This window comes from Rathayibacter sp. AC451 (assembly GCF_979253095.1).
The window spans coordinates 2,896,739-2,951,271 of record NZ_CEEDBD010000001.1 but is presented as its reverse complement, the minus strand read 5'-3'; the positions used below and the strand labels follow the sequence as shown (position 1 = coordinate 2,951,271).

Genomic DNA, 54,533 nt, shown 5'->3' with positions numbered 1-54,533 from the left:
GCGACCGTCGGACGTCTCTGATCGGATGGAGGGGACCGCCACCTGGAAAGGACATCTGATCCATGACCGACGTCTCCTCCCAGCCGCCCGCCGAGGGCGATGACCGCAAGGTTCTGACCAACCGTCAGGGCCACCCCGTCTACGACAACCAGAACCAGCGCACCGTCGGGGCCCGCGGCCCCGCGACGCTCGAGAACTACCAGTTCCTCGAGAAGATCAGCCACTTCGACCGCGAGCGGATCCCCGAGCGGGTGGTGCACGCCCGCGGCGCCGTCGCCTTCGGCTACTTCGAGGCGACCGGCACCTGGGGCGACGAGCCGATCGCGCGGTACACCCGCGCGAAGCTGTTCCAGGAGGAGGGGAAGCGCACCGATGTCGCGATCCGCTTCTCGACCGTGATCGGCGGCCGCGACTCCTCGGAGGCCGCGCGCGACCCCCGCGGCTTCGCGGTGAAGTTCTACACCGAGGACGGCAACTGGGACCTCGTGGGCAACAACCTCGGCGTCTTCTTCATCCGCGACGCCATCAAGTTCCCCGACGTCATCCACTCGCTCAAGCCCGACCCCGTCACGTTCCGGCAGGAGCCCGCGCGCATCTTCGACTTCATGTCGCAGACGCCGGAGTCGATGCACATGCTGGTCAACCTGTTCAGCCCCCGCGGCATCCCGGCCGACTACCGCCACCAGCAGGGCTTCGGAGTGAACACCTACAAGTGGGTGAACGCCGCGGGCGACACGAAGCTGGTCAAGTACCACTGGATCCCCTCCGTGGGCGTCAGCAGCATGACCGAGGCCGACGCCGCGGTCGTGCAGGGCGGCGACCTCGGCCACGCGTCGAAGGACCTCTACGAGGCCATCGAGCGCGGCGAGCACCCGGAGTGGGAGCTGCGCGTGCAGCTGATGGACGACCACGACCACCCCGAGCTCGACTTCGATCCGCTCGACGACACCAAGGTGTGGCCCGAGAACGAGTTCCCGCCGAAGACGGTCGGGAGGATGGTGCTGAACCGCAACGTCACCAACCACTTCGCCGAGAACGAGCAGCTCTCGTTCGGCACCGGCGTCCTGGTCGACGGCCTCGACTTCTCGGACGACAAGATGCTGGTCGGGCGCACGTTCTCCTACTCCGATACCCAGCGCTACCGCGTGGGCCCGAACTACCTGCAGCTGCCGGTGAACGCGCCGAAGAACGTGCACGTCGCGACCAATCAGCGCGACGGGCAGATGGCGTTCCACCAGGACCACGGCGGCGAGAACCCGCACGTGAACTACGAGCCCTCGATCACCGGCGGGCTGCGCGAGGCGCAGTACCCGACCCACGACGACCAGGGCCCCGAGATCACCGGCCGCCTCACCCGCAAGCGGATCCCGCGCACGAACGACTACACCCAGGCCGGCCAGCGCTACCTGCTGATGGAGGAGTGGGAGCGCGACGACCTGGTGGCGAACTTCGTCGACCTGATCTCGCAGGCGGCCCGCCCCGTGCAGGAGCGGATGCTCTGGCACTTCTACCTCGTGGAGGACGACCTCGGCCGCCGCGTCGGCGAGGGCCTCGGCATCACGCTGGACGAGGTGAAGGACCTGCCTCCGCTGCAGTCGCAGACGCTGTCCGAGGACGAGCTCGCCCGCCTCGCGAACCTCGGTCACAACGGCCCGCGCGACGTCGAGGGCCTCGTCATGACCCACACCGTGCCGAATGCGCGCGCGAACAAGGTCGAGAAGCACGTGCAGGAGGAGACGGCGTAGCTCCTGCGGGCCGGAGGGGGCGATCCCTCCGGCCCGTCCGCGTCTCAGCGGAGCGGGAGGCCCGCGATCGCGCCGACGACGGCACGGAGGCCGCGCGACCCCTCCGGGAGGGGAGCGGCTGCGCGGCCTCCGTCGTCGCCCTAGCGGACCGTGCGGCTCACGGAGTTGTTCGCCGGCGTCGGATCGGCGGCGGAGGTCGACACCTTGGCGTCGATCGTCGTCGTCCTCGGGCGGGTGGCGAGCGTCACCGGGTAGCTGATGCTCTGCCCCACCCCGACACTGGGCGCGGTCCAGGTGAGCACGGTGGTGCCCTTGGCCTTGCCCGGAGTCCGCACCGCGCCGGGGGCATCGGCGACGGGAGCCGAGACCGTCACCCGGGTGGTGGTGGTCGCCGCGTCCCGGGTGCCGACGTTCGTGATCGTCACCGTGCCCGAGACCGGGGCGGTCGCGGGGCGACCCGGGGTGAGGGCCATGGCGATCTTCAGGTCGGCCCGGGTCGACGCGCTCACCTTCAGCGTCTGGGTCGCAGCAGGAGCCGCGAGCCAGACGGCGTCACCGGGCTGCACCGCCGTGACGGTGCAGGTCGCCGCTCCGGTGAGCTTGACCGCGGCGGTGCCGCTGCCGGTCGGCGCGATCGTGCAGCTCCCCTTCGCCGAGAACGTCACCGGGTTGCCGGACGTCGCGGTGGCCGCGACCGGGTAGGCGATCCCTCGCTCGGGTGCCTTCGGCATCGTCGTCGTGAACGCGATGGTCTGCGCCCTCCTGACGACCGGGGCGGCCGCCGTCACGGTGACGGACTGCGTCGCTCGCGGCGCCGCCTCGTGGGTCGCGTCCCCGGCCTGGTCGGCCGTGAGCTGGCAGGTGCCGGCGGCGGTGAAGGTCACCGAGCCGTTCGCCACCGAGCAGACCGCGGGGGTCGTCGTGCCCAGGACGACCGGAGCACTGGACGCGCCCGCGCGCACCGTCGGCGTGTACGCCGCGCCGCCCACGACCGCGGCGGGCGCCGCCGAGGTGAACGCGAGGGTCTGGCCGACCCGCGCGATCTCGAACGTGCGCACGGCCTGCGGAGCGGCTCCGTGACGGGCGTCGCCCGCCTGGTCGAGCGTCAGCGTGCAGGTGCCGGCCGAGTCGTACGACACGACTCCCGACGCCACCGAGCAGGCGCCCGAGGCCGTCAGCACCGGTTCCGCACTCGACGGGCCGCGGACGATCACCGGGGCGGAGGACTGGCCGACCGTCGCCCCCGAGGGGGCCTCGCCGCCGAAGGAGACGGTGCCCGCGGCGAGACCGACCGCGATCGACTGCGAGACCTGCGCAGCCGCCGCGTGGCGGTCGTCCCCCGCCTGGTCCGCGGTGATCGTGCAGGTGCCGCTCCCGGTGAAGGTCACGACTCCGTCCTCGATCGCGCACGACCCGCTCGCGCCCATCAGCACGGGCTTCCCCGACGCGCCGCCCGTGGCGGTCGGCGTGTATGTGCCGCCGGCCACCGCCGTCGCGGGAGCCGTCGAGGTGAAGCTCAGCGACTGGGCGAGGAGGCCGACCTCGAACGAGCGGACCGCACGGGGAGCCGCGCCGTACCGCGCGTCGCCCGCCTGGTCCAGCGTGAGCGCGCAGGTGCCCGCGGAGTCGTACGACACGACTCCGGAGGCGACCGAGCAGGCACCCGACGCGGTCAGCACCGGATCCGCGCTCGACGGACCGCGGACGATCACCGGGGTGGAGGAGCCGCCGACGCGGGCGTCCGCGGGAGCGTCGCCGCCGAAGGACACGGAGCCCTCGAGCAGCCCGACCGCCACGGTCTGCGAGACCTGAGCCGCCGCTTGGAAGCGGTCGTCCCCCGCCTGGTCCGCGGTGATCGTGCAGGTGCCGGTCCCGGTGAAGGTCACGACCGCATCGGCGATCGTGCAGGCACCGGTCGCGCCGATCAGCACGGGCTGCCCGGAGGCGCCGCCCGCCGCGGTCACGGCGTACGTGTCACCGGGCGCAGCCGTCGCGGGAGGGGCTCGAGGTGAAGGCGATCGTCTGACCCGGGAGCCCGACCTCGATGGTGTGCAGGGTCGTCGGCGCCGCGGCCCAGTAGAAGTCCCCGAGCTGGTAGGCGTAGAACGTGCAGGTGCCGACCGCGGTGAAGGTCACCACGTCGCGACCCTCGGAGTCGCGCTTCGTGGAGCACGCGTCGTAGGCGGCGACGTTCACGGGAAGGCCAGAGCCGGCCGTCGCCGTGACGACGAAGGACCCGCCGACCTCGCCCGTGGCCGGGGTGGTCGAGGTGAGCGTGATCGTCTGCGGTTCCTTGGCGACCGTGAACGTGACGGACATCTGCTGCGCCGGCTCGAATCCGGCGGTGCCCGGCTGATCGGCCGTGACCGTGCACACCTCGCCGACCTCGGTGAAGGTCACGACGCCCTCGGCGATCGTGCATCCTCCGGTCGCGCCGAAGACCACCGGCAGTCCGGACGACGCCGACGCCACGGGCGTGTAGGTGCCGCCTCGCGGGGACTGCTGTCCGTGCGGGTAGTCGAAGGTGATGCTCTGCTTCTCCCGGACGATCTCGAACGACCGAGTGAAGCGCTCGGCGGGGAGGTAGAGATCGGTGCCCGCCTGGTCGACGCTCACCGTGCAGGTGCCGACGGAGAGAGGCCGGACGAAGGCATCGGCGTCGATCGTGCAGACGGTGGGCGTCGAGGTCGTGACCGTCACCGGGAGCCCGTGGTTCGACCCCGCGTAGAGCAGGACGTCGTCATCGCCGGGCCGGACGCCCTCCGGAACCCGGAAGGACACCTCCTGCCCCAGCCTCACCAGCTCGAAGCTGGTCCGGATCTGCGCCGCCGGTTCGGCACCCGCGTCTCCGGCCTGGTCCGCCGCGACCGTGCACGTGCCCGCCTCGAGCGTGCGGGCGTTGCCGAACGACTGGGTGTTGTGCATGCCGCGGGTGGTGACCTCGCAGACTTCGGGAGTCAGCGACGAGAAGACCACCTGTCGGTTCAGGGACGACGAGGCCCCGATCTGAGCGTTGCCCGACGCGGCGTTGTCGCCCGTGTAGGGCTGGAAGGAGAGCGTCTGCGGAAGCCGGGCGATCGTGACGGACCGCTCGATCGACGGCGCCGGCAGGAACGACTGGTCGCCGCCCTGGACCGCGACGATCTCGCAGAGCCCTCCGGTCAGGGCACGGACGGCGTTCGCCTCCGTCACCGCGCAGACGTCCGGGGTGCTGCTGAGGTACTCGACGGGCAGAGCGGAGGACGCCGTCGCCCCCAGGGCGACGTCGGGACCGCCGAGGCGGAGGCCGGACGGCTCGGGGAAGGCGATCGTCTGAGCGACCGGGACGACGACCACCGGCGGGCGGACGATCTTCTGCGTGCGATCGGCCGACTGGCTGGGGAGGACCGTGTAGGTCCCGTCGCTCCGCTTCTGCGAGTAGCCGGAGTACGACGCCCAGAACACGGCGGGGTCGGTGTAGTCGTTCAGACCCTGCGAGTTCGACCTGTCCATCGTGATCGTCGCCGTCCCGCGACCGGGACTGCCGGGCTCGATGACCAGCGGAGCGCGGAGGAACAGGTAGCCGCCGTGCGTGCGGAAGTCGACCTTGTACTGGACCAGGACCTCGCCTCCTCCGAGCGGGATCCGGGACGGATCGGCCGTGGTGGTCGTGACGGAGAAGGTGATGTCGTCGCCGACGTTCGACGGGTTCGGCGACGAGGTCACCGTGGTGGTCGTGGTGAAGTCGTCGGGGATCGAGCGGATGACGACGTGGGCGTGCTCGAAGCTCGCCTCGCCGTAGACGACGTTCGAAGTTCCGGCGCCCGCATGTCCGCTGCCGCCGCCACCGGAGCCCGCGTAGTAGATGAGGAAGGCGAAGCCGTAGTAGCGGCCGCTGCCGCCGCCGCCGCCGTACCAGCCGCCGCCACCGCCGCCGCCGCCGATCGCCTGGGTGCCGATCGTGGGCTTGCCGTCGCCGCCGCCGCCGCCACCGCCGAATCCGCCGGCGCCCGCGTTGCCGCCGCCGTATCCGCCGTTCGTCTGGCTTCCACCGCCGCCCTTGCCCTCGTAGAGGCTGTTGGTCCCCTCCGACGAGCCGTCGGTGCCGTTCAGGCCTCCGCCGGTGCTGTAGGTGCCGCCGTCTCCGCCCGCACCGCCCGCGACGAGGACGCGATCGGCGAGGCCGAAGGAGCCGGTCCGCACGTCGGTCGCTCCGTTGCCGCCGTCGCCGCAGCGGTTGATGTAGCAGGTGAAGCCGTCGGTGCCGCCGGTGCCGCCGCCGTTCCATCCGCCCAGCGGGCGCCTCTTGAGGTGCACCAGCCCGCTGCCGCCGTCCTCGCCCCGGCCTCCGACGTTGACCTGGAGGACCTGCCCGGGCTGGACGGCGAGGGTCGCCGTCGTGAGCCCACCGTTGCGGCCTCCGTGCACCGTGACGTCCAGAGAGTGGGTGTTGGACGGGACCGTGAACGTGTCCGGGGCGCCGCCGATCCCGTCCGTGCTGCGGTTCGTGTAGCGGCACTCCACCTGGTCGGGAGCCGCTGCGACGTCGAAGTTCACCACTCCGGCCTCCCCGCAGGCGGCGGAGTCGGGAACGCCGGGGGGCGCGGCGGAGGCCGCCGTCGGCACGGCGACGAGACCGGCCGCGACCACCACCGCCGCGAGAGCGACGGCGATCCTGGAGCGGAAGGAGAAGCGGGCGAGTGGTGCGGATCCGGGCACGGAGGTCTCTCTGACGAGGCGCGGACCGAGCGCGGAGGCGCTGCGGATCCGCTGGGGAACGGGTAGCTCCTACTATCCGGCTGTTCGGGAGAGATTCTCAGCTGCTGGAACCCCCCGAGGAGGGCGTGAGATCTTCCGCACGTCCTTCTCGGTCCTCCCGGCGACGCGCTCGGCCGGGTCAGCGGAGCGGGAGGCCCGCGATCGCGCCGACGACGGTGACCGCCCCCAGCACGAGGAAGGCGGCCGCTCCCTGCGCGAGGGCGTGGGAGGACCGCCCGTCCCACCGCGGCCGTGCACCGAGGACGAGGGCGAGGAAGGAGCAAGCCGCTCCGGCTCCCACGAGCAGGAACCACCAGACGAGTGCGTACTCCGGGCGGGCGAGGCAGTCGAGGGGCGGGTCGTTCAGGGCGAGGAGGAAGCCGCGGTACGTCGCTGTGCAGGCCGCGAAGGCGAGCAGCGACAACAGGGCTCCTGCCGCCCCGAGGATCCCGCAGACGGCGGCGCCGACGACTCCGAGCACCGACAGCAGCGAGCCGGCGCGGTCGGCGCCGGTCGCGGTCGGCGGAGTGGTCATGTCGCGACCCTACGGCGGCTCCCCGGTGCTGCGCCTCCCCCGGCGGGCCGAGCGGCACCAGGATGGGACCGTGACGACTCCCCGCCGCCCCGATGCCACCGCGGTCGAGCTGATCGGCGGAGTCGAGCCGCTCGAGGTCCCTCTGCAGGAGTACGACGAGCGCTGGCCCGAGGTCTTCGAGGAGCACCGCCGGCGCATCCTCGACGTGCTGCCGGATGCGCGGGTCGAGCACATCGGATCGACGGCGGTCCCCGGGCTCGCGGCGAAGCCGATCATCGACCTCGTGCTGGTCGTCGACGACATCACCGCCGAGGAGGACCACCTCGACGCCCTCCTGGCCGCCGGCTACGAGCTGCGGGTGCGCGAGCCGGGTCACCGCCTCGTGCGGACCCCGGCCCGCGACGTGCACGTGCACGTGTACCAACGGGGCGCCGCGGCGGTCGACGCGTACCTCCTGCTGCGGGACCGCCTCCGCTCGGACCCTGTCGATCGGGCGCTCTACGAGGGCGTCAAGCGCGAGCTGATGCGGAGCCGCTGGGACGACATGAACGCGTACGCCGACGCGAAGACCGCGGTGATCCTCGCGATCCTGGGACGCGCGGGTTTCTGAACCGTCGCGCCCGGACGAAGCCCTGGACCACCGGCCCCGGCCGCTCCTAGTACGGGATCGGGGTCACGACCACGCAGGGCGTGAAGCCCGGAGCTGTCGCGGTGAGCACGGCCGTCGGGGCGGGTTCCACCCCGGGAGTCCAGTTGCTCGCGAGGAAGTAGAAGAGCTCCGTCTCCTGGTCGGGGGCGAGGCCGGCCGAGTAGCGGAAGGTGAAGGACGTCGACGTGAACCCTCCCGGCGCGTAGTCCCACGACGGTCCCCCGCCGAACCCCTGCCAGGTCCAGCCCTGACCGGCCGTCGGGATGAACAGGGTCAGGGTGTTCGGGTCGATCGCGGAGCCGCTCTCGTTCCGGAAGTAGACCTCCTGGAAGGTCCCGCCCGGCGGGTAGACGGACGGTGCGCCGGCCCTCGCGCTGAGCGTCGGCGTCTCGCCGCTGGCCGCCGCGAGCGGACTCCCGACGGCGGCGACGACGACGGGGGCCGACCAGGCGGCTGCGGTCACGGTGCGGCGGGAGACGGGGCGCGGTTCGGACATGCCGGAACGGTAGCTCCGGGACGGTGTCCGGCGGCGGACATGTCCGCTAGCGGGTGCGGCCTGCGGGAGGCGGCGCGGGCCGCCCTCCTCAGCGGGTCATCGGAGCCTCATCGGGCGCTCATAGCCGCGGCGGCCAGTGTCGGTCCTGCAGACGACGTCCGAGGAGGACCCCATGACCCGCATCCCCGAGCCCGACCTCACGCCCGACGGCCCCGCCTACCAGGGGCGGCGCCTCGACCGACCCGGCGAGGAGGTCGTCGATCAGGGGCTGCTCTTCGACGTCGGCACGCTCGTCGGCCGACGGAGGGTGCTGGCGCTGATCGGCGTCGGCGCGGCCACGATGGGGCTCGCGGCGTGCACCACGGGCGCGGGCAGCTCCGCGGCGGGCGGAAGCACCGGCACCTCCTCGGCCGCGACCGGAGGCGGCACCACGACGGCGACCGGCGAGATCCCCGACGAGACCGCGGGCCCGTACCCGGGCGACGGCTCGAACGGAGCCGATGTCCTCGAGAACGCCGGAGTCGTGCGCAGCGACATCCGCTCGAGCATCGACGGCGGAGCGACGGCCGCGGGCGTCCCGATGGCGCTGACCCTCACGATCCTCGACACGGCGAACGGCGACGTGCCGTTCGCGGGTGCGGCGGTCTACGTCTGGCACTGCGACGCCGACGGGAACTACTCGATGTACTCCTCCGGGGTCGAGGACGAGACGTACCTCCGCGGGGTGCAGGTCGCCGACGCGAGCGGCTCCGTCACGTTCACCTCGGTCGTCCCGGCCTGCTACTCCGGTCGCTGGCCCCACATCCACTTCGAGGTCTACCCCGACGTCGCCTCGATCACCGACTCGGCGAACGCGATCGCGACCTCGCAGGTCGCCCTCCCCGCGGACGCCTGCACCGCGGTCTACGCGCTCGACACGTACGCCGGATCGACGGCGAACCTCGCGCAGGTGTCCCTCGAGGACGACAACGTCTTCGGTGACGACGGAGGCGCGCTGCAGCTCGGCACGACGACCGGCGACGTCGACTCCGGCTACTCCGTGGCGCTGACCGCGCGGGTCGACACGACGACGACTCCGACCGCGGGGGCGGCGCCGGGTGGCGCGGGGGCCGGCGCTCCGCCGAGCCGCTGAGCGACGCGGCAGCGCTCCGGCATCCGACGGACGCCGCGACGGGTGTGCGCAACCGAGGGCGAGATGCGGTGAACCCGCGTTCCCGGCACTCGGCGGTGATCCCGACCTCGGTCGCGGACTGCGCGGGCCGCGCGGACGTCCGGGCCCCTGTCGGCGCGATCGGACGCGGCGTAGCCTGCCGCCATGACCCTGCGACTGCGTCAGATCGTGCTCGACACCGAGGATGCGCGAGGTCTCGCGGCGTTCTACGCCGACCTCCTCGGCGGCCGCTACCGGCCGGGCGACGAGCCGCCGGCCGACGGGTCCGACGACCGCGCGGAGTGGGTGGCGCTGCGCACGCCCGAGGGCGTGAGGATCGCGTTCCAGCGCGTCGACCGGTTGCCGCATGCCACCTGGCCGGAGGGCCCACGCCCTCAGCAGCTGCACTTCGACCTGATGGTCGCGGACGTCGCCGAGCTCGAGCGGCAGCGCGAGCGGGCCCTGGCGCTGGGCGCCGAGGTGATCGACGACCAGAGCGGCGATCCGGAGGAGGCGCTGTACGTCCTCGCGGACCCGGCGGGGCATCCGTTCTGCATCTTCGTCGCGGAGGACCTCGACGCGCTCGTGGACTGGTGACCACCGGCAGGACGAAGGCCGAGCGGAGTCGCGGATCTGCGTCGATCCCCGCCTCCCGGCCTCCGCTCTGCGGGCGCAGCGGAGCCGGAAGCGCCCTCACAGCCGAAATCCCTACGGAATCCTCACGGGTGATTTCCCGGAACGGTCCTGGCGGCCCCCTCGCGGGGCGTAGAAACGGGAGGTGACCTCCTCTCCGGCGCGCGCCGCCGCCACTCCCACTCCTCCTTTGCCCGTGAAGCGCCGCGCCCTCCGCGCCTGGATGCTCACCGGCCTGTCCGAGGACTCCGGAGCGCACCAGGGCCCGCACGCGACCACCGTCGAGAAGACGCACTCGTGGTGGCGGGTGATGTGCCTCACGGGCGTCGACTACTTCTCGACCCTCGGCTACCAGCCGGCGATCGCGGCCGTCGCCGCGGGGCTGCTCTCGCCGCTCGCCACGATCGTGCTCGTGCTGCTGACGCTGTTCGGCGCGCTGCCGGTCTACCGCCGCGTCGCGCGCGAGAGCTTCCGCGGCGAGGGCTCGATCGCGATGCTGGAGCGGCTGCTGCCCTGGTGGGGCGGCAAGCTCTTCGTGCTGGTGCTGCTCGGATTCGCGGCCACCGACTTCATGATCACGATCACACTCTCGGCGGCCGACGCCACAGCGCACGCGGTCGAGAACCCGTTCGCGCCCGCCTGGTTCGAGGGGGCCGAGGTGCCGCTGACCCTCGGACTCGTGGCGCTGCTCGGGCTCGTGTTCCTCAAGGGGTTCAAGGAGGCGATCGGCATCGCGGTCGTCCTCGTGGCCGTGTTCCTCCTCCTGAACCTGGTGGTGATCGCGGTGTCGTTCGGGCACGTGGCCGAGAACCCGGTGGTGATCACCGACTGGTGGAGCGCGCTGACGACGCAGCACGGGAATCCGCTGGTCATGGTGGGGATCGCGCTGATCGTGTTCCCGAAGCTCGCGCTCGGGCTCTCGGGCTTCGAGACCGGAGTCGCGGTGATGCCGCAGATCACGGGCGCGCCCGGCGACACCCCCGCGAATCCGGCCGGGCGGATCCGCGGAGCCAAGCGACTCCTGATGACCGCGGCGATCATCATGTCGAGCTTCCTGATCACGTCGAGCATCGTGACGACGCTGCTGATCCCGCAGGCGCAGTTCCAGCCCGGCGGCGAGGCGAGCGGACGCGCACTCGCCTACCTGGCGCACGAGTACCTCGGCGACGGCTTCGGCACGGTCTACGACGTCAGCACCATCTGCATCCTCTGGTTCGCGGGCGCCTCCGCGATGGCCGGGCTGCTGAACATCGTGCCGCGGTACCTGCCGCGCTACGGCATGGCTCCGCAGTGGGCCGCCGCCGTGCGGCCGCTGGTGCTCGTGTTCACCGCGATCGCGTTCCTCATCACGATCCTCTTCGAGGCCGACGTCAACGCGCAGGGCGGGGCCTACGCGACGGGCGTGCTCGTGCTGATCACCTCGGCGTCCGTCGCCGTGTTCCTCTCGGCCCGGCGCCAGCGGCAGCGCAAGCGCACCGTCGGCTTCGCGCTGATCGCGCTCGTCTTCGTCTACACGACGGTCGTCAACGTGATCGAGCGGCCCGATGGAGTGAGGATCGCGGCGGTCTTCATCGTCGGCATCGTCGTCGTCTCCTTGATCTCGCGGGTGCAGCGGTCGTTCCAGCTGCGCGCGACCTCCGTCGTGCTCGACGATCAGGCGCTGGCCTTCGTCCGCTCCGACGCCGACGACTACGGAGTGATCCGCATCGTCTCGCACGAACCCGACGAGGACTCGGAGCAGGAGTACCGCACGAAGCTCAGCGAGGAGCGGCGCGACAGCAACATCCCGGCCCGCTCGCCCGTGCTGTTCCTCGAGGTGCACCGCGCAGACTCGTCCAACTTCGAGGAGGACCTGGAGGTGCGCGGAGTCGTGCGGCACGGCTTCCGCGTGCTGCAGGTGAGCAGCGGCAACGTGCCGAACACGCTGGCCGCGGTGCTGCTCGAGATCCGCTCCGAGACGGGCGTGATCCCCGAGATCTACTTCGAGTGGACGGAGGGGAGCCCGCTGTCGAACATGTTCCGCTTCCTGATCACGGGGGCGGGCGAGGTGGCGCCGGTGACGCGCGAGGTGCTGCGGCGCGCCGAGCCGGACCCGGTGCGGCGGCCTGCGGTGCACGTGGGCTGAGGCGCGGGCGCGCGCCGCGCTCCTCCAGAAGTCGCGGGAAGCGCCAGCGGTCACCGCGACTCGCGAGGGAGCGCGAGGGCAGGCGGCCGCTCAGAGCGTCGTGGGGCGCGTCTCGGCGTCCAGCAGCCCGCGGAGGAACCGCGCGTCGGTGGAGTACTCCGCCGCCTCCTCGAGGAGGTGGGGCCTCCCGAGCTCCTCGGCCTTGCCGATCGAGAGCTCGGCCAGGTCGTGGAGGCGGATGATCGCGACGCGCAGGACGTCCGCCCACGTCGCGTCCGAGCCGTAGCGGAGCAGGAGGAGCTCGACGCGGCGCCGGGCGTCGTCCATCCCTGGCGCCCCCTCCGGAGCGACGGCCGTCAACGGCACGACACGGGTCGCGAAGTAGGCGATGTCCCAGAGCCGCGGACCCGGCGAGCACATGTCGAAGTCGATGGCGCCGACCAGGACACCGTCGCGGAAGGCGAGGTTGTGCGGCGCGAAGTCGTTGTGGCAGACCACCTCGGCCGGCACCTTGGCCGACGCCTGCCAGACGGTGCCGTCGAGGCCGAAGCCGATGCTCGCGTCGTGCAGCGCGCGCAGTCGCCGCGCCCCCTCCTCGAGGACGGAGTCGCTCCACACCCACGCCGGCAACGGGTAGAGCGGCACGTCCCCCTCGACGAACGAGAGCCGCTCCCGCCCGCCCTCGATCCCGAGGGGCTGCGGCGCCCAGTCGATCCCGGCGACGGCGAGGTAGCGGAGGTACCGGTGCACGGTCGGCGTCCACGGCCCCGCGTTCCGGAGGACGGTGTCGCCGCTGCGCTCGACGTCGTTCATGTTCCCGCCGGCGAGAGGTCCGTCCATCCGGCCAGCGTAGGCCGCAGGCGGCCGTCGTCGCGCCGCTCCCGAACCGCTCGTGGGCGGTTCGACGGGAGATGCGTCCCCGCGACTCGCCAGAAGTCGCGGGAGCGGGCGCGGTCACCGCGACTATTGAGGAAGCGCAGGAGGTACTGCAGCCGGGGCACCGGCGACGCTCAGCGCAGCCGCTCCAGCTCCCCGCGCAGCACCCCGACCGCCCACTCGCCCTCGCCCTCGCGCAGCAGTAGGTGCACCGCGAGCCCGTCGACCAGCGCGTGCAGGCGGCGGGCCGCGTCGAGCAGGTCGGCGTCGCGCGGGCGCCACGCGACCGATTCGCAGAGCAGCACGCACATCTCGGCGAGCTCGCGGTGGGCGCGATCGCGGATGCCGCGCAGCTCGGGCAGCGCCGGCGTCTCGGCGATCAGCGCGATGTTCACTTCGAGCTCCGCGCGGCTGTCCGGCTCGAGCGGCAGGAGGTGGCGCAGCAGGGCGACCGCGTCGGCGAGCGCGTCGCCCGTGCGGGGCGTGGCGAGGATCCGCTCGGTGGCGCGGCTCACCATCAGCTCGGCCGAGAACGCGACCAGCTCCGTGCGGGTCGGGAACACGTGCCGCAGCGAGCCGACGACCACGCCCGCCTCCTCCGCGACAGTGCGGACCGACACCGCGCCGATGCCGCGCTCGCGCACCACGCGCCAGACGGCCTCGGCCAGCCGAGCCTTCCGGGCGTCGCGATCGATGGCCATGACCCGAGATTAGCACGGGTGTGCTAGCTTCTCCGGAGTAGCACGCCTGTGCTATTCGAAGAGGGGGAATCATGGTCCTGGCCGTCGTCATCGCCTGCGAGATCGGCTTCTGGGTGGTCATCGCTCTCGGGCTCCTCGCGCGCTACGTCCTGCGGTGGCGCCGCACCGGCGCCGCGCTGCTCGCCCTGACACCGGTCGTCGACCTGGTGCTGCTGACCGCCACGGCGATCGACCTGCGGAGCGGAGCGACGGCCTCCTTCGCGCACTCGCTCGCGGCCCTCTACCTCGGCTTCTCGATCGCCTACGGCCACGCGCTCGTCCGCGCCGCCGACGTCCGCTTCGCCCATCGCTTCGCCGGAGGCCCCGCACCCCGGAAGCTCGTCGGCGCCGAGTACGCCGTGTCGTGCTGGAAGGACCTCCTCCGCACCACGCTCGCCGCCGCGATCGCCGCCGGCGCCGTGCTGCTCCTGCGCTGGATCGCGGACGACCCGGCTCGGACGGAGGCGCTCGACGGCGTGTTCCCGATCCTGCTGCTCGTGGTGGCGATCGAGCTGATCACGGCGGTCGGCTACACGGTCTGGCCGAGACGGGCGCCCAGCGGGACCCGTCCCGAGCGATCCGCGGCATGAACGCCGCCCGTACGGGCACCGCCCGAATGAGCACCGCCCGCACCGCCCCCGCCCGCCGTCCCGTGTGGCGGACGCGATCGCTCCTCCGGGCGCTCCTCGCCTGGCTGATCCTCGGAGCGGGACTCGGCGCCGCGATCGGCACCGCCACCGCGCTCGACCAGGCCCTCGGCCTCCCGCGCCTCGCCGTGGTGTCGATCCAGGCGGTGCTGACGTCGGCCCTCGTGGTGCCCGCGATCGTGCTGCTGCTGCGGCGCCGGAGCGGCCGTCGGAGCGACCGTCGGAGCCTCATGGGACTCGGGCTGTCCCGGCACGCGCTCCGCCCGCTCGCGCTCGGTGCCGCAGTGGGCGTCGCATCGGGTCTCGCGGTCTGGCTGCCCGCGGCAGTGGCCGGCTGGATCCGCGTCGAGGCCGTCGATCCGCTCGCCTTCGCCGGATTCCTGCTGCTGAACGGCCTGGTGATCACGCTGTACGAGGCCCTGCCCGAAGAGCTCGCGCTGCGCGGCTCGATGTGGACGGACCTCCGCGACGGGTGGGGGCTCGTCGTGGCGACCGCGGCCACGACCGCCCTCTTCCCGCTGCTCGTGCTCGTGATCGGCCCGGTGGAGTGGGCCGTGACGACACTGCTGGGAGGGACGGCCGCTGCGCCGTCACCGATCCCGTCGGGGAGCGATCCGATCGCCTACGTGCTGCAGCTGGTGCTGTTCGGGCTGGCGCTCGTCGCGGCCCGGCGGCTGCCGGTCGAGGGGCCGCTGCTCGTCGCGATCGCGTTCCACGCGACGCAGCTCACCGTCACGCGCACCCTGCTCGGCGGCATGCCGTGGGCGCCGTCGGGGTGGACGGTCGAGTTCGTCGAGCCCGACGCGATCGCCCTCGTGCTGGTCCACGTCGTGGTGGCGGGCGCGGCCTTCACCGGTCTGCGGTGGTCGCTCCAGCGGTGGCCTCAGTAGGCGGAGGGGTCCGAGGCCCCGGTTCCGAGCACCGCGGCGGCGCCCCGGGCGATGAGTGAGAGGTCCGTGGCGACCGCGACCCGGTCGAATCCGAGCGAGCGGAGCCGCTCCGCACGCACCGGATCCCCCGCGAACGCACCGGTGCTCCTCCCCGCGCGGCGGGCGGCGGCGACGATCGTCGGCAGCGGATCCCCGGGGGCGTCGGCGGCGAGGAGGCCGTCGAGCTCCACTCCGAGCCCGATCGCGAGGTCGAACGGCCCCACGAAGACGCCCGCGACCCCCGGCACCGCGAGGATCCGCTCGACCTCCCCCAGGCCCGCGCGGGTCTCGATCATGACCCACAGCTCCGCTCGCGCGTCGGCCGTCGAGGGGACCTCCCCGCCCCAGAGCTCGGCCATCGGCCCCCAGCTGCGGCGCCCGGCCGGCGGGTAGTGCGCGGCGGCGGCGGCCGCGCGGGCGTCGTCCGCCGTCTCGACCATCGGCACGATCACGACGTCGGCGCCGGAGTCGAGCGCCCGGCCGATCAGGGTGTCCGAGAGCCCCGCGACGCGGACGGCGACCGGCGGGCGGTCGGGAAGCGCGGCGAGCGCCTGCATCGTCGCGACGACGGCCGCGTCGTCGAACGCGCCGTGCTGCCCATCGAGGCAGAGCCAGTCGGCTCCAGCGAGCGCGATCCGCGCCGTCGTGCGCGGCTCCCCCAATCGGCACCACACTCCGTCGGCACGTCCGTCGGGGAGTCCTCGCTGCGCAACCATCCCCCGATCCTCGCGCACCGGGCCACGAGGGCCCTCACTCGCCGAAGCGCGTCTCCTTGTGCGGGGCCCCGGAGCGGTCGTACGTCGTCCAGACGCCGACCTGCCGGCCCCGGTCGAAGGCGCCGCTGCGCATCAGCGTGCCGTCGAGGCGGAACCACTCCCAGTGCCCGTGCAGCTCGTCGTCGAGCATCCAGCCGCGGCCCCGGATGCTGCCGTCCTTGTGCAGCGCCTCGTGCGGTACCGGCTCCGACATGGCGCACCCCTTCCTCGTGGCGTGCTCGATCCTCGTCCGACCCGCCCGGAGGGGCAAGACCCGGGCGCCCCGCCCTCCGGGAGATCGGACCCGGCGCTCACGCGCGCGGCAGCACCCCGACCAGGGAGGCGGTGAACGCCGTCTCGAGCGCGGTGCGCAGATCGAGGTGCAGCACGCCGAGCTCGGGCTCGTCGGCGTACGCCGCGACGAGAACGGCCGGAGGCGGGACGTAGGACGACACGGCGCCGGCCGTCACGAGGCTCATCAGGCAGAACGCTTCCGCGCCGTCGCCGAGCTCGGGCACGTGGCGGAGGACGAGCCCGGTCAGGGTCGCGAGCCTCTCCCGGGAGGAGCGCTTGTGCCGCTTCACCGCCTCGATCGACACGTTGTGCTCGAGCACACCGCCCTGCGCGCCGAAGAGGTCGCAGAGCACCACCCGGTCGGCGAGCGAGCCGCTGAGGATCGCGGCCAGGGCGCGAGCGCGGGACTCGGGTGCGTCGTCGGCGGCGATGCCCGTGGCCAGCTCCTGCTCGAGCGCGACGAGCCACTGCCCGAGGAAGCCGTCGAGCAGTTCGAGCAGCACGGCCTCGCGCGACTCGAAGTAGCGGAGCACGTTCGACTTCGCGAGGCCCACCCGGCGGCTGAGCTCGTTGAGGCTCACCGCGGCCACGGGCATCTCGTCGAGCATCGCGGCCGCGGTCTCGAGGATCGCCTCGCGGCGGATCCGCCGCTGCTCCTCGCTCCGCGCACGCTGGAAAGTCACCCCGCGAGTCTAATTGCAGACCACCGGTCCCTTGACAGCGGACCGGCGGTCTCTTACGGTCGGAAGAACAAGAGACCGGCAGTACTGGAGGAGCGACATGAGTCACGACTGGACCGAGCAGCAGATCCCCGACCAGAGCGGGCGGGTGGCGGTCGTCACCGGCGCCAACACCGGACTGGGCTTCGAGACCGCCCGGATGCTCGCCGAGCGCGGAGCGACGGTGGTCCTGGCCGTCCGCGACGTCGAGAAGGGCGCGGCGGCGGCCTCCCGCATCACCGGAGACGTGCGGGTGCAGGCGCTCGACCTGACGTCCCTCGCCTCGATCCGGGCGGCGGCGGACGACCTGCGCGCGGCTCACCCGCGCATCGACCTCCTCCTCAACAACGCCGGAGTCATGTACACGCCGAAGCGGACGACGAGCGACGGCTTCGAGCTGCAGTTCGGCACCAATCACCTCGGTCACTTCGCGCTCACCGGGCTCCTGCTCGAGAACCTGCTGCCCGTCCACGGCTCCCGCGTCGTCACCGTCAGCAGCGTGGGACACCGCATCCGCGCCGCGATCCGCTTCGACGACCTGCAGTGGGAGCGCTCGTACAGCGGCGTCGCCGCGTACGGCCAGGCCAAGCTCGCCAACCTGATGTTCACCTACGAGCTGCAGCGTCGGCTCGCCCCGCTCGGCGGCACGATCGCGGCGGCAGCGCACCCCGGAGTGTCGAACACCGAGCTCGCCCGGCACACGCCTGCCGCGCTGCGCCTCCCGATCAGCGCGCTCGCTCCGGTGCTCACCCAGCCCGCGGCGCGGGGCGCCCTGCCGACGCTGCGCGCCGCCACCGACCCGGGCGTCCTCGGCGGCCAGTACTTCGGACCGGGCGGCCGCGGCGAGGTCCGCGGCTTCCCCGTCCCCGTCTCCTCCAGCCCCGACTCCCACGACCTCGCTGTGCAGCAGCGCCTGTGGACGGTCTCGGAGGAGCTCACCGGCGTGACCTTCCCGGTGGCGGCGGCGACACGGAGGCTCGAGGCTGAGCGCGATCGGGAGCCGCTCGGTAGGCTCCCGATCAGAATCCGCCCCGACGAAGCAGGAGTCCCGTGAGCACCGGCCCCGGCCCCCTCGACCTCACCTTCACGGCCCCGATCGGAGTGACGGTGAAGGGCGACCTGTGGTCGTGCGTCGAGATCCCCGACTCGGTCGCCCTGCTCGGCACGGGCAAGGCCGTGCGCGTCGTGGCCACGGTCGACGCCCTGCCGCTCACCGCGGGACTGCTGCCCACCGGATCCGGGGGCCACATGCTGTCGATCAGCGCGGGCCTGCGGAAGAAGCTCGGCAAGGAGCTGGGCGACGAGGTGGTCGTCCACCTGTCGGAGCGGCTGAACTGAGCCCGAGCCGGCGGCGGGTCCGACCGGTGGTCGCGCGAGTGCGGCTCACCCCCCGCACGGGGTCTCGCAGGCAGGACCGGTCCGGCCTCGCGGCGCGCGTCCGTCGCCCTACGGTGGAGGAATGTCCCGCTCCCAGCGCCTCGGCGCGACCGTCGCCCTCGCCCTCCTCCTGACCGGCTGCACCTCGATGGGAGGGTCGGACTCCGGCTCCGACGTCGACGAGCTCGACGCCGCCCCGGCCGCCGGTGTCGAGATCGCGGGCGACGGCTACCTCTACTCGGTGCCCGAGGGCTGGGACGTGCCCGACACCGATCCGTCGACGATCGGCGCCGACACACTCGCCGCCGACCTCACCGACACCGACGGCTTCTCGGACAACGTCAACGTCGTCCTCAGCCCGGCCGGCGCCGTCACTCCGGAGCAGGTCGAGGGAGCCGGAGCCGACGAGCTCGAGGGCGCCGGAGCGACCGACGTCGAGGTCCGCGACCGCGTCCAGGTCGCCGGGGCGGAGTCTGCGCACCTCAGCGCCGCGCTGACCGCGCAGGGCGCGTCGTACAGCATCGAGCAGTACTACCTGACGCAGAACGAGCAGACCTACGTCGTGACCTTCTCCTTCAGCCCCACCGTCGAGGACGACGACCGCGAGGACCTCGCCGAGTCGGTGCTCGCCTCCTGGTCCTGGTCCTGATCCGCGGCTGATCGAGGCTGGTCGGGGGTCCGATCCCGAGGCGCGGTCCGGGGCCGGGTCGGCGGTCCGATCCGCGCTCGATCGGCACCCCTCCGCCGTTCGGCCGAGGACTCTGCGCGGGATCCGCCGCCCGACGGAGGTGCCGCCCCCGACCCCGGGCTACCGTCGGAGGATGAGCTCATCGACCGGGGAGAAGCAGACCTACCTCGGCGTCGCGGTCGCCTTCCTCGGACTCGCGGTCGCCCTCGGCATCACGCTGGACAACTGGCTGACCGCGCTGCCGTTCGCGGTCATCGCCCTCACGTTCGTCGCCCTGGGGACGGAGTGGTCGAAGGGCGCGGGGAGCACCGGGTCCCGATCCGACGACGACACGGACTGAGCCGCTCCGGCGTGCGTGGTCGCGCTCTCTCGCCGTGTTTCCGGCGCGCGTGCGGCGCAGGCCGTCGCGCCCCTAGGGTGTGCCGAGGCCGCCGCATCACGGCCGCACAGGAGAGATCATGGGCCACCTGCACTACGGCACCGAGTCGTTCACCCTCGAGGACCGCGCCCTCTTCCACCTGCAGGTCGTGATCGGCGTCAAGCTGCGGCGCAGCGAGGCGTTCTTCGTCTCGTGGCGGCCGGAGCTCGAGTCGATCGAGGGCCGGCACGCGCTGTGGATGGACAACGGCGTGCCGATCCACTTCGAGTACGCGAGCAGCCGCTCCCCGAGCATCAACCGGGACTGGATCGAGCACCTGGTCCTCGCGGCGAACAGCGCGGGCGGGCTGAACCTCGCCGACGAGCGCAACGCGGAGCCGATCGAGTCCTGATCCGCGCCGATCCGTGCCGATCCGCCACGAACGGCGGTGCGGCCGCGCCGATCCGTCACGAACCGTCGCGAGGCCGCGCCGATCGGTCACGAACGGTCGAGAGGCCGCGCTCATCCGTCGCGTATCGCGGTGCGACTCCGCTGCGGCAAGCCGTTCACGACGGATCGACGGGAGGAACAGGGGCACCCGGAAGCGCCGCGAGTCACGCCCGGTGGCGGAACCAGTCCAGGAGCAGCTGCGCGCGCGACGGCTCCTCCCACCGGGTGCGGCGCCGTAGCGGCGCCGCGAAGAAGTCGTCGTACCCGGGAGCGGCGCGCAGCTCGGCGTCCTCGGGCGTCGGGAAGCCCATCGACCACTGCGGGAACCGCCGGGCCTCGATCGTCTCGCTCAGCAGCCGCTGCACATCGGTGTGCCGCTCGTCGGCCTCGATGACCCGGTACCGCTCGCGCACCTGCTCCTCGTCGCCCTCGAGGACCTGCATGAAGCGGCCGGACTTGAAGAGGAGCATGCCGGTGAGCCCGCAGCGCTCGTTGTTCTCGCGGCTCTGCCGCAGCAGCGCGGCGAGGGCCGACTCGTCGAGCTCCGCGGTCGCGGTGCTCACGTAGGTGAGGGACAGCATCAGCGTCCTGCTCCGTTCTCCTGGTCGCGGCGGACGACCAGCACCGTGACGTCGTCGTCGGGGGAGATCTCGGCGATGAGGTCCGAGAGCTCGGTGAAGAGGGCGCCGTCGTCGGCGCAGCGGCGGACGAGGTCCGCCAGGTCGTCCAGCGCCGACAGCGTGCCGTCGTAGAGGTCGAGTGCCCCGTCGGAGCACGAGACGAGGACCTCGCCGGGCAGCAGCGTCGTCGTGCGGGCCTCCCAGCAGATGCCCTCGCCGATGCCGATCGGGAAGTCGGAGGAGGTCAGCCGCTCGACGGAGCCGTCGGCGCGAAGAACCGCGGTGAGGCCGTGGCCGGCGTCGGCGTATCGGATCTCGCCGGTCGCCGTGTCGACGCTCGCGTGGAACAGGGTCGCGAAGGTGCCTGTGGCCGAGAGATCGGCGAGCAGCTGCTCGTTGACCGCCGCCACGGCCGCCTCCGGCTCCCAGCCGGGTCGCGCCTGGAAGGCGGACCGGACGGCCGCTGCGACGAGAGCGGCGGAGTAGCCCTTGCCCATGACGTCCGCGAGGGTCGCGTCGACGCGCCCCTCGGTCGCCGAGACGGCGAAGTAGTCGCCGGCGACGTCGGAGTGCGGCCTCGTGAATCCGGAGAAGGAGAAGCCGCGGCCGTGCTCGAGCGGAGCGGGCAACATCTGCTGCTGCGTCCAGGCGGCGCGGTCGACGGCGCGGAAGTGGATCAGCTCGCGCTCGACCCACAGGCCGAGCTCGTCGAGCAGGTCCTGGTCCTCGACGCTGAGATCGCGCGGCTCCGTGTCGACGAGGCAGATGGTGCCCACGCGGGCGCCCTCGGCGACGCTCAACGGGCGGCCGGCGTAGAAGCGCACGTGCGGCGGGCCGGTGACCGACCCGCGGTGGGCGAAGACCGGGTCCTCGAGCGCGTCCTGGACCACGACGATGTCGGACTGCTGCACGACCACGTCGCAGAACGAGTCCGCCCGCGGAGTGAGGCGCGAGCCGCCCGGCCGCTGCGGCGACTTCGTGAACTGGTGGTCCTGGTCGATGAAGTTGATCTCGGCGATCGGCACTCCGAACAGCTCCTTCGCCATCCGCGTCACGCGATCGAACCGCTCCTCGGGCCCGGTGCCGACGATCCTGAGATCGTCGAGGGCCGCGAGCCGGATGCGCTCCCGCACCGCGGCTCGATCGATCGGGGCACTCTGCGTCACGTGTCGGCGCCTCTCCGCTGGGACCCCGGCCGCTGCCCGCCGGGGAATGCCCTCCGACTCTGGCAGACATCGTGTCCGCGCTTCGGCGGGAGGAGGCTCAGGCCCCCCTGACGGGGGCGCCGCACGCGCTGCAGCGCCCCCGTCAGGGAACCGCCCTAGAGCGGGCGGGGCCGGTGCCGCTCGATCAGCGTGTCGAACAGGATGTTCATCCGCTCGTCGACGACCCGGCGGGACGCGTCGGCGTCGTACCACTCGACGATCTCGCGGGCGCCGTCGCTGAAGCGGACGGAGGGCGAGTACGCGGGCACGAGAGCGCGGATCTTCGCGTTGTCGAAGACCATGGAGTGCGCCTTGTCGCCGATGATCCCGGCGCCGAGCTCGGGATCGGCCGCAGCGATCGCGTCGGACGGGACGTGCACGATCCGCGCCTCGGTCCCGGCCGCCGCCGCGAGGTCCCGGTGGATGCGGTCCCACGTGGGGGTCTCGTCGCCCGTGATGTGGAACGCCTCGCCGATCGCCGCCGTCGCGCCGAGCAGGCCGACGAGTCCGACCGCGACGTCGCGGCTGTGGGTCAGGGTCCAGAGCGAGGTGCCGTCGCCCGGGACGACCACCTCGAGGCCGCGACGCATCCGGTCGATCACGGTCCAGCCTCCGTCGACCGGCAGCGCCGTGCGGTCGTAGGTGTGCGAGGGGCGCACGATCGTCACCGGGAAGCCGGTGCGCCGGTACTCGGCGACGAGCAGGTCCTCGCAGGCGATCTTGTCCTGCGAGTACGACCAGTAGGGGTTCCGCAGCGGAGTCGACTCCGTCACCGGCAGCCGCGCCGGGGGCTTCTGATAGGCCGAGGCCGAGCTGATGAACACGTACTGGGCGGTGCGGCCGGTGAACAGGTCGATGTCCTGCTGCACGTGCTCGGGAGTGAAGGCCGCGAACTCGATCACGGCGTCGAAGTGCTCGTCGCCGAGCGCCTCGCGCACGCTGCCGGGATCGCGGATGTCGGCGGTGAGGGTGCGGACCCCCTCCGGGAGCGGACGGAGCGAGGTGCGCCCGCGGTTGAGCACGGTCACCTCGAGCCCTGTCTCGAGCGCGCGGCGCACGCCCTCCGAGCTGATGATGCCCGTTCCTCCGATGAACAGAACGCTGAGCGGCACGGCTGACCCGACCTTTCGTTGAGGGAGGTGCGCGATCCGGCCGCGGGAGGCGGGGGACGTCGACGTGCACCGGCGTCCATCCCCTCACATCGCGGGCGGCGGCGCCAGGGGGTTCCGGAGAGCGCTGTCACGGGACCCTTACCGGGGCCCGCCGCCCGAGCAGACCCCGGAACGCGTCCGCTCGCGGCAGGCCGCGACTCCGCCCGGGGACGATGGAGGGCGCGGAGCCCCCTGCCCCGCGCCCTCCGCCTCGACCGTGCGTCAGCTCGCGGCGACCGCGATCTCGTTCGGGGTGACGCCCAGCTCGGCGCTGGAGACGACCTCTCCGGTGGTCAGGTCGAGAGCGTGGATGCTGTTCGCCGCCGGGTCGGTGACGTAGGCGAGGTCGCCCGCGACGGTGATGGCGGGGTGCGGGTCCTGCCACTCGACCGGGCTCTCCCACGCGTCGATGACGGGGTACGAGTCGGTGATCGCTCCGGTCTCGGGATCGATGACGTGGACCGCGCCGTCGGAGCCGATCAGGTACGCGAGGTCCTCCGGCCCGCGGGCGACGCCGCGGAAGGTGTACTCGACGCCCTCGGGGAGGTCGACGACGTCGAGGGACTTCGCCGCGGTGTCGATCAGGGCGAGGCGGTGCAGGAGGTAGCCCTCGGCGTCCTGGTCGTCCTTGTAGTCGCCGACGACGATCGGGCTGGTCTCGCTGACCCACGCGTTGCCCATGCGGCCGTAGGGCTGGTCGGGCGCCTCGAGCTTGGTGATCGCGCCGTCGTCGTAGACGAGGGCGCCGTTCTCGCAGCCGAAGACGACGGCCTCGCCCTCGGCCGTGCCCTCGCCGTGCACGCCGGGGCACTGGTCGTTCGTGGCCACCACGGCGCCGGAGGCGTCGCGCACCTCGATGCCGGTGCGTCCGTCGGCGGTGCCGACCGTGGTGAGGAAGGTGCCGTCCTCGAGGACGATCGACACACCGTGGTGCGCCTCGACGCCCGCGATGGTCTCGACCTCGGGCACGCCCTCGGAGGAGGCCAGGTCGGCGGTCTCGATGATCGTGGTGTCGCTCGTGCCGTCGGCGTAGAGGATCGTCTTGCCGCCGTGGCGGACGACGTGGCCGGGGGTGTCGGCCGGGAAGACGACGTCGGTGAGCTCGGGCTCGCCGTCGGCGCCCGCGGCGGTGTCGAGGAGTTGGAAGCCCTCGCTCATGGTGACCATGACGTGCCGGCCGTCGCCGGCAGGGTTGAGCCGGGTGAACTCCTCGGAGTCCAGGTCGGCCACGGTCTCGAGCGTCTCTCCGTCGAGGACGAGGACGCCGCCCTCGTAGGCGACGGCGACGCGGGTGGCCGAGGCGGTCGGGGTGGAGTCGGCGGTCGGATCGGCCGCGGGGGCTCCGCTCGAGGAGCAGGCCGCGAGGGTCGCGATCGTGCCGAGGGCGAGCAGGCCGAGGCCGGCGCGTCGGAAGGTGCGCATGGTGATGTCGTTCTCCTGGTGGTGGTCGTGGACGCTCAGGGCGAGAGTCCGGCGGCGATGCGCTGCGTGTTGACGCGCATCATGGCGAGGTAGTCGGGGGCGCCGCCCTCGGGTCCGGTGAGGGACTCCGTGAACAGCTCGACGACCTCGACGCGGAGGTCGGCTTCGCTCGCGAGCGCCTGGACGAGGCGGTCGGGAGACGAGGACTCCGCGAAGATCGTGGGGACGCCGGTCTCCTCGACGGCCTCGACCAGATCGGCGAGGTCGGAGGCGGACGGGGCGGCGAGGGTCGTTCCTCCGGGGATGACCGCGCCGACGACGGCGAAGTCGAAGCGGTCGGCGAGGTAGCCGAAGACGTGGTGGTTGGTGACGAGGGCACGGCGCTCGGACGGGATCGCCGCGAACGCCGCCGTCATCTCGGCGTCGAGCGCCTCGAGCTCGGTGCGGTACCCGGCGGTGCTCCGCTCGATCGCCGCGGGGTCCGCTCCGTCGAGAGCTGCCAGCACGGGCTCGAGCGCGTCGACGACGTCGATCATGCGCGCGGGATCGGTCCAGAAGTGCGAGTCGGGGCTACCCTCGGCGTCGCCGGAGCGGTAGTCGAGCACCTCGATCGCGTCGCCGGCGACGAAGGCCGCGACGTCCTCGTCGGCCGCGGCGTCGAGGTGCTGCTGCAGTCCCTCCTCCAGGCCCAGGCCGTTCGAGACGACGAGGTCGGCCGAGCGCAGCCGCGCGGCCTCCTGCGCCGAGATCTCGAAGGAGTGCGGGTCGGCGTCCGGCTTCATCAGCGTCACGACCTCGGCCTCGTCGCCGACGAGCCGCTCGACGACGTCGCCGAGGATGTTGGTCGAGACGATCACCAGGGGGCGGTCGTCGGCCGCGGCGGAGCAGCCCGACAGGGCGAGCAGGACCGCGGCGGCGACGGAGAGGCGGAGTCGTCGCACGGTCATCGTCCCGTCTCGGCGGTGAAGGCCGGCTCGGTCGCCGTGCCGAACGAGCGCGCGAGGCGGGCGCCGTCCGCGTAGTCGATCTCGTGCAGCGCCTTCTCGGCGGGCGCGCTGAGGTAGGCGCGCTGCTGGTCGGCGACGAGGGCCGGTGCGAGACCCGCGGCGAGCGACTCCGCCACGAGCGGCTCCGTCTGCGACAGCACCGCTCCGTCCGCTCCGTCGAGCACGAGCACGCGGCCGTCCTCGGCGAGCGCGAGCACGTGGTCGTCCTCGTCGTCGACCGCGGTGGCCTGCACGAGGGGCGACGGAGCCGGGAGCAGGGTCCACGAGCGGGCCCGGGTGTCGAGCAGCCAGATCCCCTCGGTGCCGGCGAGTCCGGCGACGGTGGGCCGGCCCTCGCGGTTCGCGAAGCTCGTGGCGGCGGGCGCGGTGGCTCCGGCGGGATACGGGATCCGCTCGATGTTCAGCTCCTCGCCCTCGACGGTGGCGAGCAGAGAGCCGTCCGCGCAGCCGACGACGGCGCCGACGCGGGTGGTGATCGTCCCCGCCGGCTGCGGGCAGTCCTCGACGAGACCGGTGGGCTCGCCGTCGGCGGTGTACCCGGCGACGGTCCCGCCGCCCTCGGTGACCAGAGCGAAGGATCCGACCGGCACGACCATCCCGGCGCCCTGCTCGGCGTCGAGGCGGAACGACTCCCTGATCTCCCCCGTCGACAGCGCCTCGGTGTCGAGCAGCACGGCCTCGCCCGAGTCGGGGAAGTAGAGACCGGTGCCGCCGGAGGTCGAGAGGTTCGTCGTGGCGACGACCGCCTCCCCCTCCCCCTCGACCGTGCCGAGGATCCGCGGGTCGGCGCGGTAGTAGTGGAAGTGGTCGACGTGATCCCAGGTCCAGACGCCGCTGTCGACGATCTCGACGCCGTCCGCGGTCTGCGCGAAGAGGTAGCGCCCGTCGGTCGTCATCGCCGTGGGCTCGCCGATGGCGCCGAGCTCGGCGACGGTCTCGTCGAGCAGATCGAGGTGCGAGACGGCTCCTGCCGGGTCGATCCAGGTGAGGCCGAGGCGCGGCTCCGAGAGCTCGGCGGCTCCGGAGACCGCGCCGTGCCCGTCACCGGAGGCGTCGGCGGGCGGAGCGGCGGCGTCGGTCGAGCAGGCGGTGAGGCCCAGGGCTAGGGCGCCGAGGAGGAGGGTGGAGCGGGAGCGCACGGGGTCCTTTCGAGAGGGCGGAGTAAGGGCGAGCGGTCAGGCGGGGACCGCGACGGCACGGGAGCGCCGCGGCGCAGTGGCCGCGCGGAGCGCCCAGGACAGCCCCGAGACCGCGATCGCCGTCGCGGCGACCGACGCTCCCGCGGCCGTCGCCGCGTGCCACGAGACGAGGAGGCCGAGGAGGACGGAGAGCACGCCGAGCACGGCGGCGAGCACCATCCGGGTCGGGATGCGGGTGGTCCAGTGCCCCGCGGCGACCGCGGGCGCCAGGAGCAGGCCCACGACCAGGAGCGAGCCGACGGCCTGGTACGACGCGACCACCGCCAGCGTCACGAGCCCGACGAGCGCGGCCTGAGCGGAGCGCGGCCCGAGTCCGAGGACGGACGCGATCCGGTGATCCAGCGCGAGCGCCACCAGCGAGCGGTGGAAGACCGCGGCGACGAGGAGACCCGCTCCGGTCGCCACGGCGAGGAGCGTGATGTCGAGGGGCGCGATGGCGAGGATGTCGCCGAACAGGATCGACGTGGCGTCGGTGGCGAAGCTGCCCGAGTGGCTGATGATGATGACGCCCAGCGCGAGCATCGAGACGAAGAGCATGCCGATGCTCGTGTCGTACGACAGCCGGCCCCGCCGCTGCAGGGCCGCGATGCCGAGGCTCATCGCCACCGCGCTCGCCGCCCCGCCGACCAGCACGGGCGCCCCGAGCACCGTCGCCAGTGCGACGCCGGGGAGCATGCCGTGGGCGAGCGCCTCGCCCAGGAACGCCATGCCGCGGAGGACCACCCAGGTCCCCACGACGCCGCACAGGACGGCGACCAGCGCTCCTCCGAGGAGGGCGCGTTGGAGGAAGTCGAGCGCGAACGGCTCGAGGATCCCGAGGAGGAAGGAAGGCATGGTGCCCGACCGTAGCTGATAATGAGAACGGTTATCAACCTGCTACCGTCGAGCAGGTGTCCCCCAGCGTTCTGCACCCCGTCGCCCTCGTGAGCCTCCGAGGGATCGGCGTCGACTTCGGCGAGCGCACGGCGCTGGCGAGCCTCGATCTCGATCTGCCGGTCGGCTCCCTCACCGTGATCGCCGGGCCGAACGGAGCGGGGAAGACGACGCTGCTGGAGGTCGTCGCCGGCACCCGAGCACCTTCCAGGGGCACCCGCAGCGCCCCCTCCGCGATCGCCTTCGTCCCCCAGCGCACCGCCGTCCCGGACCGCCTGCCCGTCACCGTGCGCGACGTCGTGACCATCGGTGTCTGGGGCCGTGCCGGCCGTTGGCGGCCGATCGGAGCGGAGTCGCGCGCCGCGGTCGTCGCCGCGATGGAGCGGCTCGGGATGACCCCGCTCGCCGCCGAGCCGTTCGCCGTGCTCTCCGGCGGACAACGGCAGCGGACGCTCCTCGCGCAGGGCCTGGCCCGGGGCGCCGACCTGCTCCTGCTCGACGAGCCGACGACCGGGCTGGATGCGGCGAGCGCCGAGCGGATCCGCGCGATCCTGCGCGCGGAGGCCGAGCGCGGAGTCGCGGTGGCGTGCGTCTCGCACGATCCGGCCGTGATCGCCCTCGCCGACCGCGTGGTGCGGCTGGTGGACGGGGTGCTCGAGCCCCCGAGCTGACGCCGCGCATCCCGCACCGCGCCCGCGTGCGGGGATGCGCGGGGGACGTGGGAGATTAGGGGCATGCCGCGAGCGACGACGATGCAGGACGTGGCGCGCCTGGCCGGCGTGTCGACGAAGACGGTGTCGAACGTCCTGTCGGGGTACGTGCACGTCTCCGAGCGCATGCGCGTGCGCGTGATGGCCGCGGTCGACGAGCTCGACTACGAGATCAACGTCTCCGCGCAGGCGCTGCGATCGGGGCGGACGACAGTGCTCGGCCTGGCCGTTCCCGAGCTGAGCCAGCCGTACTTCGCCGAGCTCGCCGACGCCGTCATCACCGCGGCCCGCGAGCGGGGCTACACGGTCCTCATCGAGCAGACGGACGTCTCGGACAGCGACGAGATCGCCGTCGTCGCCTCGATGAAGCGCCACGCGATCGCGGGCCTGATCTACAGCCCGTCCGCCGTCGCTCTCGGAGACGTCACCCGGCTCGACGCGGAGTACCCGCTCGTGGTCCTGGGCGATCAGCGCGTCGAGAGTCGGGCCGACCACCTGGTGCTCCCCGACGTGGAGGCCGTCGCCGCGGCGACGGAGCACCTGATCGGACTCGGTCGTCGCCGGATCGCGTTCCTCGGCGCGGCGCACGAGGGCGCCACGGGTACTGGGGCGCTGCGACTCCAGGGCCACCTCGAGGCGCTGGCCGCGGCGGGCCTCGCGCTCGACCCCGATCTGATCGTCGGCGCGCCGCTGTGGCACCGGACGGAGGGGGCCCAGGCGGTGGAGCACCTGCTCGGCCTCACGAGTCCGATCGACGCGATCGTCTGCTGCAACGACGCCCTCGCACTCGGCGCCATGGGCGCGCTGCAGCGGACGGGGCTGCGCGTGCCCGAGGACGTCGCCGTGATCGGCTTCGACGACATCGAGGACAGCCGGCACTCCACACCGCGGCTCTCCACCGTGTCTGCGCACCGCACGCTCCTCGCCCGCCGCGCGGTCGAGCTCCTGCTCGGCCGGATCACGGGCGAGAGCGCGACCGAGCCGGTCGTCGAGCAGCTCGGCTTCTCTCTCCTCCTGCGCGAGTCCACGACGGGATCGCCCGCCTCCTGACCCGGCGCGTCGGCCCTGTTGACAGGGAGGCTCCCCTGATCTAGGTTCAGATTTACATCGATGTAAACTCGATGCCTCTCCTCTCCCGACGCACGACGCCAGCGATGTCGCGTGCAGATTGCAGGTGCTCAGTGAAGAAGCTGACGGCCGCCGCAGCGGTCCCCCTCCTGGCCCTCGGCGCCCTCGCCGGATGCTCGAGCGAGACGGGCGCGGACAGCTCCGGCCCCGTGTCGCTCACGTTCTGGCACGGCTACACCGAAGCCGACGGCGAGGTCCTGGACTCGATCGTCGAGGACTTCAACGCCTCGCAGAACGACGTCACGATCTCGACCGAGACGAAGACGTGGGCGGTCATCGACGACACGCTCCTCCCCGCCCTCTCGGCCGACAGCGGGCCGCAGATCGTGGCGATGCCCGCCGAGCGGCTCCCCGTCTACGCCTCGAAGAAGGCGCTCGTCGGGCTCGAGGACTTCTACAGCGCCGAGGACAGCAACACCGCCGACCTCAACCCCGAGGCCGTCGCGATGGAGACGGTCGAGGGCGAGAAGTTCGGCGTGCCCACCGGCTTCGTGCCGCTCTCGGTCTTCTACGACAAGGCGAAGCTCGCCGCCGCCGGAGTCACCGCGTTCCCCACGACCTGGGACGAATGGGTCGACGTCGCGAAGAGGACGACCGTGGACGAGAACGGCGACGGCACGCCTGAGCAGTACGGCCTGGCGCTCCCCGACCACTCCACGGTGGGGAACGGAGTCTGGCCGAGCCTCTTCGAGGGCGGAGGCGGCTCCGTCACCTCCGAGGACGGGACGGACGCCGTGCTCGACTCGCCCGAGAACGTCGCGACCCTCGAGTACTGGTCGAACGCGGTGACCGAGGACAGGATCTCGCCCACCGGCCTGGACGGCATCGCCGCCGACGAGCTGTTCACGTCGGGCAAGGCCGTCATGCACATCGGCGGCCCCTGGATGGCGAGCCTCGCCACTGACGCGGGCATCGACTACGGCATCGCCGCCATCCCCGCGGGCCCCGTCGAGCAGGCAGCGTCGGCCATCGGAGTGTCGATGGCCGTCACTTCGCAGAGCTCCGACGCCGAGATCGAGGCGGCCGAGCAGTTCTTCGCCTACTTCAACACCAGGGAGGTGGCCACCGCCTGGTCGCTCGGATCCGGCTGGCCGGCCCTGCGCACCGACGTCAGCGCCGAGGACGTCGCCGAGAACCCGGTGGTCGCGAGCCTGACCGAGATCGCGCCGACCAGCCGCGCCCTGCTGCCGGGCGTCGTCAACAGCACCGACGTGCTGTCCGCGATGGACGAGGCCACGCAGAAGGCCCTCGCCGGCGGCGACCCGCAGGAGCTGCTGGCCGCCGCCCAGAAGGCCGCCGAGAGCGCGCTCGCCGAGTAGGCCCACCGAGGTGCGGCGGCGGACCCGCCCGAGCGCCGCCGCGCCTCCCCCACGCCGGACGATCCCGACCGGCGGACCCTGCACGAGCCCGATCCCCGGACACGGAGACCCCATGACCACCCACCAGCTCGACCGCCGACGCCGCTACCGTCCGCCGGCACCGCTCGGCGGCCGCACTCGGCTCGCCGGGAACCTGCGTCGGCGGCTGGTCGTCGCCGGGTTCCTCGCCCCGGCCCTGATCGTGCTGGCGGCCTTCGTCGCGTGGCCCATGCTGTCGGCTCTCCAGCTCTCGTTCACCGACGCGAGCGGCTTCGGCAGCGCGGAGTTCGTCGGCCTCGACAACTACGCCCGGGTCTTCACCGACCCCTCGATCGTGCAGGCGATGGGCAACACCGCTCTGTACGCCGTCCTCTTCACCCCGATCGCGATCGGCGTGGCGCTGCTCCTCGCCCTCGCGGTGAACGCCGAGCAGCTGCCGTTCCGCGGGTTCTTCCGCACCGCGCTGTTCTTCCCGTTCATCGTCTCGCTCGCGGTCGCCGCGTTCGCCTGGTCCTACCTGCTCGATCCGCAGATCGGACTGCTCAACTACTGGCTGCAGGTGGTCGGAGTGCGACTGGGCGACGTCCTCCAGGATCCGGTGCTCGCCATGCCCACCGTCGTGCTCGTCGCCGTGTGGAAGACGTTCGGCTTCTACATGGTGATCTTCCTCGCCGGCCTCCAGGACATCCCGAAGAACTTGTACGAGGCCGCGCAGCTCGACGGCGCGGGAGCGTGGAAGCGCTTCACCCAGGTGACCTTCCCGATGCTGTCGAACACGCTGGCCTTCGTCGCCGTCGTCGCGCTCATCGCCGCCCTGCAGGCCTTCGACCAGATCTACGTCCTCACCGGAGGCGGCCCGTACCGCAGCACCCAGACGATCGTGATGGAGATCTACCAGTCCGGCTTCAAGGACCTCGAGCTCGGCTTCGCGTCGGCGCTCTCCTACGTCCTGCTCGTCGTCACCCTGCTGCTCAGCCTGATCCAGTTCGTCTTCTTCGGACGCCGAGGAGAGGACACCGCCTCATGACCACCGCCACCGCCGTGCGGGCGAGCGCTCCGAGCCGCCCCGTCACGAGGACCCGGCGCGTCGGCCCGGTCGGGCTGCTCTGCTTCGCCGGCCTGCTCGTCGCGACCCTCGTGATCCTGCTGCCGATCATCGTCATCGTCCTGACCGCCTTCAAACCGGTCGCCGAGGTCAACGCGTTCCCGCCGACGCTCGCCCCCTCGGCGTGGACCCTCGACAACTTCCGCACGATCTTCTCCGAGCTGCCGTTCGCCCGACTCATCGGCAACAGCGTCCTCTTCGCGGGCGGCGTCACCGCGTTCGCCCTCGTCTTCGACTCGCTCGCGGCGTACGCCCTCGCCCGGATCGACTTCCGCGGATCGAGGATCCTGCTGATCGCGATCATCGCCAGCCTGATGATCCCCTTCCAGGCCACCCTGATCCCCATCTACCAGCTGGTCTCGGACCTCGGCTGGGTGAACACGTTCGCCGGACTGATCGCGCCGCGCGCCGCCGACGCGTTCGGCATCTTCTTCCTGCGCCAGTTCTTCCTGTCGCTCCCCCGCGACCTCGACAACGCCGCCCGGATCGACGGAGCGGGTGAGTGGCGGATCTTCCGCAGCGTGGTGCTCCCGAACGCCGTCCCGGCGCTGCTGACGCTCGGCATCTTCACGTTCGTCAACAACTGGAACGACCTGCTGTGGCCGCTCGTCTTCACCACCGACAGCGAGATGGGCACCATCACCTCCGGACTGACCCTGCTGACCGGACCGGGCGGCATCATCCCGCAGGGCGTGATGATGGCCGGCGCGCTCATCGCCGTGCTGCCGCTCGCAGTGATGTTCCTGCTCGTGCAACGGCGCTTCATCGAGAGCGTCGCGAGCTCGGGACTGAAGTGACCGACGCGCGCCCCGACTCCGCCCTCCGACCCACGACGAGGACCCCATGACCTGGTACGCCGACGGCACCCTGCACTTCGGACTCGGCATCGAGGACACCTTCGTCCCGCAGGCACGGCCCGGGGAGCGGCCGATCGACGAGTACGAGCTGACGCAGCACTACGAGCAGTACCCGACCGACCTGCGGCTCGCCGCCGAGGTCGGTGCGGAGTTCGTGCGCTGGGGAGTGCCCTGGCACAGGGTCGCCGCCGAGCGCGGCCGGTGGGACTGGAACTGGGTCGACGGAGCGCTCGACCGCTTCGCCGAGCTCGGCCTGCGTCCGGTGATCGACCTGCTCCACTACGGCACCCCGCTGTGGCTCGAGGACCAGTTCGCCCACCCGGACTACCCGGACCACGTCGCCGAATACGCGCAGCGCTTCGCCGAGCGCTACGGCGACCTCGCGACGGACTACACCCCCGTCAACGAGCCCGTGATCCACGCCCTGTTCTCGGGCGAGTACGCGTACTGGCCCCCGTACCTCTCCGGCGCGACCGGCATGGCGAGGATCGCCTCCGCGCTCGCGCAGGGCTTCGTCAAGACGCAGCGCGCGATTGCGACGACCCTCGGATCCCGCGCGACGTTCGTGCACGTCGACGCGGGAGTCCGCTACTCCGGTGCGGTGTCCTCACCCGAGCACCGTGACACCGTCGCGCGTCTGCGCCATCAGGTCTTCCTCGTCGAGGACCTCGTGACGGGCGGCGTCGGGCCGCAGCACCCGCTCCTCCGCCACCTCGAGCAGGGCGGTGTGGACGACGCCCTGCTCGACTGGTTCCGCTCGAACCCGGTCCACCCCGACGTCATGGGAGTCAACTACTACCCCCTGCACTCGACGGAGGTGTTCGAGCCGGGCGTGCACCACAGCGGCGGCTTCGCTGATCCGCGCCCCTACAAGGACGCCGGCGCGGAGGGACTGAAGGAGGTCCTGCGCACCTGGGCCGAGCGGTACGGCGCCCCGGTGATGCTGACCGAAACCTGCGTCACCGGGTCGGTGGACGAGCGGATCACCTGGCTCGACGAGTCCGTCGCCGCACTGCACGAGCTGCGGGAGGAAGGCACGGACGTCGTCGGCTACACCTGGTGGCCCCTCTTCGACATGTACGAGTGGACGTGGCGCCACACCAGCGCACCGCGCGCCGACCACCTCCTCACGATGGGCCTCCACGATCTCGTCGAGACCCCGAGCGGGCGCCTCGACCGCCGCAGGAACGCGGTCGCGGACCGCTACCTCCGGCACGCACGTGCCGCGGCGTCGCGGGGCGGGAGCGGCCACTCGCCGGCGGACGAGCCACTCGCGTCGCGGCAGTGAGGGCGGCTGACCGCAGTGACCGCGCGACCCCTGCACGTCTGCTTGTATGAGCACATGGCAGAGGATCTGGAGCCGGCCGCCGAGCTGTTCAAGGTGCTGTCCTCGGCCTCCCGTCTGCGCCTGCTGCGCGAGCTGGAGAGGGAGCGGTCGACGGTGGGGGGGCCTCGCCGAGCGGACCGGGCTCTCGCAGCCACTGGTGTCGCAGCACCTGCGCACCCTGCGGTCGGCGGGGCTCGTCGCGGTCGAGCGGATCGGTCGGGAGGCGCACTACTCCGTCGCCGACACGCACGTCACGCACATCGTCGACGACGCCGTCCGGCACGCCCTGGAGGGTTGAGGAGTCTCGATCCGGGGATCTCGATACGCCCGCTGCGCGGGCTACTCGATCAGCAAGGTGTGCCCCCTCGCGGGTCGAGCAGCCCCGCAGGGGCGACCCCTGCTCGTCGAGTAGCACGCACAGGGGGACCCCTACTGGTCGAGTAGCCGCACAGCGGGACCCCTGCTGGTCGAGTAGCCGCGCAGCGGCGTATCGAGACCCGCCCACCGAGACGATCATGATCATCGGTCTCAACTGTGCAGATGTATTGCAATTTGTTTATGCATCTGGTGAGGTGATCGGAGACGCCGTGCCCCGATCCGGCGTCGACCACGTCATCGACAGCACGAGAGGCCGCACCATGAGCACCACCGAGATCCACGCCGAGCACGCCGTCACCGAGCACCGGCACGGCGACTCCTGCGGCCACCAGGCCGTTCAGCACGGCGATCACATCGACTACGCGCACGGCACCCACCACCACGCCCTGCACGGCGACCACTACGACGAGCACGAGGCCGAGGCCGAGCACTCCGCCGCGGACCACGAGCACGGCGACTCCTGCGGTCACGAGAGCGTCCCGCACGACGACCACGTCGACTTCGTGCACGACGGTCACAAGCACGCCGCTCACGCCGGGCACTACGACGAGCACTGAGCCGTCCTGCACGAAGGGCGCCGTCCGACCGGGACGGCGCCCTTCGTCGTTCCCGGCCTCAGCCCTGGCGGGCCTTGAATCGCGGGTTCAGCTTGTTGATGACGAAGACCCGACCGCGGCGGCGCACGATCTGCGATCCCGGCATGCCCTTCATCGACTTCAGTGAGTTGCGGACCTTCACGAGTACTCCTGTCTTATTGATAACAATTCTCGTTAGAGTAGCGGACCATGGAGTCCTCGTTCCCGACGCACCGCCCGCCCGCCCTCGCCGTGACGCTGGTCAGCGCCTCCGACGCCCACGACAGCGCGAGGATCGCGAAACGGCTGTCCGGTGCGGCGGCCGTCGAGAGCTTCGTGCTCGATGTCCCGGAGTCCGACAGCGGCGAGTTCGCCGTCGGGCTCGCCGCCGAGCTCGCTCGACAGGCCGATGACGGCGAGAGCGGAGTGACGGTCGTCGCACTCGACCCGGCGGCCGACCCGATGGAGGTCGCCCTCGTCCTCGAGCACCTCCTGCGGAGGAGGCACCCGGGCGACACCCGGATCGGCGTCCTCGACGTGGTCGCGGTCACCTCGGTCGCGGAGGTGTCCCGAGTGCTGCTCGGCACCCCCTCCGGCGAGCGCACTCCGCAGAGCCCGCACGAGTGGGACGCGGCCGAGACGCTCGCGGGCAGGCTCGAGTTCGCGACCCTCGTGGTCCTCACCGACGACCGCGGAACGAACGGAGACGCAGCCGCGCAGGCCCGCGACCTCCTCGCGGCGCTGTCGCCGGGGGCCGACGTCCTCCGGGTCGACGAGCTCGACCAGTACCGCCGGCGGCGCGCGATCCTCACGCCGCAGCGTGCGCACCGCCTGGCGTCGGACCTCGGCTGGCAGCGCGCGCTCCGCGGCGTCGCTGCGACGGAGACGGGATCGGTGACCACCCACGTCTTCCGCGACCCCCTGCCCTTCCACCCCGAGCGGCTGAACGCCGCCGTCTCCTCCGACTTCGTCGCCTCGCGGGTCGGGCGGATCCTCCGCTCGCGCGGCCTCGCGCGCTTGGCGAGCCGCGCCGACCGCGTGGCGTCCTGGTCGATCGCCGGCGACGTCCTGGCCCTCGATCCGACGTCGATCCGCAGCTGGGACGCCGACGCGCCCCTCGGGCAGGAGCTCGTGTTCTTCGGCTGCGACCTCGACGTCGGCGAGCTGGACCGCGTGCTGCACGGCTGCCTGCTCACCTCGGACGAGCTCCTCGCCGGGCCCGCGCTCTGGGACTCCCTCGACGACCCGTTCCCTCGCTGGGAGGACGAGCACCAGCACTGACAGCCGGGCCGACGACTTCCCGGCCAGGACCCCCGCGCCCTCGGTACCCTCGAGATCGGACCGGGACGGAGAGGCGGCGCATGCTGGAGACGATCCTCGAGGCGCTCTCCCTCGTCGCACTCCCCCTCGGCGTGCTGTTCCTGCTCGCGGCCTTCGTCGCGCTGCTGGTCGACGGCCGCTGGTGGCCGACCACCGCGTACCTCGAGGAGGGACCGCCCCGCGCCCTGCATTGGGTGTCGCGCGCCGGCGAGGTGCGGTCGCGACCCCTCGTCGCCGACGATCCTCTCGCTCCGCTCGAGTCCGATCAGCGCGAGGTGTACTACCGCGAGGAGGATCCGGAGCGGATCCGCGTGCACCGCTGGAGCGACGCGGTGCGGGCCCTGCGGTTCACCGGGCTGATCCTCGTCGCGGCGGGTGTCGTGCTCGGGATCGCCTCGACGGCACTGGCGATCCTCGTCTGAGGGCGCGGAGCGCGGACGGGTGACACCGCCGCGCACGGGTGGCCCTCTGCGATCCGATGCGGAACGGGGTCCGACTCCCCTGCAGACCCCGGAACGCGTCCCTCCCTCGTAGCCGCCGCCCGCGAGAGGACGCGGATCGGGCTCCGACTCGCGCCTGAAGCCCGGAACGCGACGACTCGCAGAGGGCGCGTGACGGCCGTCCTCCTCGCCGAGCCCCGCTTCCTGCGCATACACTCATGGACGGCATCGCGTTCCCCTCGCGGGCCCTGGGCCCCGCTCGAGTCCCCCCACTCGCGGGGCCCTTGCCGTGCCCCCGGCGACACTGCCCGTCGCCGTGACTCCGTGCGAGAATCTGCGCATGTATGTAGATACGCGGACAGGGGCCTGCTCGTCTCGGAGCGTCCACGCGGGGCCGGCCGGCGCGGTGTCCGCACTGCTCCCCTACCCGACCCGGGTGCGGCCCGTGCGCGGCGCCGTCCTCCAGGTCGAGCACGCTCCGGCCGGCACGCACCACCACCACCGCGCGGAGGTCCCCGTATGAGCGCGGTCACCGAGGCCCGCGTGCGCGAGGGCGGTCGCGTGCTCGCGAAGCCGCCGTCGATCCTCGTCACCGGCGTGCGACTCCCGGAGGTGCGCTGGGCGGCCCTCGCGCTGCTGCTGTTCCTCGTCGCCTGGCCGCTGCAGCTGGCAGGGCTCCCGGCGCCGGTGTGGTGGACGCTGTACCTCGCCTGCTACATCGCGGGCGGATGGGAGCCGGCGTGGGCCGGTCTCACCGCACTCCGCGAGAAGGTGCTCGACGTCGATCTGCTGATGATCGTCGCCGCGATCGCGGCCGCCTCCATCGGCCAGGTGTTCGACGGAGCGCTGCTCATCGTGATCTTCGCGACCAGCGGCGCGCTCGAGGCCCTCGTGACCCAGCGCACGGCCGACTCGGTGTCGAGCCTGCTCACGCTCGCGCCGGAGCGGGCGACCCGGCTGCTCCGGACGGACGACGGCGACGACGTCGAGACCGTCCCCACCGCGCAGCTCGTCGTCGGCGACCTGATCCTCGTGCGCCCGGGCGAGCGGATCGGCGGCGACGGTGTCGTGGTCGACGGGGTCAGCGAGGTCGACCAGGCCGCCATGACCGGAGAATCGGTGCCGGTGCGCCGGGGTCCCGGTGATCCGGTGCTGTCGGGAACCGTGAACGGCACGGGCGCCCTCTCGGTCCGGATCGAGCGCGCGGCGGGCGACTCCGTGATCGCCCGCGTGGTGACGCTGGTGGCGGAGGCGTCCGAGACGAAGTCGTCGCGGCAGATGTTCATCGAGAAGGTGGAGCAGCGCTACTCCCTCGGCGTGGTCGCGGCGACGCTGCTCGTCTTCGCACTGCCGCTGGCGCTGGGCGACGACTTCCGCGACGCGCTGCTGCGGGCGATCACCTTCATGATCGTCGCCTCCCCCTGCGCGGTGGTGCTGTCGACGATGCCTCCGCTGCTCGCCGCGATCGCGAACGCGGGCCGTCACGGCGTGCTCGTGAAGTCGGCGACCGTCATGGAGCGCCTCGGCAGAACCCGTCTCGTCGCGTTCGACAAGACGGGCACCCTCACCGAGGGCGCGCCCGTCGTCCGCCGCATCTCGCCCGCCCCCGGCATCACGGAGGCGGAGGTACTGCGCTGGGCCGCGGCCGTCGAGCAGCACAGCGAGCACCCTCTCGGGCGGGCGCTCGTCCGCGCGGCCGGACCGGGCGTCCCTCCCGCCGCGGACTTCCGGGCGCTGCCCGGCCGGGGCGTCGAGGGTGTCGTCGACGGAGTGCCGGTGCGCGTCGTGCAGTCGGCGGAGCATCCGGAGATCCTGGGGACGGTCGTGGACGTCGTCGTCGACGGGGCGACGGTGGGCACGGTGACGCTCGAGGACGCCCTGCGCCCGGACGCGGCGAGCGCCGTCGCGCAGACCGCCGCGCTGACGAGCGAGCCCGTGCATCTGCTGACCGGGGACAACGAGCGCACGGCCGCGGACATCGCCGGCCGCACCGGCATCGCCGAGGTGCGCGCACGGCTGCTGCCCGCCGACAAGGCCGCGACGGTGCGCGAGCTCGAGGAGCGCGGCATCCCGGTCCTGCTCGTCGGCGACGGCGTCAACGACGCGCCCGCCCTCGCCTCGGCGAGCACGGGCGTCGCGATGGGCCGCCACGGATCCGACCTCGCCTTGGACACCGCCGACGCGGTGATCATCCGGGACGATCTGACCGTGATCCCGAAGGTGATCGCCCTCTCGCGCCGCGCGCACCGCTACGTGGTCGCGAATCTGATCATCGCGGGCACCTTCATCACCGTCCTGGTGACCTGGGATCTGATCGCGACACTCCCCCTGCCGCTGGCGGTCGCCGGCCACGAGGGCTCCACGGTGATCGTCGCGCTGAACGGGCTCCGACTGCTGCGCCGCAGCGCCTGGCGGTGACGCCGCACCCGCCCCTCGCAGGACCGACAGCAGGACAGGTCAGGATCGGCGGGCGGCGAGCATGTCGCGCATCTGCGCGATCTCACGCCGCTGCGAGGTGGAGATCACGTCGGCGAAGGTGAGGACCATCGGGTCCTCCCCGCGCTCGAGTACGGCGTCCGACATCGTCAGGGCGCCCTCGTGGTGGGTGATCATCAGCTCCAAGAACAGCGCGTCGGCGTCGGCTCCGGTCGCGGCGGTGAGCTCGGCGATCTGCGCGGGCGTCACCAGCCCCGGCATGAGCATCGATCCGCCCGCGCTCGTGCCGTGGTCGGGCATCTGGTCGTGACCGCCGCCCTCCAGGGGTGCGATCATCCACTCCACGGCCTCTCCGGTGGAGGCCTGCGGGAGGCCCCAGCCGGTGAGCCAGCCGAACAGCTGCCCGGACTGCTGCTGCTGGGTGAGGAGCAGATCGGTCGCCAGGTACCGCACCTCCTCATCCTCGGTCCGGTCGCGGATCAGCAACGCCATCTCGGCGCCCTGCAGGTGGTGGGTCTGCATGTCGCGGGCGAAGCCGGCCTCGGCGCTGGATCCGCCGACGGGGCGGGGCGACCACGGTCCGCCCGTGATCAGGAGTCCGATCAGGATGCCGACGAGGATCGCGACTCCCAGAACCAGTGCCGCTCGCAGCCTGCGCGCCGCGCTGGTCTGCGCGACGGCGGTCACGGCCTGCTCCGCGCAGAGGTCGGCTGCAGCGCGGCGGCCTGCTCCGTCGGCAGCCGGGCGGGCCAGGAGCGGCGGGCGAGGACGGCGCCGACCAGGGCGAGAGCCAGGAGCGCGACCGCGGCGGCGGTCAGGCTGACGGCGCCGATCCAGCCGGCGAGCGGGTAGGTGATCAGGAAGCAGGCGTGGGAGAGGGAGAACTGCGCGGTGTAGACCGCGCTGCGGTTCTGCTCCGTCGCCGCACGCATCAGCAGCCGCGACGACGGAGTGCCGATCAGCGAGTTCCCCGCGCCGAGGACCGCCCATGTCGCCAGCAGCAGCCACCAGGCGCCCGCCCACATCACGGACAGGAGGGTCATCGCGACGGCAAGGGTGAGGCCGGTGAGCGCGAAGTCGCTGCCGCCGAGCATGACCCTCCGATCGCCGTACCGCTCGATCAGCCGCGGGACGTTGAGAGCGACGAGGAGGGAGCCGCCGCCGTAGCAGGCGAGCGCGAGCGCGAGGCTGGAGTCGTCGAGCGCGAACACGTCGCGGGCGTAGACGACGGTGTCGACCAGCACGAGGGCGGTCGCGGCGCCGACGGTCAGGTTCAGTCCCATCAGGAAGCGCAGCGACGGGGTGCGGGCGAACACGCGCACCCCCGCGGTGGTGCGCTGCCACAGGTTCCCGGGGGCGGCGACCTCGGGGCGGCTGGGGAGTGGTGTGGTCAGGACGAGGATCGCAGAGCAGAGGAATCCGATGACGGTGCCCAGGAAGAGGCTGCTGGAGCTGATCACCGTCAGCAGGACCGCCGCGAGGATCGGGCTGACCAGCGCCTCGAGGTCGTAGGCGAGACGCGAGAGGGAGAGCGCCTTCGTGTACTCCCGCTCATCCCGGAGCACCACCGGGATGAGCGACTGGAACGCGGGCGTGAACGTCGCGGACGCGGCCTGGAGGACGAACACGAGGATGTAGATCTGCCACACGTCCGTCAGGAACGGCAGCGACAGGGCGACGGCGGCGCGGATCAGGTCGGCGCCGACGAGGACGACCTTCTTCGGCAGCCGGTGCACGAGCGCCGCGATCACGGGAGCGACCCCGACGTAGGCGACCATCTTGATCGTCAGAGCCGTGCCGAGGACCGCTCCCGCCTGCGCGCCGGCCAGGTCGTAGGCGAGGAGGCCCAGCGCGACGGTCAGCAGGCCGGTGCCGATCAGCGCGATCGCCTGCGCGGCGAACAGCGACCGGTAGGCGCGGGAGCGCAGGACGGACAGCACGGAGGACTCCTGACATCGGACGCCTTCACCCTATACCTGCGCAGGCGTGCAGGTTTTGAGTGCCCCGACCCGCTCCGACGCGACGCCCGTGAAAGGATCGGCGCATGGACGAAGACCGCACCCCGGCCGACCACGACAGCCAGTACGTCGAACTCGCCGTCGAGGTGTTCGCGATGCTCGCCGACGCCACCCGCGTGCGCATCATCCTCGCGCTGCGCGACGGCGAGCGCTCGGTCACCGAGCTCGCGGCGCTGGTCGACAAGTCGCCGACCGCCGTGTCGCAGCACCTCGCGAAGCTCCGCCTGGCCCGCATGGTCACCACCCGCCACGACGGCACCCGCGTCTTCTACCGGCTCGTCGACGAGCACGCCCGGCAGCTGGTGACCGACGCGATCTCCCAGGCCGAGCACTCGGTCGACTCCTCGCCCCGCCACCACCGCCTCGCCTCGGCGGACCACGCCCACGGGGAGCACGCGAGGCCCGCCCGCGCCACGAGCTGATTCCTCCGGAGCGGAGCAGGACGGGCTTCGGAGGCCGCGCACACCCCGTAACGCGACCACTCGTCACGCCCGCCGACCGCCAGCCGACGCGAAACGGGCCCCCGAGGCCGCGCAGAGCCCGGGTCGCGTCCACTGGACGAACCCGCCGACCGCGACTGGACGCGGAACGGGCCACGGAGCTTCCGCAGAGCCCGGATCGCGACCACTGGACGAGCCCGGCGCCCGCGAGTCGGCGCGGAACGGGCCACGGAGCCCGCGCAGTCCCCGGATCACGTCCGGTCGCGCCCCGTCACACCCGCCGGGTCGACGCCCGCTCGATCAGACGCGTCTCGAGCTCGATGCGCGTCGCGCGGGTGCTCGGCGACAGAGGCACGGCCGACTGGTGCGCCTGCAGGAGCATCCGGAACGCCGCGGCGCCCATGTCGGCGATCGGCTGGTGCACGGTGGTCATCGGTGGAGCGGCCCAGGCCGACTCGCGCACGTCGTCGAAGCCGACCACGCTGAGGTCCCCGGGGATCCCCAGGCCGAGCTCCTGGGCCGCGTCGTACACGCCGAGGCCCATGATGTCGGAGCAGGCGAACACCGCGGAGGGGCGCGAGGACGCGGCCAGGAGGGTCGCCGCGGCGGCGCTGGCCCGGCGGCGGTCCCAGTCGCAGTGCAGGATCCGGTCGCGCGGCACGTCGAGGCCCGCCTCGCGCAGGGCGCTGGTGAAGCCGTCGATGCGGGCGCTGCTGTAGAGGTGGGTGCGGGTGCCGCCGATGATCGCGAAGCGGCGGTGGCCGAGAGCGAGGAGGTGCTCGGCGGCCATCCTGCCGCCGTTCCAGTTGGTCGCTCCGATGCTCGCGACGTCCAGCGGCGGGCGGCTGATCGGGTCGACCACGACGACCGGGATGTCGGCGGTGGTCAGCAGGTTCAGCTGCGCCGAGGTGGTGTCGACGAGCACCACGATCGCGCCGAGGGACGGGCGGCGCAGGAGCCTGCTGATCCAGTCGCTGTCGCGGCGGGCCACGGTGAGCACGAGATCGACTCCGGAGGCGGCCGCCGTCTCCTCGATGCCGGCCAGCACTCGGCTGATCCAGGTGCCGTCGAGGTGCCCGACGACGACGTCGATGATGCGCGGGGCGTGCCGGGTCTCGCCCCCGGCACGCAGCTTCGAGACGCGCCGGTAGCCGAGGCGGTGCGCGGCCTCCATCACGCGGCTGCGCGTCGCGTCCGAGACGTCCGTTCCGCCGTTGAGCACCTTCGAGACCGTGGGGACGCTGGTGCCGGCCGCCTCGGCGATCTGGGCCATCGTCGGCTTCCGCGCCACGGCTCCGCTGCTCGTCATGCCCACACCGTAGCAGCGTGCGCTTGCGCAACTTCCGGCTAATATGTTCTTGCGGAAGCAATATTGGCCCCGCACTATGGGCATGCGATCAACGGAGACGCTCCAGGGATTGCGCAACTTGTTCACTGTCGAACGCGACGCCATCGCAGAGAGGTCAGCCCGTGACCCCGAACACCCCCTCCTCCTTCCTCTCCCGCAGAACCCTGCTCGGCGGCCTCGGCGCCGCCGCCGCGGTCGCGGGCCTCGCCGCCTGCAGCTCCCCCGGAGGAAGCGGCGGCGGCTCCACCCTCGACTTCTGGAACATGCCGTGGGGAGGCTCGGAGTACACGCCGCTCGACACGAAGATCGCCACGTCGTACACGCCCGCCGACGGCCTGCCCGCGGTCCGCTACCAGGCCGTGCAGTGGTCGAACTTCACCGCCACCTTCGCCTCGGCGATCGCCTCGAAGACCGGACCCGCCGTCAGCAGCGGCAGCGGCACCCAGGCGTTCCAGTTCGCCGAGCAGGGCGCCATCGCCTATGCCGACGACCTGCTCGAGAGCTGGAAGGGCACCGGCCTCTACGACGACTTCCTCCCGGGCGTGCTCGACACGATGAAGACGCCCGACGGCTACGCGGCCGTCCCCTACAACCTCGACATGCGCGTGCTCTGGCACTCGAAGTCGCTGCTCGAGGAGGCCGGCGTCGAGCCGCCGACCGACTGGCAGTCCTACCTCGACGCGTGCGAGGCGCTGAAGAAGAACGACGTCTACGGATTCGCGATCTCGGCCGGTCCGCAGAGCAACGGCGCGCAGATGCTCGTCGGCCTGATGATCAACAACGGCGGCGGCCTCTTCGACGAGGAGCGCAAGCCCAACGCGGCCACCCCCGCCAACGTCGAGGCGATGGAGTTCGTGGCCGAGATGCTCGCCAAGGGCTACATCGATCCGGGCGCCGCGGGCTACTCGACGACCAACATGTACTCGCAGTGGAAGGCGCGCAAGAACGCCATGGGCTTCGAGGGATCGGGCCTCGCCTACCAGCTGGGCGGAGACCTGCTCGAGGACGTCGTGGTCGGCGATCCGCTCGTGAGCGCCGCCGGCACGAAGGGGGCGCTCTACTTCCCGAACAACATCATGATGTACACGAACACCCCCAGCCAGGAGGGCTCGGAGGCGTTCCTGACGTACTACTACCAGAACATGGCCCCGCTCTGGACGGAGGGCACGGGCATCGGACTGCCCGTGCTGAAGTCGATCGCCGAGACCCCCGAGTTCCGCGCCGACGCCAACGCCTCCAAGGCCATCGACGTCTGGCAGCCGATCAGCCGGACGTGGGCCGCGCCCGGCAACGACGCGCTCTTCGCCGACGTCACGCTCGTCGACAGCACCAAGCCCATGACCGACTTCGCGCAGGCGCTGCTGTCCGGCTCCTCCTCCCCCACGGAGGCGCTGACCGCGCTGCAGAAGACGCTGACGTCGTGAGCGAGTCGACCCCCGTCCTCGTCGGCGGCCCGTCCGCCGAGGCGGCGCGGGCCGGCGGCCTGGCGAACGCGCGGCGCGGAGTGGGCGTGTCGGGAGGCGGACCCCGCCGCACCCCCGCGCCCGCCGGCTCCCGGCGCCGCCCGGTGCTCACCGCCCGCACGCTGACGCTGCTCGCGTTCGCGCTGCCCTCGGTCTTCCTCCTGGTGCTGATCAACGTCTATCCGGTGGTCTACGCGTTCGTGCAGTCGCTGCGCGACGGCAGTCTGATCGACGCGGGACCGTTCGTCGGCGGGAAGAACTACGTCGACGTGCTCACGTCGCCCGCGTTCGCCCAGGCCGTCGGCTTCACGGTGACCTTCACGCTGGTGGGCGTCTTCGGCAGTTGGCTGGTCGGGCTCGGGCTCGCCCTGCTGCTGCGCACGCGGATCCCGGCCGGCGGGCTGTTCAAGGTGCTGCTGCTGATGCCGTGGATCGTGCCGGTCGTGGTGTCGGCGACGTCCTGGAACTGGCTCGTCGCCACTCCGCAGAGCCCGCTGCCCGTGCTCGCGAAGGCCCTCGGCTTCGGCGACGTGCTCTTCCTCGCCGACCCGACCCTCGCCCAGATCACGGTCTGCGTGTTCAAGGTGTGGGTGAGCTTCCCCTTCATGATGATGATGATCTCGTCCGCCCTCGCCGCGGTCGACACCAACGTCTACGAGGCGGCGAAGGTCGACGGAGCGACGCCCTGGCAGTCGTTCCGGCTGATCACGATGCCGCTGATCGCCCGCACCACGTACATCTCGTGGATCCTGATGACGATCTTCTGCGTCAACGACTTCCCGACGATCTTCCTCCTGACCGGGGGCGGACCGGTGAACGCGACGACCTCGCTCGTGGTGCTCGCCTACCAGATGGTCTTCCAGAACTTCCAGACCGGACCGGGCGTCGCCATCGCGTTCCTGATGACGGCCGTGCTCGTCGTCGTCTCGGTCGTCCTGTACCGCCAGATCCGGAAGGTGGACGTCGAATGACCGCCCTGGCCGCCCGCCCCTCGCCCGCGCAGGGCCGCTCGCCGCAGAGCCGCCCGGACCGGGGCCGCCCGCACCGCGACCGCGAGGACCGGGGCCGCTGGCTCCGCTTCACCGTGATGCTCGTGCTCACGCTGCTGGTCCTCGCTCCGATCGCCGCCGTGTTCGTGCTGTCGACGCAGCCGTCGCTCGGCTCGACGTCCACCGCCTCGTTCACGCTCGAGAACTTCGAGCTGGTGTTCAGCCGCTCCAGCGTGGCGACCTGGCTCGCGAACAGCCTGGTGATCACGCTCGTGACGGTCGTCGTCTCGGTCGCCGTGGCGGCTCCGGCCGGCTACGTGCTCAGCCGGGCGCGCAACCGCCTCGTCTCGGGCTACTCGCTGCTGCTCTTCGTCGTGCAGTCGCTGCCGGTCGTGACCGCGATCATCCCGCTGTTCATCCTCTTCGCGAACCTCGGCCTCGTCGACACGCTCGCGGGCGTCACCGTCGTCTACGTCGGCGGCACGATGTCGGTGGCGATCTGGATGATGGCGGCCTACTACGACTCCATCCCCATCGCACTCGAGGAGGCCGCCTGGATCGACGGAGCGAGCCTGTTCGGCTCGTTCACCCGGATCGTGCTGCGCAACTCCTCCCTGGGCTGCTCTCGACGGCGATCTTCTCGTTCCTGCTCGCCTGGAACGACTACCTGATCGCGGTCGTGTTCCTCCGCGCCGACAGCAACTACACGCTGCCGGTGGGCCTGCAGAGCTTCTTCCAGCAGAATGCGACCGACTGGGGTCCGGTGATGGCGGTGGCCGTCGTCATGATGCTCCCGCCGATCATCCTGTTCGTCTTCCTCAACAAGCACTTCAGCGTCGGCGGCATCGGCGGAAGCCTGGCCGGTCGATGACCCTCCACGAAAAGGACACCCATGACCTCCGATCGATCCCGCAGGAGCGCGCTGATCGTGCGCGGCGGATGGGACGGGCATCAGCCCGTCGAGGCGACCGAGCTCTTCGTCCCGCACCTCGAGGCCCACGGCTTCGACGTGCGGATCGAGGAGTCGACCGCCGTCTACGCCGACGCCGACTACCTGCCCACCGTCGACCTGATCGTGCAGTCGATGACCATGAGCACGATCGAGGCCGCCGAGGTCGCAGGGCTGCGCGCCGCGGTCGAGGCGGGCACGGGCCTCGCCGGCTGGCACGGCGGCATCGCCGACTCGTTCCGGAGCAGCGCGGACTACCTGCAGCTGATCGGCGGGCAGTTCGCGGCGCACCCGGGCAAGCACCCGAGCGAGCTGACCGGCGAGCAGGCCGACAACTACCGCCCGCACCGCATCACGCTGACCGAGGCGGCGGCCGAGCACCCGATCACGCAGGGGCTCTCGGACTTCGACCTGGTCACCGAGCAGTACTGGGTGCTGCACGACGACTACCTCGACGTGCTCGCCACCACGACGCAGGAGGTGCGGGAGTGGGACCCGTGGACCCGCCTGATCACCTCGCCCGCGATCTGGACCCGCCAGTGGGGCGCCGGGCGGATCTTCGTCTCGACGCCGGGGCACCGCGTCGAGGTGCTCGAGGACCCGAACGTCCGCACCATCATCGAGAGGGGCCTGCTGTGGGCGTCGCGTTGAAGGTCGGCATCATCGGCGTCGGCAAGATCAGCGAGCAGTACCTCGCGAACCTGCCGACCTTCCCGCAGCTGCGCCTGGTCGCGGTGGCCGATCTCGACCTCGACCGGGCGCGCGCCGTCGCGGCCGAGCACGGCGTCCGCGCCCTGAGCGTCGACGAGCTGCTCGCCGATCCCGAGGTCGACTGCGTGCTCAACCTCACGATCCCGGCGGCGCACGTCGAGATCGGCACCCGGGCGCTCGAGGCCGGCAAGCACGTGTTCGCCGAGAAGCCGCTGGGCCTGGACGCGGTGGAGGCGGCTCCGCTGCTCGACCTCGCGGAGCGACTGGGCCTGCGGGTCGCCAGCGCGCCCGACACCGTGCTCGGCACCGGGATCCAGACCGCGCGCCGGGCTCTCGACTCCGGACTCATCGGCACGCCGATCGCCGCGCAAGTGCACTGGTCGGCGCCGGGGCACGAGCGCTGGCACCCGGCCCCCGCCTTCTACTACCAGCCGGGCGGCGGACCGCTGCTCGACATGGGCCCGTACTACCTGAGCTCGCTGGTGCACTTCTTCGGCGCGGTCACCCGGGTCTCGGGAGTCGCGACGCGCTCGGACCGCGCCCGCTCGATCGAGTCGGGTCCGCTCACCGGCACGCCGCTGCCGGTCGCGGTCGACACCCACATCAGCGCGCTGCTCGAGCACGCGAGCGGAGCGACGACGACGCTCACCGTGAGCTTCGAGGTCTGGCGCACCCGCAGTCCGCTCTTCGAGGTCTACGGCACCACGGGCACGCTCGCGGTGCCCGATCCGAACCACTTCTCGGACCCCGTCGAGGTGTCGCTGCGCGACGAGCCCGAGTGGACGGCACTGGAGGACTCGGCCGGAGTCATCGGCACGGGCCGCGGCGTGGGGCTGGCGGATCTCGCCGACGCCCTGCGGCACGACCGCCCCGAGCGCGCCTCCGGACGCCTCGCCCTGCACGTGCTCGAGGTGATGGACGCGATCCTGCGCTCGAGCGCCGAGGGCGTCGTCGTGCCGATCGCGAGCCCGGTCGAGAGGCCGGAGCCGGTGCCGCTGCAGACGCCCGCGGGCGACCTGCTCGAGGGGGTGCGGTCGTGACGGGGGAGCTGCGCGTCGCCCTGATCGGCCACGCCTTCATGGGGCGCGCGCACGCTCATGCCTGGCGCACGGCGCACCGCTTCTTCCCGCTCGCCCTCGAGCCGCGCCTCGTCGTGGTCGCGGGCCGCGACGAGGGCCGGACGCGGGCCGCCGCCGCCGAGTTCGGCGCCGACGAGTGGTCGACCGACTGGCGCGCGGTCATCGCGCGCGACGACATCGACCTCGTCGACATCGTCACCCCGGGCGACCAGCACGCCGAGATCGCGATCGCCGCGCTCGAGGCCGGCAAGCACGTGCTCTGCGAGAAGCCGCTCGCGCGCTCCGTCGAGGAGGCCGAGCGGATGACCGCGGCGGCGTCCCTCGCGAGCGGCACCGCGACCTGCGGCTTCAGCTACCGGCGCACCCCCGCGCTCGCGCTGGCGAAGCGCTTCGTCGAGGACGGCCGCCTCGGCGAGATCCGGCACGTGCGGGCGCAGTACCTGCAGGACTGGCTGAGCGACTCCGAGGCCCCGCTGACCTGGCGGCTCGACCGCTCGAAGGCGGGCTCGGGCACGCTCGGCGACATCGCGGCGCACAGCATCGACACGGCGCAGTGGCTGACCGGGCAGAGCATCGACTCCGTCTCGGCCGTGCTGCGCACCTTCGTGACGGAGCGGCCGGTGCTGGCGACGCAGGCCGGTCTGGGCGGGAAGGCCTCGGCGGACGCCGAGCGCGGCCCCGTCACGGTCGACGACGCGGTCGCGTTCACGGCGAACCTCAGCGGCGGTGCGCTCGGCGTCTTCGAGGCGACGCGCCTGGCGCTGGGCCGCCGCAACGCCAACCGCATCGAGATCAACGGCGAGCGCGGCTCGATCGCCTTCGACTTCGAGCGGATGAACGAGCTCGAGTTCTTCGACGGCACCGACCCCGACGACGCGCAGGGCTTCCGCCGCATCCAGGTGACGGACCCGTCGCACCCCTACGTCGGCCACTGGTGGCCGACCGGCCACGGCCTGGGCTACGAGCACGTCTTCACCCACCAGGTCGTCGACCTGGTGACGGCGATCGCGGAGGGGCGCGCGCCGACTCCGTCGTTCGCCGACGCCCTGCAGGTGCAGCGGGTGCTCGACGCGGTGGAGCAGAGCGCTGCGGACGGGTCGCGGATGACGGCCGTCTGACGCTGTTCACAACGAAGGAAGGATGCCGCGGGCGAGCGTCGGGGACGCGTGTCCACGGGCGGCGTCGGGCATCCTTCCTTCGTTGTGAACGCGACCGGCCGATCGCAGGCCGCGGCGAGGCGGGCTTGCTCCTTCCGCAGCGTCATGTGGTGCGCTGGACTCACATCCGCCCGAGGAAGGCCCCCATGCATCCGTCCCTCATCCCGCCGCGTCAGGTCATGATCGGCGACGCCGCCGCGTTCGTCGGCACCACTCCACGGGCCATCCGGCACTACCACGAGCTGGGGCTGCTCCCGGAGCCCGAGCGGGGCGCGGACGGCCGTCGCCGGTACGGCTACGAGCAGATGATCCGGCTGCTGTGGATCCGGCGGATGGCCGAGGCGGGGATCGCCCTGGATGACATCCGCGACGCCTTCGCCGACGCGGCGCCGGCCGAGGGGGTCGAGCGGTGCTGGAGCGGCTCGAGCGCAGTCTCGCCGCGCAGGAGGCGGAGCTGCAGCGGCAGAGGGCCGCCGTGCAGAGCATGCGGGGCAGCGGCAGCCGGGCGGGACTGCTCTCGGACCTCGTGATCCGCCGCCTCGAGAGCGTGCCCGAGGGCTCGATCCGGCAGGCGGACCTCGACACCCTGCTGGTCACCGAGCGGATCTTCGGCCCGCTCGGGGCCGCCGTCCAGGCCGGGCGCTTCCTCGCCCTCGCCACCCATCCGGGTCTCCGGGAGGAGTCGGACCGCGTCGACGCCGCCGAGGAGGCACTCGATGACACGGTCGCCGTCGACGACCCCCGCGTGGCGCAGGTCGCCGCCGAGCGGCACGCCTTCGAGCAGGTGCTGCGGGCCGTGATCGAGGCCTCCGGCCAGGACCGGGACGACGAGGCGCTCTTCGACGAGTGGGACGCGGCGCATCCCGACGGAGTCGAGGGCGCGGACTCGATGAGCGCGGGCTCGATGAGCGCGGTCGAGGCCGTCGGGAGGATGCCCTACGACTTCTCCCCCGCCCGCCTGCGCTGCATGGCGCTGGTCGTCGAGCTGGAGGGCTGGGCGGACGGGAGCACACCGCCGCCCGCGTGACGTCGACGGATCCAGCGGGACGCGCCTCCTCCGTCGCTCAGTGCCCCTGCGCCGCCGAGACCGGCTCGTCCGCCTGCCGCCCCGCGGGGTCGGCGGCGGCATCGAAGCCGCGCCTGTTCTCGACGATCGTCTGCTGATGCTCCCCGACCCAGTCGCCGACGGCGAACGCGACGGTCTGCAAGGAGCGTCCGAGATCGGTGACCTCGTACTCGACACGGGGCGGAACCTGCGCGTACACGGTGCGCGAGACGAGTCCGTCGCGCTCGAGGGCGCGCAGAGTGACCGTGAGCATCCGGCGGGAGATCCCCGGGATCGTGTCGGCGATCTCGGTGAAGCGCAGGCGATCGCTCCCGAGGACGCCGATGACCAGGAGGGTCCACTTGTCGCCGATGCGCGACATCAGCGAGCGGAACAGCTCCGGCGACTCCCCCGAGCAGAGCTGGTGCATGGAGGGCATGGACTCGCTGAGGCGTTCCTGGAGGGCCCGGTCTCGATCACCGTGGGACATCGCTCCTCCTTCGGTCACCCCGGGGTAACAGGGGCTCGATTGCGGTAACGGGATCAGAGCGTACACAGTTACTGACGGTAACCACAGCGGTTCACCGCCCTGCCACCGGCAGGGAGACAGCCCGGACACGCTCGGATCGCACGAGCGGAGTTCTGCGAAGGAGAAGAATGTCCCTGTTCCGCCTGGACGCCAGCATCCGCATCGAGGGATCGACGAGCCGCGCTCTCGGAGACATCGTCGAGAGCGAATGGCGAGCCGCGCACCCCGATGCCGCGATCGTCCGTCGCCACCTCGGCTCCGACCCCCCTCCCGTCGACCTCGTGGGCCGACGCGGTGGCGGGATCGATGACGCCTCCCGAGTCCCGGAGCTCCGCGCAGAACGAGGCTGCAGCGCTGGCTGCCGCACTGACCGATGAGCTCGAGGGAGCCGAGGCGCTCCTCTTCGCGGTGCCGCTGTACAACTTCGGCGTCTCGCAGCACTTCAAGACGTACGTCGACCTCGTGCTCACCGACCCGCGCATGGCTCCCGGGCAGACCCCCTCGATCGCCGGCAGGCCGGCCGTGCTCGTCACCGTGCAGGGCGGCAACTACGCCGCCGGGACTCCCCGCGAGGGATGGGATCACGCGACCGGATGGATGCGCCGGATCCTCGAGGACGTCTGGGAGCTCGACCTCGAGGTCGTCACCCGCGAGTTCACCCTCGTCGGAGTGAATCCGAGCCTGGACCGGTTCACGGACATCGCGGAGGAGCTCCGAGCCGTCGCCGAGGAGCGTGCGGGGCACCACGGCCGCACTCTCGCGGCTCGACGGGCCGCCTGAGCCGCGGCGCCCTGCTCTCGCGCGGCGCCGTCGGGATCCAGCGCGCGGGACGGTCGCACGAGGCGGCGGATGCGGACGCGCTTCCCGCCGCCTCTCGGCCCCGCAGGTGCCGGGCGAGGAGGTGCACGACCTCACCGCCGGGTCGCACTGAGGCTGGTCCCCTCGCGCTCCACTCCCGCGGGGACGGAGGAGGATGAGCCCATGCGGTTGACGACGAGGACGTCCGGCTCCGGGCCGATCACGGTGGGGCTCGTGCACGGGCTCGGCGCGAGCGGAGCGACGTGGCAGCCGCTGATCGACCGGATGCTCGCGGACGGCCGGTGCACGGTCACCACGGTCGACCTTCGCGGGCACGGCGCTAGCGACCGCGCCGCGTCGTACGGGCTCGAGTCGATGGCCGACGATCTGGTCGAGAGCCTCCCCGCCGGGCTCCACTGCATCGTCGGGCACTCGCTCGGCGGGCCGGTCCTCGTCCGCGCCGTCGAGCGCCTGGCTCCGGCCCGCGCCGTCTACCTCGACCCCGGATTCCAGCTCGCGCTGCCGACCACCGGCCTCGCCGGGCGACTGTTCTGGCTCGTGCCGCTGCTGAGCCTCGGAGTGGCGCAGGTGCTCCGAGCGCGCCGCAGCGGGGCGCCGACTCCCTCAGCACCGACGCCCGGGCTCTCGTCGAGGAGGCCGGGGCGCAGTTCGATCGGAGGATGGCGGTCGGGGTGTTCCGCGACGTCGCCTTCCATCCGCTGGCCGCCGCGGCGCCGGCGGTGCCGTCCACCCTCGTGCTGTCGGACGAGTCGCCCTCGGTGATCTCGGACGCCCTCGTCGCCGCGCTGGAGCGGCTCGGCTGGAGCGTCCGTCGCCTCCCCGGACTGCACCACGACCTGCACCTCGAGGACCCCGACCGCACCTTCGAGGCGCTGCGGGACCTGCTGTGACTCCTCGGCGCGCGGCCGGCGTCCTGTTCCTCCTCGGCGCGACCGTCTACGTCGGCGGCGAGGCGATCGCCGCGGCCGCGTTCCCCGGCTACAGCTATGCGGCGAACTACATCAGCGACCTCGGGGTACCGGACGTGGAGGTCTACCAGGGCCGCACGATCGACTCGCCGCTGAGCGTCGTGATGAACGCGGCCTTCGTGCTGCAGGGCCTGCTCTACCTCGCCGCCGCGATGCTCGCCGCGCTCCCCGGCCGCGCCCGCCCCGCATTCCTCGGTGCGGCGGTCGCCTTCGCCGTGGGCAGCGCTCTGATCGGCGTGGTGCACGGGAGCGCGGCGAGCGCCGCGAGCGGGATCGGCGGGCTGCACGTCCTCGGCGCCGCGCTCGCGATCATCGGTGGCAACGCCGCGTCGATTCTCGCGGGCGTCACGGCCCGACGGAGCGCGCCGCGGTACGCCGTCACGAGCATCGCGCTCGGCGTCCTCGGGCTCGCAGGGCTCGTCCTGCTGCGAGTCGACTCCGGCTCGGCGAGCATCGACCTCCTGCCCGACGGGGTCTGGGAGCGGATCGCCGTCTACGCGATCACGGCGTGGCAGGTCGTGACGGGCGTCGGCCTGCTGCGGCGCGCCCGCTGAGGCGACGACAAGGGCGGGCGCGCTGCTCCGGCGGGGTCGGGAGCGGACGGGCGAGTGGACGCGGAACGGGGTCCCGGCTCCTCGCAGGCCCCGGTCCGCGTCGACTCACGGCACCCGGCTTCACGAGACGACGGGGAACAGGCCCTCGGCACCACCTGGACCCCGGATGGCGTCCACTCACCTCGCACAGATTCCACGAGTGGACGCGGACCGGCCCCTCAGCCGGGCGCAGAGCCCCGGACCCCGGCGACTCCGTCGTCCGGGACGCCCGTGCACCCGGAGGTGTACGGCGGCCACTCCACGACCAGCGACCCCGGCGGCACCGCACCCACGTCCGTGCCGTATCCCGCGAAGTCGCGCTCGACGTACCGGCAGCCCGCCGAGTCGGAGCCGGGCAGCACCCGGTACGAGTCGGACTGGAGCAGGGTCACGAGGAGCGTCAGCGGCACCGCGATCACCAGCGCGAGGAACCCGAGGACGCGGAGGACGAACCCCACCGCCCCGGCGAGGAACGACCTCGGCTCCTGCTCGGGCGGCGGAGCCTCCTCGGGCAGCAGGAAGAAGCCGACGAGGGTGGCGAGGACCGCGGCTCCCGTGAGGGCCAGCTCGATCTGCAGCCAGGTCGGCACCCAGCTGCCCAGCACGAGCGTGACCCCACCGAGCGCCCCGTTCGTCGTGAGGATCGACCAGGGTTCGAAGCGAGCGGCGAAGACGAGGATCCCGAGCACCACGACGGCGACGGAGAGCAGGACGCCGCCGCGCAGCAGGATTCCGCTCGCTCGCTCGCCCATGGGTCGCTCCTCCCGGACCGGACGGCTCGTGCGGACGATGTCGGCGGGACGCGCACGGCGGTCGGCACCGTGCCTGAAGGGTAGCCGCGGTCTCGGAGAATCTTGCCGCAACTCCGTTCTTGACGACTGCCGGAGTCGTGTGTACCGTCCAGTTATACGAATAACGGGGACCACGAGGAGGTGGACATGGCTCGACGCACGGCGACGATGCGGCAGGTGGCGGAACGGGCCGGCGTCTCGCAGGCGACCGTGTCCCTCGTGCTCAACAACGCTCCCGGCAACCGTGTGACCGAGGCCACCCGCACCCGGGTGATGGAGGCGGTCGCCGCCCTCGACTACCGTACGAACGCCTTCGCGAAGTCCCTGCGCAGCGGGCAGTCCGGCATCGTCGGCTTCGTCTCGGACGAGGTCGCCAGCTCGCCGTTCGCCGGGCGCCTGCTCAAGGGCGCGCAGATGCAGGCCTGGGAGAGCGGGCACATCATCCTCAGCGTCGACACCTTCGGGGAGCAGGCGCTCGAGGCGTCCGCGATCGACATGATGCTGTCGTACCGGGTCCTCGGCGTCATCTACGCCTCGATGTACCACCAGGTCCTGGAGGTCCCCGAGGCCCTCGCCGGCGTCCCGACGGTCGTCGCCAACGCGCAGTCGCTGGGCGGTCG

General features: G+C 72.3%; 61 protein-coding genes (1 of these 61 cut by a window edge). 38 read left to right on the top strand and 23 right to left on the bottom strand.

The window, feature by feature from the left end:
• Window positions 1-62 precede the first annotated feature (62 nt).
• Complete coding sequence (locus tag AC0CID_RS14100) at window positions 63-1,745, top strand: catalase (RefSeq protein ID WP_465227283.1); 1,683 nt, start codon at window positions 63-65, stop codon at window positions 1,743-1,745.
• 140 nt (window positions 1,746-1,885) lie between these two features.
• Here the strand turns inward: AC0CID_RS14100 and AC0CID_RS14095 are convergent, their stop codons facing one another.
• From AC0CID_RS14095 to AC0CID_RS14085, 3 genes are all read right to left on the bottom strand, one after another.
• The gene (locus AC0CID_RS14095) at window positions 1,886-3,709 is read right to left on the bottom strand and encodes a hypothetical protein (protein WP_465227282.1); all 1,824 of its coding nucleotides are present in this window, start codon (window positions 3,707-3,709) and stop codon (window positions 1,886-1,888) included.
• A 10-nt stretch (window positions 3,710-3,719) separates the two neighbouring features.
• On the bottom strand, window positions 3,720-6,443 hold the full coding sequence (locus tag AC0CID_RS14090; protein WP_465227281.1) for a glycine-rich protein: 2,724 nt from the start codon (window positions 6,441-6,443) through the stop codon (window positions 3,720-3,722).
• A 178-nt stretch (window positions 6,444-6,621) separates the two neighbouring features.
• Window positions 6,622-7,017 (bottom strand): hypothetical protein, encoded by a 396-nt coding sequence (locus AC0CID_RS14085; RefSeq protein WP_465227280.1) that lies wholly within the window; start codon window positions 7,015-7,017, stop codon window positions 6,622-6,624.
• 70 nt (window positions 7,018-7,087) lie between these two features.
• Here AC0CID_RS14085 and AC0CID_RS14080 point away from each other — a divergent pair, with 70 nt between their 5' ends.
• Window positions 7,088-7,627 carry a GrpB family protein gene (locus AC0CID_RS14080; protein ID WP_465227279.1) on the top strand — a complete coding sequence of 180 codons (540 nt, stop codon included), beginning with the start codon at window positions 7,088-7,090 and terminating at the stop codon, window positions 7,625-7,627.
• A gap of 46 nt (window positions 7,628-7,673) precedes the next feature.
• On the opposite strand, the gene AC0CID_RS14075 is transcribed toward AC0CID_RS14080, so the two are convergent.
• Window positions 7,674-8,162 (bottom strand): hypothetical protein, encoded by a 489-nt coding sequence (locus AC0CID_RS14075; protein WP_465227278.1) that lies wholly within the window; start codon window positions 8,160-8,162, stop codon window positions 7,674-7,676.
• A gap of 172 nt (window positions 8,163-8,334) precedes the next feature.
• Between AC0CID_RS14075 and AC0CID_RS14070 the strand changes: the two genes are divergently transcribed.
• From AC0CID_RS14070 to AC0CID_RS14060, 3 genes are all read left to right on the top strand, one after another.
• A complete protein-coding gene (locus AC0CID_RS14070) occupies window positions 8,335-9,294 on the top strand; it encodes an intradiol ring-cleavage dioxygenase (protein ID WP_465227277.1) in 960 nt (319 codons plus the stop codon).
• 183 nt (window positions 9,295-9,477) lie between these two features.
• On the top strand, window positions 9,478-9,909 hold the full coding sequence (locus tag AC0CID_RS14065; protein WP_465227276.1) for a VOC family protein: 432 nt from the start codon (window positions 9,478-9,480) through the stop codon (window positions 9,907-9,909).
• 259 nt (window positions 9,910-10,168) lie between these two features.
• Window positions 10,169-12,070 (top strand): APC family permease, encoded by a 1,902-nt coding sequence (locus tag AC0CID_RS14060; protein WP_465228109.1) that lies wholly within the window; start codon window positions 10,169-10,171, stop codon window positions 12,068-12,070.
• 90 nt (window positions 12,071-12,160) lie between these two features.
• Here AC0CID_RS14060 and AC0CID_RS14055 read toward each other — a convergent pair whose 3' ends face one another.
• Both AC0CID_RS14055 and AC0CID_RS14050 read right to left on the bottom strand, forming a co-directional pair.
• Window positions 12,161-12,910, bottom strand: a complete 750-nt coding sequence (locus tag AC0CID_RS14055; RefSeq protein WP_465227275.1) for a phosphotransferase — start codon at window positions 12,908-12,910, stop codon at window positions 12,161-12,163.
• Between the two features lie 170 nt (window positions 12,911-13,080).
• Complete coding sequence (locus AC0CID_RS14050) at window positions 13,081-13,647, bottom strand: TetR/AcrR family transcriptional regulator (protein WP_465227274.1); 567 nt, start codon at window positions 13,645-13,647, stop codon at window positions 13,081-13,083.
• 71 nt (window positions 13,648-13,718) lie between these two features.
• Between AC0CID_RS14050 and AC0CID_RS14045 the strand changes: the two genes are divergently transcribed.
• Window positions 13,719-14,276: a hypothetical protein gene (locus AC0CID_RS14045; RefSeq protein WP_465227273.1), complete on the top strand. Its 558-nt coding sequence runs from the start codon at window positions 13,719-13,721 to the stop codon at window positions 14,274-14,276.
• On the top strand, window positions 14,273-15,223 hold the full coding sequence (locus AC0CID_RS14040; RefSeq protein WP_465227272.1) for a CPBP family glutamic-type intramembrane protease: 951 nt from the start codon (window positions 14,273-14,275) through the stop codon (window positions 15,221-15,223). Before AC0CID_RS14045 ends, AC0CID_RS14040 begins: the two co-directional genes overlap by 4 nt.
• Here AC0CID_RS14040 and AC0CID_RS14035 read toward each other — a convergent pair.
• The 3 genes from AC0CID_RS14035 to AC0CID_RS14025 form a co-directional block, all read right to left on the bottom strand.
• Window positions 15,217-15,978 carry an HpcH/HpaI aldolase family protein gene (locus tag AC0CID_RS14035; RefSeq protein ID WP_465227271.1) on the bottom strand — a complete coding sequence of 254 codons (762 nt, stop codon included), beginning with the start codon at window positions 15,976-15,978 and terminating at the stop codon, window positions 15,217-15,219. The two genes, AC0CID_RS14040 and AC0CID_RS14035, sit on opposite strands and share 7 nt — an antisense overlap.
• Before the next feature lie 34 nt (window positions 15,979-16,012).
• Window positions 16,013-16,231 (bottom strand): toxin-antitoxin system YwqK family antitoxin, encoded by a 219-nt coding sequence (locus AC0CID_RS14030; RefSeq protein WP_465227270.1) that lies wholly within the window; start codon window positions 16,229-16,231, stop codon window positions 16,013-16,015.
• A gap of 97 nt (window positions 16,232-16,328) precedes the next feature.
• Window positions 16,329-16,994, bottom strand: coding sequence for a TetR/AcrR family transcriptional regulator (locus AC0CID_RS14025; protein ID WP_465227269.1), 666 nt, complete (start codon window positions 16,992-16,994; stop codon window positions 16,329-16,331).
• 97 nt (window positions 16,995-17,091) lie between these two features.
• Between AC0CID_RS14025 and AC0CID_RS14020 the strand changes: the two genes are divergently transcribed.
• From AC0CID_RS14020 to AC0CID_RS14000, 5 genes are all read left to right on the top strand, one after another.
• A complete protein-coding gene (locus AC0CID_RS14020; RefSeq protein ID WP_465227268.1) occupies window positions 17,092-18,084 on the top strand; it encodes an SDR family NAD(P)-dependent oxidoreductase in 993 nt (330 codons plus the stop codon).
• Window positions 18,081-18,368 carry a DUF1905 domain-containing protein gene (locus AC0CID_RS14015; protein WP_207404161.1) on the top strand — a complete coding sequence of 96 codons (288 nt, stop codon included), beginning with the start codon at window positions 18,081-18,083 and terminating at the stop codon, window positions 18,366-18,368. Before AC0CID_RS14020 ends, AC0CID_RS14015 begins: the two co-directional genes overlap by 4 nt.
• A gap of 121 nt (window positions 18,369-18,489) precedes the next feature.
• The gene (locus AC0CID_RS14010) at window positions 18,490-19,056 is read left to right on the top strand and encodes a hypothetical protein (protein WP_465227267.1); all 567 of its coding nucleotides are present in this window, start codon (window positions 18,490-18,492) and stop codon (window positions 19,054-19,056) included.
• A gap of 172 nt (window positions 19,057-19,228) precedes the next feature.
• Window positions 19,229-19,435 carry a hypothetical protein gene (locus tag AC0CID_RS14005; protein WP_465227266.1) on the top strand — a complete coding sequence of 69 codons (207 nt, stop codon included), beginning with the start codon at window positions 19,229-19,231 and terminating at the stop codon, window positions 19,433-19,435.
• Between the two features lie 118 nt (window positions 19,436-19,553).
• Window positions 19,554-19,865 carry a DUF7882 family protein gene (locus tag AC0CID_RS14000; protein ID WP_207404155.1) on the top strand — a complete coding sequence of 104 codons (312 nt, stop codon included), beginning with the start codon at window positions 19,554-19,556 and terminating at the stop codon, window positions 19,863-19,865.
• A gap of 202 nt (window positions 19,866-20,067) precedes the next feature.
• Here the strand turns inward: AC0CID_RS14000 and AC0CID_RS13995 are convergent, their stop codons facing one another.
• From AC0CID_RS13995 to aztB, 7 genes are all read right to left on the bottom strand, one after another.
• Window positions 20,068-20,484 carry a BLUF domain-containing protein gene (locus tag AC0CID_RS13995; RefSeq protein ID WP_465227265.1) on the bottom strand — a complete coding sequence of 139 codons (417 nt, stop codon included), beginning with the start codon at window positions 20,482-20,484 and terminating at the stop codon, window positions 20,068-20,070.
• A complete protein-coding gene (locus AC0CID_RS13990) occupies window positions 20,484-21,689 on the bottom strand; it encodes a PP2C family protein-serine/threonine phosphatase (RefSeq protein ID WP_465227264.1) in 1,206 nt (401 codons plus the stop codon). Before AC0CID_RS13990 ends, AC0CID_RS13995 begins: the two co-directional genes overlap by 1 nt.
• A 155-nt stretch (window positions 21,690-21,844) precedes the next feature.
• Window positions 21,845-22,840 (bottom strand): SDR family oxidoreductase, encoded by a 996-nt coding sequence (locus AC0CID_RS13985; RefSeq protein WP_465227263.1) that lies wholly within the window; start codon window positions 22,838-22,840, stop codon window positions 21,845-21,847.
• 261 nt (window positions 22,841-23,101) lie between these two features.
• On the bottom strand, window positions 23,102-24,301 hold the full coding sequence (gene aztD / locus AC0CID_RS13980; RefSeq protein WP_465227262.1) for a zinc metallochaperone AztD: 1,200 nt from the start codon (window positions 24,299-24,301) through the stop codon (window positions 23,102-23,104).
• Between the two features lie 35 nt (window positions 24,302-24,336).
• Complete coding sequence (gene aztC, locus AC0CID_RS13975; RefSeq protein ID WP_465227261.1) at window positions 24,337-25,248, bottom strand: zinc ABC transporter substrate-binding protein AztC; 912 nt, start codon at window positions 25,246-25,248, stop codon at window positions 24,337-24,339.
• Window positions 25,245-26,447: an ABC transporter gene (locus tag AC0CID_RS13970; protein ID WP_465227260.1), complete on the bottom strand. Its 1,203-nt coding sequence runs from the start codon at window positions 26,445-26,447 to the stop codon at window positions 25,245-25,247. The genes aztC and AC0CID_RS13970 overlap by 4 nt, the downstream gene beginning before the upstream one ends.
• A gap of 36 nt (window positions 26,448-26,483) precedes the next feature.
• Complete coding sequence (gene aztB / locus AC0CID_RS13965; RefSeq protein ID WP_465227259.1) at window positions 26,484-27,341, bottom strand: zinc ABC transporter permease AztB; 858 nt, start codon at window positions 27,339-27,341, stop codon at window positions 26,484-26,486.
• 56 nt (window positions 27,342-27,397) lie between these two features.
• On the opposite strand from aztB, the gene aztA reads away from it, so the two are divergent.
• From aztA to AC0CID_RS13925, 8 genes are all read left to right on the top strand, one after another.
• Window positions 27,398-28,051 (top strand): zinc ABC transporter ATP-binding protein AztA, encoded by a 654-nt coding sequence (aztA, locus tag AC0CID_RS13960; protein ID WP_465227258.1) that lies wholly within the window; start codon window positions 27,398-27,400, stop codon window positions 28,049-28,051.
• A 63-nt stretch (window positions 28,052-28,114) separates the two neighbouring features.
• Window positions 28,115-29,140, top strand: coding sequence for a LacI family DNA-binding transcriptional regulator (locus tag AC0CID_RS13955; protein WP_465227257.1), 1,026 nt, complete (start codon window positions 28,115-28,117; stop codon window positions 29,138-29,140).
• Between the two features lie 131 nt (window positions 29,141-29,271).
• Window positions 29,272-30,537: an ABC transporter substrate-binding protein gene (locus AC0CID_RS13950; RefSeq protein WP_465227256.1), complete on the top strand. Its 1,266-nt coding sequence runs from the start codon at window positions 29,272-29,274 to the stop codon at window positions 30,535-30,537.
• A gap of 112 nt (window positions 30,538-30,649) precedes the next feature.
• Window positions 30,650-31,603 carry a carbohydrate ABC transporter permease gene (locus AC0CID_RS13945; protein ID WP_465227255.1) on the top strand — a complete coding sequence of 318 codons (954 nt, stop codon included), beginning with the start codon at window positions 30,650-30,652 and terminating at the stop codon, window positions 31,601-31,603.
• The gene (locus AC0CID_RS13940; protein ID WP_251948112.1) at window positions 31,600-32,478 is read left to right on the top strand and encodes a carbohydrate ABC transporter permease; all 879 of its coding nucleotides are present in this window, start codon (window positions 31,600-31,602) and stop codon (window positions 32,476-32,478) included. Before AC0CID_RS13945 ends, AC0CID_RS13940 begins: the two co-directional genes overlap by 4 nt.
• Before the next feature lie 46 nt (window positions 32,479-32,524).
• The gene (locus AC0CID_RS13935) at window positions 32,525-33,826 is read left to right on the top strand and encodes a family 1 glycosylhydrolase (protein ID WP_465227254.1); all 1,302 of its coding nucleotides are present in this window, start codon (window positions 32,525-32,527) and stop codon (window positions 33,824-33,826) included.
• A 196-nt stretch (window positions 33,827-34,022) separates the two neighbouring features.
• Window positions 34,023-34,163, top strand: a complete 141-nt coding sequence (locus AC0CID_RS13930; RefSeq protein WP_465227253.1) for an ArsR/SmtB family transcription factor — start codon at window positions 34,023-34,025, stop codon at window positions 34,161-34,163.
• 340 nt (window positions 34,164-34,503) lie between these two features.
• Complete coding sequence (locus tag AC0CID_RS13925; RefSeq protein WP_465227252.1) at window positions 34,504-34,800, top strand: hypothetical protein; 297 nt, start codon at window positions 34,504-34,506, stop codon at window positions 34,798-34,800.
• A 58-nt stretch (window positions 34,801-34,858) separates the two neighbouring features.
• On the opposite strand, the gene ykgO is transcribed toward AC0CID_RS13925, so the two are convergent.
• Window positions 34,859-34,981: a type B 50S ribosomal protein L36 gene (gene ykgO / locus AC0CID_RS13920; RefSeq protein WP_207404127.1), complete on the bottom strand. Its 123-nt coding sequence runs from the start codon at window positions 34,979-34,981 to the stop codon at window positions 34,859-34,861.
• A 47-nt stretch (window positions 34,982-35,028) separates the two neighbouring features.
• On the opposite strand from ykgO, the gene AC0CID_RS13915 reads away from it, so the two are divergent.
• The 3 genes from AC0CID_RS13915 (at window position 35,029) to AC0CID_RS13905 (ending at window position 38,996) form a co-directional block, all read left to right on the top strand.
• A complete protein-coding gene (locus tag AC0CID_RS13915; RefSeq protein WP_465227251.1) occupies window positions 35,029-36,099 on the top strand; it encodes a GTP-binding protein in 1,071 nt (356 codons plus the stop codon).
• Window positions 36,100-36,179: 80 nt separating this feature from the next.
• Window positions 36,180-36,560 (top strand): hypothetical protein, encoded by a 381-nt coding sequence (locus AC0CID_RS13910; protein WP_207404117.1) that lies wholly within the window; start codon window positions 36,180-36,182, stop codon window positions 36,558-36,560.
• 537 nt (window positions 36,561-37,097) lie between these two features.
• Window positions 37,098-38,996 carry a heavy metal translocating P-type ATPase gene (locus AC0CID_RS13905; protein ID WP_465227250.1) on the top strand — a complete coding sequence of 633 codons (1,899 nt, stop codon included), beginning with the start codon at window positions 37,098-37,100 and terminating at the stop codon, window positions 38,994-38,996.
• 39 nt (window positions 38,997-39,035) lie between these two features.
• Here the strand turns inward: AC0CID_RS13905 and AC0CID_RS13900 are convergent, their stop codons facing one another.
• Together AC0CID_RS13900 and AC0CID_RS13895 are read right to left on the bottom strand one after the other, a co-directional pair.
• Window positions 39,036-39,701 (bottom strand): DUF305 domain-containing protein, encoded by a 666-nt coding sequence (locus AC0CID_RS13900; RefSeq protein ID WP_465227249.1) that lies wholly within the window; start codon window positions 39,699-39,701, stop codon window positions 39,036-39,038.
• Window positions 39,698-40,954: an MFS transporter gene (locus AC0CID_RS13895; protein WP_465227248.1), complete on the bottom strand. Its 1,257-nt coding sequence runs from the start codon at window positions 40,952-40,954 to the stop codon at window positions 39,698-39,700. The genes AC0CID_RS13900 and AC0CID_RS13895 overlap by 4 nt, the downstream gene beginning before the upstream one ends.
• A gap of 104 nt (window positions 40,955-41,058) precedes the next feature.
• On the opposite strand from AC0CID_RS13895, the gene AC0CID_RS13890 reads away from it, so the two are divergent.
• Window positions 41,059-41,454, top strand: coding sequence for an ArsR/SmtB family transcription factor (locus AC0CID_RS13890; protein WP_207404111.1), 396 nt, complete (start codon window positions 41,059-41,061; stop codon window positions 41,452-41,454).
• Between the two features lie 289 nt (window positions 41,455-41,743).
• Here the strand turns inward: AC0CID_RS13890 and AC0CID_RS13885 are convergent, their stop codons facing one another.
• Window positions 41,744-42,781, bottom strand: a complete 1,038-nt coding sequence (locus AC0CID_RS13885) for a LacI family DNA-binding transcriptional regulator (protein ID WP_465227247.1) — start codon at window positions 42,779-42,781, stop codon at window positions 41,744-41,746.
• A 161-nt stretch (window positions 42,782-42,942) separates the two neighbouring features.
• On the opposite strand from AC0CID_RS13885, the gene AC0CID_RS13880 reads away from it, so the two are divergent.
• The 9 genes from AC0CID_RS13880 to AC0CID_RS13840 all read left to right on the top strand — a co-directional run bounded on the left by AC0CID_RS13880 (window position 42,943) and on the right by AC0CID_RS13840 (window position 50,195).
• Window positions 42,943-44,244: an ABC transporter substrate-binding protein gene (locus tag AC0CID_RS13880; RefSeq protein ID WP_465227246.1), complete on the top strand. Its 1,302-nt coding sequence runs from the start codon at window positions 42,943-42,945 to the stop codon at window positions 44,242-44,244.
• Between the two features lie 167 nt (window positions 44,245-44,411).
• On the top strand, window positions 44,412-45,254 hold the full coding sequence (locus AC0CID_RS13875) for a carbohydrate ABC transporter permease (protein ID WP_465228108.1): 843 nt from the start codon (window positions 44,412-44,414) through the stop codon (window positions 45,252-45,254).
• Window positions 45,251-45,943 (top strand): carbohydrate ABC transporter permease, encoded by a 693-nt coding sequence (locus AC0CID_RS13870; protein WP_465227245.1) that lies wholly within the window; start codon window positions 45,251-45,253, stop codon window positions 45,941-45,943. Before AC0CID_RS13875 ends, AC0CID_RS13870 begins: the two co-directional genes overlap by 4 nt.
• An 8-nt stretch (window positions 45,944-45,951) precedes the next feature.
• On the top strand, window positions 45,952-46,143 hold the full coding sequence (locus AC0CID_RS13865) for a hypothetical protein (protein ID WP_465227244.1): 192 nt from the start codon (window positions 45,952-45,954) through the stop codon (window positions 46,141-46,143).
• 21 nt (window positions 46,144-46,164) lie between these two features.
• Window positions 46,165-46,872: a ThuA domain-containing protein gene (locus AC0CID_RS13860; protein WP_465227243.1), complete on the top strand. Its 708-nt coding sequence runs from the start codon at window positions 46,165-46,167 to the stop codon at window positions 46,870-46,872.
• Entirely contained in the window at window positions 46,857-47,972 is a 1,116-nt protein-coding gene (locus AC0CID_RS13855; protein ID WP_465227242.1) for a Gfo/Idh/MocA family protein, read from the top strand. The genes AC0CID_RS13860 and AC0CID_RS13855 overlap by 16 nt, the downstream gene beginning before the upstream one ends.
• Window positions 47,969-49,129 carry a Gfo/Idh/MocA family protein gene (locus AC0CID_RS13850; RefSeq protein ID WP_465227241.1) on the top strand — a complete coding sequence of 387 codons (1,161 nt, stop codon included), beginning with the start codon at window positions 47,969-47,971 and terminating at the stop codon, window positions 49,127-49,129. The genes AC0CID_RS13855 and AC0CID_RS13850 overlap by 4 nt, the downstream gene beginning before the upstream one ends.
• A 185-nt stretch (window positions 49,130-49,314) precedes the next feature.
• Window positions 49,315-49,698: a MerR family transcriptional regulator gene (locus AC0CID_RS13845; protein ID WP_465227240.1), complete on the top strand. Its 384-nt coding sequence runs from the start codon at window positions 49,315-49,317 to the stop codon at window positions 49,696-49,698.
• Complete coding sequence (locus AC0CID_RS13840; protein ID WP_465227239.1) at window positions 49,644-50,195, top strand: hypothetical protein; 552 nt, start codon at window positions 49,644-49,646, stop codon at window positions 50,193-50,195. Before AC0CID_RS13845 ends, AC0CID_RS13840 begins: the two co-directional genes overlap by 55 nt.
• 37 nt (window positions 50,196-50,232) lie before the next feature.
• Here AC0CID_RS13840 and AC0CID_RS13835 read toward each other — a convergent pair whose 3' ends face one another.
• On the bottom strand, window positions 50,233-50,652 hold the full coding sequence (locus AC0CID_RS13835) for a winged helix-turn-helix transcriptional regulator (RefSeq protein ID WP_207404092.1): 420 nt from the start codon (window positions 50,650-50,652) through the stop codon (window positions 50,233-50,235).
• Window positions 50,653-51,048: 396 nt separating this feature from the next.
• Between AC0CID_RS13835 and AC0CID_RS13830 the strand changes: the two genes are divergently transcribed.
• On the top strand, window positions 51,049-51,522 hold the full coding sequence (locus tag AC0CID_RS13830; protein ID WP_465227238.1) for an NAD(P)H-dependent oxidoreductase: 474 nt from the start codon (window positions 51,049-51,051) through the stop codon (window positions 51,520-51,522).
• A gap of 131 nt (window positions 51,523-51,653) precedes the next feature.
• Here the strand turns inward: AC0CID_RS13830 and AC0CID_RS13825 are convergent, their stop codons facing one another.
• On the bottom strand, window positions 51,654-51,857 hold the full coding sequence (locus AC0CID_RS13825) for a hypothetical protein (RefSeq protein WP_465228153.1): 204 nt from the start codon (window positions 51,855-51,857) through the stop codon (window positions 51,654-51,656).
• Between AC0CID_RS13825 and AC0CID_RS13820 the strand changes: the two genes are divergently transcribed.
• Genes AC0CID_RS13820 through AC0CID_RS13810 form a run of 3 tightly spaced genes read left to right on the top strand, consistent with a single transcriptional unit; the run spans window position 51,826 to window position 53,083 of the window.
• On the top strand, window positions 51,826-52,323 hold the full coding sequence (locus AC0CID_RS13820) for an alpha/beta fold hydrolase (RefSeq protein ID WP_465228107.1): 498 nt from the start codon (window positions 51,826-51,828) through the stop codon (window positions 52,321-52,323). The genes AC0CID_RS13825 and AC0CID_RS13820 overlap by 32 nt on opposite strands.
• Complete coding sequence (locus AC0CID_RS13815; RefSeq protein WP_465228152.1) at window positions 52,233-52,451, top strand: hypothetical protein; 219 nt, start codon at window positions 52,233-52,235, stop codon at window positions 52,449-52,451. The genes AC0CID_RS13820 and AC0CID_RS13815 overlap by 91 nt, the downstream gene beginning before the upstream one ends.
• Complete coding sequence (locus tag AC0CID_RS13810) at window positions 52,448-53,083, top strand: DUF998 domain-containing protein (RefSeq protein ID WP_207404079.1); 636 nt, start codon at window positions 52,448-52,450, stop codon at window positions 53,081-53,083. The genes AC0CID_RS13815 and AC0CID_RS13810 overlap by 4 nt, the downstream gene beginning before the upstream one ends.
• Window positions 53,084-53,301: 218 nt before the next feature.
• Here the strand turns inward: AC0CID_RS13810 and AC0CID_RS13805 are convergent, their stop codons facing one another.
• Window positions 53,302-53,874, bottom strand: a complete 573-nt coding sequence (locus tag AC0CID_RS13805) for a hypothetical protein (protein ID WP_207404077.1) — start codon at window positions 53,872-53,874, stop codon at window positions 53,302-53,304.
• 186 nt (window positions 53,875-54,060) lie between these two features.
• Here AC0CID_RS13805 and AC0CID_RS13800 point away from each other — a divergent pair, with 186 nt between their 5' ends.
• On the top strand, window positions 54,061-54,533 hold the beginning of the coding sequence (locus tag AC0CID_RS13800) for a LacI family DNA-binding transcriptional regulator (protein WP_465227237.1). Its footprint extends 559 nt past the window's final position; 473 of the gene's 1,032 nt are visible here — the first part of the coding sequence; its start codon is at window positions 54,061-54,063; the stop codon falls past the right edge of the window.

Bases quoted from the DNA above. Each gene is read 5' to 3' on its own strand.
- AC0CID_RS13830 (WP_465227238.1), top strand. From the start codon at position 51,049: ATGACGCCTCCCGAGTCCCGGAGCTCCGCGCAGAACGAGGCTGCAGCG.
- AC0CID_RS13860 (WP_465227243.1), top strand. From the start codon at position 46,165: ATGACCTCCGATCGATCCCGCAGGAGCGCGCTGATCGTGCGCGGCGGA.
- AC0CID_RS14035 (WP_465227271.1), bottom strand. From the start codon at position 15,978: ATGGTTGCGCAGCGAGGACTCCCCGACGGACGTGCCGACGGAGTGTGG.
- AC0CID_RS14055 (WP_465227275.1), bottom strand. From the start codon at position 12,910: ATGGACGGACCTCTCGCCGGCGGGAACATGAACGACGTCGAGCGCAGC.
- aztB (WP_465227259.1), bottom strand. From the start codon at position 27,341: ATGCCTTCCTTCCTCCTCGGGATCCTCGAGCCGTTCGCGCTCGACTTC.
- AC0CID_RS13995 (WP_465227265.1), bottom strand. From the start codon at position 20,484: ATGCTGTCCCTCACCTACGTGAGCACCGCGACCGCGGAGCTCGACGAG.
- AC0CID_RS13940 (WP_251948112.1), top strand. From the start codon at position 31,600: ATGACCACCGCCACCGCCGTGCGGGCGAGCGCTCCGAGCCGCCCCGTC.
- AC0CID_RS13890 (WP_207404111.1), top strand. From the start codon at position 41,059: ATGGACGAAGACCGCACCCCGGCCGACCACGACAGCCAGTACGTCGAA.
- AC0CID_RS14010 (WP_465227267.1), top strand. From the start codon at position 18,490: ATGTCCCGCTCCCAGCGCCTCGGCGCGACCGTCGCCCTCGCCCTCCTC.
- AC0CID_RS14040 (WP_465227272.1), top strand. From the start codon at position 14,273: ATGAACGCCGCCCGTACGGGCACCGCCCGAATGAGCACCGCCCGCACC.
- aztC (WP_465227261.1), bottom strand. From the start codon at position 25,248: ATGACCGTGCGACGACTCCGCCTCTCCGTCGCCGCCGCGGTCCTGCTC.
- aztD (WP_465227262.1), bottom strand. From the start codon at position 24,301: ATGCGCACCTTCCGACGCGCCGGCCTCGGCCTGCTCGCCCTCGGCACG.
- AC0CID_RS13935 (WP_465227254.1), top strand. From the start codon at position 32,525: ATGACCTGGTACGCCGACGGCACCCTGCACTTCGGACTCGGCATCGAG.
- AC0CID_RS14045 (WP_465227273.1), top strand. From the start codon at position 13,719: ATGGTCCTGGCCGTCGTCATCGCCTGCGAGATCGGCTTCTGGGTGGTC.
- AC0CID_RS14005 (WP_465227266.1), top strand. From the start codon at position 19,229: ATGAGCTCATCGACCGGGGAGAAGCAGACCTACCTCGGCGTCGCGGTC.
- AC0CID_RS13915 (WP_465227251.1), top strand. From the start codon at position 35,029: ATGGAGTCCTCGTTCCCGACGCACCGCCCGCCCGCCCTCGCCGTGACG.
- AC0CID_RS13910 (WP_207404117.1), top strand. From the start codon at position 36,180: ATGCTGGAGACGATCCTCGAGGCGCTCTCCCTCGTCGCACTCCCCCTC.
- AC0CID_RS14075 (WP_465227278.1), bottom strand. From the start codon at position 8,162: ATGTCCGAACCGCGCCCCGTCTCCCGCCGCACCGTGACCGCAGCCGCC.
- AC0CID_RS13835 (WP_207404092.1), bottom strand. From the start codon at position 50,652: ATGCCCTCCATGCACCAGCTCTGCTCGGGGGAGTCGCCGGAGCTGTTC.
- AC0CID_RS13925 (WP_465227252.1), top strand. From the start codon at position 34,504: ATGAGCACCACCGAGATCCACGCCGAGCACGCCGTCACCGAGCACCGG.
- AC0CID_RS14100 (WP_465227283.1), top strand. From the start codon at position 63: ATGACCGACGTCTCCTCCCAGCCGCCCGCCGAGGGCGATGACCGCAAG.
- AC0CID_RS13805 (WP_207404077.1), bottom strand. From the start codon at position 53,874: ATGGGCGAGCGAGCGAGCGGAATCCTGCTGCGCGGCGGCGTCCTGCTC.
- AC0CID_RS14070 (WP_465227277.1), top strand. From the start codon at position 8,335: ATGACCCGCATCCCCGAGCCCGACCTCACGCCCGACGGCCCCGCCTAC.
- AC0CID_RS13845 (WP_465227240.1), top strand. From the start codon at position 49,315: ATGCATCCGTCCCTCATCCCGCCGCGTCAGGTCATGATCGGCGACGCC.
- AC0CID_RS13905 (WP_465227250.1), top strand. From the start codon at position 37,098: ATGAGCGCGGTCACCGAGGCCCGCGTGCGCGAGGGCGGTCGCGTGCTC.
- AC0CID_RS13870 (WP_465227245.1), top strand. From the start codon at position 45,251: ATGACCGCCCTGGCCGCCCGCCCCTCGCCCGCGCAGGGCCGCTCGCCG.
- AC0CID_RS13885 (WP_465227247.1), bottom strand. From the start codon at position 42,781: ATGACGAGCAGCGGAGCCGTGGCGCGGAAGCCGACGATGGCCCAGATC.
- AC0CID_RS13820 (WP_465228107.1), top strand. From the start codon at position 51,826: ATGCTCGCGGACGGCCGGTGCACGGTCACCACGGTCGACCTTCGCGGG.
- AC0CID_RS14000 (WP_207404155.1), top strand. From the start codon at position 19,554: ATGGGCCACCTGCACTACGGCACCGAGTCGTTCACCCTCGAGGACCGC.
- AC0CID_RS14020 (WP_465227268.1), top strand. From the start codon at position 17,092: ATGAGTCACGACTGGACCGAGCAGCAGATCCCCGACCAGAGCGGGCGG.
- AC0CID_RS14065 (WP_465227276.1), top strand. From the start codon at position 9,478: ATGACCCTGCGACTGCGTCAGATCGTGCTCGACACCGAGGATGCGCGA.
- AC0CID_RS13955 (WP_465227257.1), top strand. From the start codon at position 28,115: ATGCCGCGAGCGACGACGATGCAGGACGTGGCGCGCCTGGCCGGCGTG.
- AC0CID_RS14050 (WP_465227274.1), bottom strand. From the start codon at position 13,647: ATGGCCATCGATCGCGACGCCCGGAAGGCTCGGCTGGCCGAGGCCGTC.
- AC0CID_RS13945 (WP_465227255.1), top strand. From the start codon at position 30,650: ATGACCACCCACCAGCTCGACCGCCGACGCCGCTACCGTCCGCCGGCA.
- AC0CID_RS14030 (WP_465227270.1), bottom strand. From the start codon at position 16,231: ATGTCGGAGCCGGTACCGCACGAGGCGCTGCACAAGGACGGCAGCATC.
- AC0CID_RS14085 (WP_465227280.1), bottom strand. From the start codon at position 7,017: ATGACCACTCCGCCGACCGCGACCGGCGCCGACCGCGCCGGCTCGCTG.
- AC0CID_RS14060 (WP_465228109.1), top strand. From the start codon at position 10,169: ATGCTCACCGGCCTGTCCGAGGACTCCGGAGCGCACCAGGGCCCGCAC.